63 protein-coding genes and 1 tRNA gene (1 of these 64 running past the window's edge) are annotated in these 53351 nt (G+C 62.0%); 31 read left to right on the top strand and 33 right to left on the bottom strand.

The features are described from left to right. Positions 1 to 54: 54 nt before the first annotated feature. Complete coding sequence (locus ACYG9V_RS21600) at positions 55 to 1428, top strand: class II 3-deoxy-7-phosphoheptulonate synthase (protein WP_352459085.1); 1374 nt, start codon at positions 55 to 57, stop codon at positions 1426 to 1428. A gap of 58 nt (positions 1429 to 1486) precedes the next feature. Here the strand turns inward: ACYG9V_RS21600 and ACYG9V_RS21595 are convergent, their stop codons facing one another. The 3 genes from ACYG9V_RS21595 to ACYG9V_RS21585 all read right to left on the bottom strand — a co-directional run bounded on the left by ACYG9V_RS21595 (position 1487) and on the right by ACYG9V_RS21585 (position 3788). Next, positions 1487 to 2257 carry an RES family NAD+ phosphorylase gene (locus ACYG9V_RS21595; protein ID WP_023734445.1) on the bottom strand — a complete coding sequence of 257 codons (771 nt, stop codon included), beginning with the start codon at positions 2255 to 2257 and terminating at the stop codon, positions 1487 to 1489. Continuing rightward, positions 2217 to 2612 (bottom strand): MbcA/ParS/Xre antitoxin family protein, encoded by a 396-nt coding sequence (locus ACYG9V_RS21590; RefSeq protein ID WP_023667557.1) that lies wholly within the window; start codon positions 2610 to 2612, stop codon positions 2217 to 2219. Before ACYG9V_RS21590 ends, ACYG9V_RS21595 begins: the two co-directional genes overlap by 41 nt. A gap of 105 nt (positions 2613 to 2717) precedes the next feature. Then, on the bottom strand, positions 2718 to 3788 hold the full coding sequence (locus tag ACYG9V_RS21585; RefSeq protein ID WP_352765305.1) for a GGDEF domain-containing protein: 1071 nt from the start codon (positions 3786 to 3788) through the stop codon (positions 2718 to 2720). Positions 3789 to 4126: 338 nt separating this feature from the next. Here ACYG9V_RS21585 and ACYG9V_RS21580 point away from each other — a divergent pair, with 338 nt between their 5' ends. From ACYG9V_RS21580 to ACYG9V_RS21570, 3 genes are all read left to right on the top strand, one after another. Next, positions 4127 to 4546: a GFA family protein gene (locus tag ACYG9V_RS21580; RefSeq protein ID WP_023667555.1), complete on the top strand. Its 420-nt coding sequence runs from the start codon at positions 4127 to 4129 to the stop codon at positions 4544 to 4546. A gap of 75 nt (positions 4547 to 4621) precedes the next feature. Beyond that, positions 4622 to 4981: a diacylglycerol kinase gene (locus tag ACYG9V_RS21575; protein ID WP_023667554.1), complete on the top strand. Its 360-nt coding sequence runs from the start codon at positions 4622 to 4624 to the stop codon at positions 4979 to 4981. Positions 4982 to 5024: 43 nt separating this feature from the next. Next, on the top strand, positions 5025 to 5612 hold the full coding sequence (locus tag ACYG9V_RS21570; protein WP_023667553.1) for a hemerythrin domain-containing protein: 588 nt from the start codon (positions 5025 to 5027) through the stop codon (positions 5610 to 5612). Positions 5613 to 5615: 3 nt separating this feature from the next. On the opposite strand, the gene ACYG9V_RS21565 is transcribed toward ACYG9V_RS21570, so the two are convergent. Continuing rightward, positions 5616 to 6224, bottom strand: a complete 609-nt coding sequence (locus ACYG9V_RS21565; RefSeq protein ID WP_352765306.1) for a DedA family protein — start codon at positions 6222 to 6224, stop codon at positions 5616 to 5618. Then, entirely contained in the window at positions 6221 to 6784 is a 564-nt protein-coding gene (locus tag ACYG9V_RS21560) for a DUF1003 domain-containing protein (RefSeq protein WP_023667551.1), read from the bottom strand. Before ACYG9V_RS21560 ends, ACYG9V_RS21565 begins: the two co-directional genes overlap by 4 nt. A 91-nt stretch (positions 6785 to 6875) precedes the next feature. Here ACYG9V_RS21560 and ACYG9V_RS21555 point away from each other — a divergent pair, with 91 nt between their 5' ends. From ACYG9V_RS21555 to ACYG9V_RS21530, 6 genes are all read left to right on the top strand, one after another. Further along, the gene (locus ACYG9V_RS21555) at positions 6876 to 7592 is read left to right on the top strand and encodes a DNA-3-methyladenine glycosylase I (RefSeq protein WP_352765307.1); all 717 of its coding nucleotides are present in this window, start codon (positions 6876 to 6878) and stop codon (positions 7590 to 7592) included. Between the two features lie 62 nt (positions 7593 to 7654). Then, positions 7655 to 9370: an NAD+ synthase gene (locus ACYG9V_RS21550; protein ID WP_023815368.1), complete on the top strand. Its 1716-nt coding sequence runs from the start codon at positions 7655 to 7657 to the stop codon at positions 9368 to 9370. 34 nt (positions 9371 to 9404) lie between these two features. Beyond that, positions 9405 to 10289, top strand: a complete 885-nt coding sequence (locus ACYG9V_RS21545; protein ID WP_023734441.1) for an SPFH domain-containing protein — start codon at positions 9405 to 9407, stop codon at positions 10287 to 10289. 13 nt (positions 10290 to 10302) lie between these two features. Continuing rightward, positions 10303 to 11253, top strand: a complete 951-nt coding sequence (locus ACYG9V_RS21540) for a diacylglycerol kinase catalytic domain-containing protein (RefSeq protein WP_352765309.1) — start codon at positions 10303 to 10305, stop codon at positions 11251 to 11253. A 70-nt stretch (positions 11254 to 11323) separates the two neighbouring features. Beyond that, a complete protein-coding gene (locus ACYG9V_RS21535) occupies positions 11324 to 11734 on the top strand; it encodes a GNAT family N-acetyltransferase (RefSeq protein ID WP_352765310.1) in 411 nt (136 codons plus the stop codon). 389 nt (positions 11735 to 12123) lie between these two features. After that, on the top strand, positions 12124 to 13941 hold the full coding sequence (locus ACYG9V_RS21530) for an ABC transporter ATP-binding protein (RefSeq protein ID WP_352765311.1): 1818 nt from the start codon (positions 12124 to 12126) through the stop codon (positions 13939 to 13941). A gap of 43 nt (positions 13942 to 13984) precedes the next feature. On the opposite strand, the gene ACYG9V_RS21525 is transcribed toward ACYG9V_RS21530, so the two are convergent. The 7 genes from ACYG9V_RS21525 to ACYG9V_RS21495 form a co-directional block, all read right to left on the bottom strand. After that, complete coding sequence (locus tag ACYG9V_RS21525) at positions 13985 to 14398, bottom strand: GFA family protein (RefSeq protein ID WP_023725741.1); 414 nt, start codon at positions 14396 to 14398, stop codon at positions 13985 to 13987. Positions 14399 to 14418: 20 nt separating this feature from the next. Then, a complete protein-coding gene (locus ACYG9V_RS21520; protein WP_023688339.1) occupies positions 14419 to 14883 on the bottom strand; it encodes an SRPBCC family protein in 465 nt (154 codons plus the stop codon). After that, positions 14880 to 15200: an ArsR/SmtB family transcription factor gene (locus ACYG9V_RS21515; RefSeq protein ID WP_023681541.1), complete on the bottom strand. Its 321-nt coding sequence runs from the start codon at positions 15198 to 15200 to the stop codon at positions 14880 to 14882. The genes ACYG9V_RS21520 and ACYG9V_RS21515 overlap by 4 nt, the downstream gene beginning before the upstream one ends. Positions 15201 to 15385: 185 nt before the next feature. Then, the gene (locus tag ACYG9V_RS21510; protein ID WP_023667541.1) at positions 15386 to 15883 is read right to left on the bottom strand and encodes an NUDIX hydrolase; all 498 of its coding nucleotides are present in this window, start codon (positions 15881 to 15883) and stop codon (positions 15386 to 15388) included. A gap of 206 nt (positions 15884 to 16089) precedes the next feature. After that, positions 16090 to 16590, bottom strand: coding sequence for a xanthine phosphoribosyltransferase (gpt, locus tag ACYG9V_RS21505; RefSeq protein WP_023667540.1), 501 nt, complete (start codon positions 16588 to 16590; stop codon positions 16090 to 16092). An 86-nt stretch (positions 16591 to 16676) separates the two neighbouring features. Continuing rightward, complete coding sequence (locus ACYG9V_RS21500; RefSeq protein ID WP_023681540.1) at positions 16677 to 17510, bottom strand: universal stress protein; 834 nt, start codon at positions 17508 to 17510, stop codon at positions 16677 to 16679. Positions 17511 to 17608: 98 nt separating this feature from the next. Further along, positions 17609 to 18349, bottom strand: a complete 741-nt coding sequence (locus ACYG9V_RS21495; protein ID WP_023681539.1) for a competence/damage-inducible protein A — start codon at positions 18347 to 18349, stop codon at positions 17609 to 17611. A gap of 175 nt (positions 18350 to 18524) precedes the next feature. On the opposite strand from ACYG9V_RS21495, the gene ACYG9V_RS21490 reads away from it, so the two are divergent. Continuing rightward, positions 18525 to 19538 (top strand): alpha/beta fold hydrolase, encoded by a 1014-nt coding sequence (locus ACYG9V_RS21490; protein ID WP_352765312.1) that lies wholly within the window; start codon positions 18525 to 18527, stop codon positions 19536 to 19538. A 52-nt stretch (positions 19539 to 19590) separates the two neighbouring features. Continuing rightward, positions 19591 to 19863, top strand: coding sequence for a hypothetical protein (locus ACYG9V_RS21485; RefSeq protein WP_023688343.1), 273 nt, complete (start codon positions 19591 to 19593; stop codon positions 19861 to 19863). Between the two features lie 117 nt (positions 19864 to 19980). On the opposite strand, the gene ACYG9V_RS21480 is transcribed toward ACYG9V_RS21485, so the two are convergent. The 4 genes from ACYG9V_RS21480 to ACYG9V_RS21465 all read right to left on the bottom strand — a co-directional run bounded on the left by ACYG9V_RS21480 (position 19981) and on the right by ACYG9V_RS21465 (position 22179). Beyond that, complete coding sequence (locus ACYG9V_RS21480; RefSeq protein ID WP_023667535.1) at positions 19981 to 20220, bottom strand: DUF2188 domain-containing protein; 240 nt, start codon at positions 20218 to 20220, stop codon at positions 19981 to 19983. A gap of 59 nt (positions 20221 to 20279) precedes the next feature. Then, entirely contained in the window at positions 20280 to 20558 is a 279-nt protein-coding gene (locus ACYG9V_RS21475; RefSeq protein ID WP_352765322.1) for a DUF982 domain-containing protein, read from the bottom strand. A gap of 84 nt (positions 20559 to 20642) precedes the next feature. Further along, positions 20643 to 20957 carry an SH3 domain-containing protein gene (locus ACYG9V_RS21470; protein ID WP_023691186.1) on the bottom strand — a complete coding sequence of 105 codons (315 nt, stop codon included), beginning with the start codon at positions 20955 to 20957 and terminating at the stop codon, positions 20643 to 20645. 124 nt (positions 20958 to 21081) lie between these two features. Beyond that, complete coding sequence (locus ACYG9V_RS21465) at positions 21082 to 22179, bottom strand: NADH:flavin oxidoreductase/NADH oxidase (protein WP_023748752.1); 1098 nt, start codon at positions 22177 to 22179, stop codon at positions 21082 to 21084. Positions 22180 to 22322: 143 nt separating this feature from the next. Here ACYG9V_RS21465 and ACYG9V_RS21460 point away from each other — a divergent pair, with 143 nt between their 5' ends. Both ACYG9V_RS21460 and ACYG9V_RS21455 read left to right on the top strand, forming a co-directional pair. Further along, positions 22323 to 22901 carry an NUDIX domain-containing protein gene (locus ACYG9V_RS21460; RefSeq protein WP_023688346.1) on the top strand — a complete coding sequence of 193 codons (579 nt, stop codon included), beginning with the start codon at positions 22323 to 22325 and terminating at the stop codon, positions 22899 to 22901. 88 nt (positions 22902 to 22989) lie between these two features. Next, positions 22990 to 23961, top strand: a complete 972-nt coding sequence (locus ACYG9V_RS21455) for an ATP-grasp fold amidoligase family protein (protein WP_352765313.1) — start codon at positions 22990 to 22992, stop codon at positions 23959 to 23961. A 253-nt stretch (positions 23962 to 24214) separates the two neighbouring features. On the opposite strand, the gene ACYG9V_RS21450 is transcribed toward ACYG9V_RS21455, so the two are convergent. Together ACYG9V_RS21450 and ACYG9V_RS21445 are read right to left on the bottom strand one after the other, a co-directional pair. Further along, positions 24215 to 24403 carry a hypothetical protein gene (locus tag ACYG9V_RS21450; protein ID WP_023688348.1) on the bottom strand — a complete coding sequence of 63 codons (189 nt, stop codon included), beginning with the start codon at positions 24401 to 24403 and terminating at the stop codon, positions 24215 to 24217. 724 nt (positions 24404 to 25127) lie between these two features. Then, positions 25128 to 25349 (bottom strand): hypothetical protein, encoded by a 222-nt coding sequence (locus tag ACYG9V_RS21445; RefSeq protein WP_352765314.1) that lies wholly within the window; start codon positions 25347 to 25349, stop codon positions 25128 to 25130. Positions 25350 to 25435: 86 nt separating this feature from the next. On the opposite strand from ACYG9V_RS21445, the gene ACYG9V_RS21440 reads away from it, so the two are divergent. Further along, on the top strand, positions 25436 to 26299 hold the full coding sequence (locus ACYG9V_RS21440) for an ATP-dependent DNA ligase (RefSeq protein WP_352765315.1): 864 nt from the start codon (positions 25436 to 25438) through the stop codon (positions 26297 to 26299). Here the strand turns inward: ACYG9V_RS21440 and ACYG9V_RS21435 are convergent. The 5 genes from ACYG9V_RS21435 to ACYG9V_RS21415 all read right to left on the bottom strand — a co-directional run bounded on the left by ACYG9V_RS21435 (position 26296) and on the right by ACYG9V_RS21415 (position 30845). Then, positions 26296 to 26544: a hypothetical protein gene (locus tag ACYG9V_RS21435; RefSeq protein ID WP_352765317.1), complete on the bottom strand. Its 249-nt coding sequence runs from the start codon at positions 26542 to 26544 to the stop codon at positions 26296 to 26298. The genes ACYG9V_RS21440 and ACYG9V_RS21435 overlap by 4 nt on opposite strands. A gap of 946 nt (positions 26545 to 27490) precedes the next feature. Then, the gene (locus ACYG9V_RS21430; RefSeq protein WP_023667524.1) at positions 27491 to 27682 is read right to left on the bottom strand and encodes a hypothetical protein; all 192 of its coding nucleotides are present in this window, start codon (positions 27680 to 27682) and stop codon (positions 27491 to 27493) included. A 1305-nt stretch (positions 27683 to 28987) separates the two neighbouring features. Beyond that, positions 28988 to 29073 (bottom strand) — tRNA-Leu (locus ACYG9V_RS21425). Positions 29074 to 29201: 128 nt separating this feature from the next. Then, entirely contained in the window at positions 29202 to 29864 is a 663-nt protein-coding gene (locus ACYG9V_RS21420; protein WP_352535553.1) for an outer membrane protein, read from the bottom strand. Positions 29865 to 29993: 129 nt separating this feature from the next. After that, the gene (locus tag ACYG9V_RS21415) at positions 29994 to 30845 is read right to left on the bottom strand and encodes an alpha/beta fold hydrolase (protein ID WP_352765318.1); all 852 of its coding nucleotides are present in this window, start codon (positions 30843 to 30845) and stop codon (positions 29994 to 29996) included. Positions 30846 to 31106: 261 nt separating this feature from the next. Here ACYG9V_RS21415 and ade point away from each other — a divergent pair, with 261 nt between their 5' ends. After that, on the top strand, positions 31107 to 32918 hold the full coding sequence (ade, locus tag ACYG9V_RS21410; protein WP_352765319.1) for an adenine deaminase: 1812 nt from the start codon (positions 31107 to 31109) through the stop codon (positions 32916 to 32918). Between the two features lie 22 nt (positions 32919 to 32940). Here ade and ACYG9V_RS21405 read toward each other — a convergent pair whose 3' ends face one another. The 3 genes from ACYG9V_RS21405 to ACYG9V_RS21395 form a co-directional block, all read right to left on the bottom strand. Further along, positions 32941 to 34104, bottom strand: a complete 1164-nt coding sequence (locus ACYG9V_RS21405; RefSeq protein WP_023734424.1) for an alpha/beta hydrolase — start codon at positions 34102 to 34104, stop codon at positions 32941 to 32943. 133 nt (positions 34105 to 34237) lie between these two features. Then, positions 34238 to 35311 carry an alpha/beta hydrolase gene (locus ACYG9V_RS21400; RefSeq protein ID WP_023691199.1) on the bottom strand — a complete coding sequence of 358 codons (1074 nt, stop codon included), beginning with the start codon at positions 35309 to 35311 and terminating at the stop codon, positions 34238 to 34240. Positions 35312 to 35411: 100 nt separating this feature from the next. After that, entirely contained in the window at positions 35412 to 36815 is a 1404-nt protein-coding gene (locus ACYG9V_RS21395) for an aminopeptidase P family N-terminal domain-containing protein (protein WP_352670468.1), read from the bottom strand. Positions 36816 to 36939: 124 nt separating this feature from the next. Here ACYG9V_RS21395 and ilvA point away from each other — a divergent pair, with 124 nt between their 5' ends. Both ilvA and ACYG9V_RS21385 read left to right on the top strand, forming a co-directional pair. Continuing rightward, entirely contained in the window at positions 36940 to 38196 is a 1257-nt protein-coding gene (gene ilvA, locus ACYG9V_RS21390) for a threonine ammonia-lyase IlvA (RefSeq protein ID WP_023735350.1), read from the top strand. Continuing rightward, on the top strand, positions 38193 to 38780 hold the full coding sequence (locus tag ACYG9V_RS21385) for a DUF1697 domain-containing protein (protein ID WP_050591491.1): 588 nt from the start codon (positions 38193 to 38195) through the stop codon (positions 38778 to 38780). Before ilvA ends, ACYG9V_RS21385 begins: the two co-directional genes overlap by 4 nt. A 2-nt stretch (positions 38781 to 38782) precedes the next feature. Here ACYG9V_RS21385 and ACYG9V_RS21380 read toward each other — a convergent pair whose 3' ends face one another. Together ACYG9V_RS21380 and ACYG9V_RS21375 are read right to left on the bottom strand one after the other, a co-directional pair. Next, a complete protein-coding gene (locus tag ACYG9V_RS21380) occupies positions 38783 to 39076 on the bottom strand; it encodes a DUF2218 domain-containing protein (protein WP_023735352.1) in 294 nt (97 codons plus the stop codon). Between the two features lie 132 nt (positions 39077 to 39208). Next, a complete protein-coding gene (locus tag ACYG9V_RS21375; protein ID WP_460222011.1) occupies positions 39209 to 39649 on the bottom strand; it encodes a VOC family protein in 441 nt (146 codons plus the stop codon). Positions 39650 to 40005: 356 nt separating this feature from the next. On the opposite strand from ACYG9V_RS21375, the gene ACYG9V_RS21370 reads away from it, so the two are divergent. The 6 genes from ACYG9V_RS21370 (at position 40006) to ACYG9V_RS21345 (ending at position 43419) form a co-directional block, all read left to right on the top strand. Further along, complete coding sequence (locus tag ACYG9V_RS21370) at positions 40006 to 40602, top strand: cold-shock protein (protein WP_031244492.1); 597 nt, start codon at positions 40006 to 40008, stop codon at positions 40600 to 40602. Between the two features lie 113 nt (positions 40603 to 40715). Further along, positions 40716 to 41288 carry a DUF192 domain-containing protein gene (locus tag ACYG9V_RS21365; protein WP_352765320.1) on the top strand — a complete coding sequence of 191 codons (573 nt, stop codon included), beginning with the start codon at positions 40716 to 40718 and terminating at the stop codon, positions 41286 to 41288. A 10-nt stretch (positions 41289 to 41298) separates the two neighbouring features. Continuing rightward, complete coding sequence (locus ACYG9V_RS21360) at positions 41299 to 42066, top strand: alpha/beta fold hydrolase (protein ID WP_023681517.1); 768 nt, start codon at positions 41299 to 41301, stop codon at positions 42064 to 42066. Positions 42067 to 42122: 56 nt separating this feature from the next. Continuing rightward, a complete protein-coding gene (locus tag ACYG9V_RS21355) occupies positions 42123 to 42494 on the top strand; it encodes a hypothetical protein (RefSeq protein ID WP_023741428.1) in 372 nt (123 codons plus the stop codon). Between the two features lie 70 nt (positions 42495 to 42564). Next, positions 42565 to 42879 (top strand): hypothetical protein, encoded by a 315-nt coding sequence (locus ACYG9V_RS21350; RefSeq protein ID WP_023667509.1) that lies wholly within the window; start codon positions 42565 to 42567, stop codon positions 42877 to 42879. Positions 42880 to 42918: 39 nt separating this feature from the next. Then, the gene (locus ACYG9V_RS21345; RefSeq protein WP_352765321.1) at positions 42919 to 43419 is read left to right on the top strand and encodes a GNAT family N-acetyltransferase; all 501 of its coding nucleotides are present in this window, start codon (positions 42919 to 42921) and stop codon (positions 43417 to 43419) included. Here ACYG9V_RS21345 and ACYG9V_RS21340 read toward each other — a convergent pair. Beyond that, complete coding sequence (locus ACYG9V_RS21340) at positions 43416 to 44030, bottom strand: HD domain-containing protein (protein WP_023681513.1); 615 nt, start codon at positions 44028 to 44030, stop codon at positions 43416 to 43418. The two genes, ACYG9V_RS21345 and ACYG9V_RS21340, sit on opposite strands and share 4 nt — an antisense overlap. A gap of 133 nt (positions 44031 to 44163) precedes the next feature. Here ACYG9V_RS21340 and cysE point away from each other — a divergent pair, with 133 nt between their 5' ends. Then, complete coding sequence (gene cysE, locus ACYG9V_RS21335) at positions 44164 to 45012, top strand: serine O-acetyltransferase (RefSeq protein WP_023667506.1); 849 nt, start codon at positions 44164 to 44166, stop codon at positions 45010 to 45012. 256 nt (positions 45013 to 45268) lie between these two features. Next, entirely contained in the window at positions 45269 to 45472 is a 204-nt protein-coding gene (locus ACYG9V_RS21330) for a DUF3126 family protein (protein ID WP_006200852.1), read from the top strand. Positions 45473 to 45760: 288 nt separating this feature from the next. Here ACYG9V_RS21330 and ACYG9V_RS21325 read toward each other — a convergent pair whose 3' ends face one another. Continuing rightward, positions 45761 to 46486, bottom strand: coding sequence for a hypothetical protein (locus ACYG9V_RS21325; RefSeq protein WP_023735357.1), 726 nt, complete (start codon positions 46484 to 46486; stop codon positions 45761 to 45763). A gap of 110 nt (positions 46487 to 46596) precedes the next feature. On the opposite strand from ACYG9V_RS21325, the gene ACYG9V_RS21320 reads away from it, so the two are divergent. After that, entirely contained in the window at positions 46597 to 46965 is a 369-nt protein-coding gene (locus ACYG9V_RS21320) for a DUF6949 family protein (RefSeq protein ID WP_023691210.1), read from the top strand. 83 nt (positions 46966 to 47048) lie between these two features. Then, positions 47049 to 47576 carry a gamma carbonic anhydrase family protein gene (locus tag ACYG9V_RS21315; RefSeq protein ID WP_023691211.1) on the top strand — a complete coding sequence of 176 codons (528 nt, stop codon included), beginning with the start codon at positions 47049 to 47051 and terminating at the stop codon, positions 47574 to 47576. Between the two features lie 244 nt (positions 47577 to 47820). Here ACYG9V_RS21315 and ACYG9V_RS21310 read toward each other — a convergent pair whose 3' ends face one another. The 3 genes from ACYG9V_RS21310 to ACYG9V_RS21300 form a co-directional block, all read right to left on the bottom strand. Next, entirely contained in the window at positions 47821 to 48429 is a 609-nt protein-coding gene (locus ACYG9V_RS21310; RefSeq protein WP_023695381.1) for a transglutaminase-like cysteine peptidase, read from the bottom strand. 288 nt (positions 48430 to 48717) lie between these two features. Continuing rightward, positions 48718 to 49335, bottom strand: a complete 618-nt coding sequence (locus ACYG9V_RS21305) for a PilZ domain-containing protein (protein ID WP_023667501.1) — start codon at positions 49333 to 49335, stop codon at positions 48718 to 48720. A gap of 124 nt (positions 49336 to 49459) precedes the next feature. Continuing rightward, a complete protein-coding gene (locus ACYG9V_RS21300; protein WP_023828641.1) occupies positions 49460 to 50095 on the bottom strand; it encodes a PAS domain-containing protein in 636 nt (211 codons plus the stop codon). Between the two features lie 404 nt (positions 50096 to 50499). Between ACYG9V_RS21300 and ACYG9V_RS21295 the strand changes: the two genes are divergently transcribed. From ACYG9V_RS21295 to gatB, 3 genes are all read left to right on the top strand, one after another. Beyond that, complete coding sequence (locus ACYG9V_RS21295) at positions 50500 to 51267, top strand: rhomboid family intramembrane serine protease (RefSeq protein ID WP_023695379.1); 768 nt, start codon at positions 50500 to 50502, stop codon at positions 51265 to 51267. A gap of 138 nt (positions 51268 to 51405) precedes the next feature. After that, on the top strand, positions 51406 to 51837 hold the full coding sequence (locus tag ACYG9V_RS21290; protein ID WP_023667498.1) for a CBS domain-containing protein: 432 nt from the start codon (positions 51406 to 51408) through the stop codon (positions 51835 to 51837). Positions 51838 to 52039: 202 nt separating this feature from the next. Beyond that, a protein-coding gene (gene gatB / locus ACYG9V_RS21285) for an Asp-tRNA(Asn)/Glu-tRNA(Gln) amidotransferase subunit GatB (RefSeq protein WP_352765805.1) crosses the window boundary here: on the top strand, positions 52040 to 53351 show its 5' portion. It continues 188 nt past the right edge of the window; 1312 of the gene's 1500 nt are visible here — the first part of the coding sequence; it begins with the start codon at positions 52040 to 52042; its stop codon lies off the right edge, out of view.

The raw sequence follows: 53351 nt of genomic DNA, 5'->3' as shown, positions 1-53351 counted from the left end.
ATGGGGCGGGAATGGCGGGCAAAAGCCTGCTGGAAAGAGCGTTTGGGTGCAGCGATGACGAAATGGTCGCCGAATTCTTGGAGAGCAAAGCCGATCAAGCAGGTTCCTGCCTATCCGGACCTCGCCGCGCTGAAGAACACGGAAGCCCAGCTCGCCACCTTTCCGCCGCTGGTTTTTGCCGGTGAGGCGCGCAAGCTGAAGAAGCAGCTTGCGGCTGTCGCTGCCGGCGACGCATTCCTTCTGCAGGGCGGTGATTGCGCCGAGAGTTTCGCCGAACATGGCGCCGACAACATCCGCGACTTCTTCCGCGTCTTCCTGCAGATGTCGGTGGTGCTGACCTTTGCCGGCGCGCAACCGGTGGTGAAGGTCGGCCGTGTCGCAGGCCAGTTCGCCAAGCCGCGCTCGTCTGACAATGAGACCAAGGGCGAGGTGACGCTGCCAAGCTACCGTGGCGACATCATCAACGGCATCGAGTTCGACCCGAAGTCGCGCATTCCCGACCCGGCCCGCCAGGAAATGGCCTACCGCCAGTCGGCGGCGACGCTTAACCTGCTGCGTGCCTTCGCCCAAGGCGGCTACGCCAGCCTGGAGAATGTGCATCGCTGGATGCTGGGCTTCGTCTCCGACAGCCCGCAAGGCGAGAAGTATGGCATGCTCGCCAACCGCATCACCGAGACGATGGACTTCATGAAGGCCGTCGGCATCACCTCCGAGACCAATTACGCGCTGCGCGAGACCGACTTCTACACCAGCCACGAAGCGCTGCTGCTTGGCTATGAAGAAGCACTGACCCGCGTCGATTCGACCTCGGGCGACTGGTACGCAACGTCGGGCCACATGATCTGGATCGGCGACCGTACCCGCCAGCCCGACCATGCGCATGTCGAATATTGCCGCGGCATCAAGAACCCGCTCGGCCTCAAATGCGGTCCGTCGCTGACAGCGGACGGCTTGCTGGAGCTCATCGACCTGCTCAATCCGGAGAACGAGCCGGGCCGGCTGACGCTGATCGCCCGCTTCGGCTCCGACAAGGTCGCCGACCATCTGCCGAAGCTGGTGCGCGCGGTGCAGAAGGAAGGTCGCAGCGTCGTGTGGTCGTCCGACCCGATGCACGGCAATACGATCGAGGCTGCCGGCTACAAGACGCGCCCGTTCGACCGCATCCTCAAGGAAGTGCAGACCTTCTTCGAGGTGCATCGCGCTGAGGGCACGCACCCCGGCGGCATCCATGTCGAGATGACCGGCAAGAATGTTACCGAATGCACCGGCGGCGCCCGCGCCATCACCGCAGAGGAATTGCAGGACCGCTACCACACCCATTGCGACCCACGCCTTAACGCCGACCAGGCGATCGAATTGGCTTTCCTCGTCTCCGACCTGTTGAAGAAGAGCCATCCCGTGCAGCACAAGCAGGCGGCCAACGGCTGAACCCGTTTTCAGATTGAAGTGGAAAGCGCCGGAGAGATCCGGCGCTTTTTCGTTTTGATCAACGCCCGCGTTCCCAGCGCAATCCGTTGAGCCGGGGATCGTTGGCAAAGGCGGTTCTGGAAAACTCGATGCGCCTTTCCGGAAATTCGCAGATCGCCTGGACGCCGAGGGAGCCCAGCCGGATGCGCCATGTGTGCGGCTCCAGCGGCTTGGCCTTGGTAAAGCCGCGGCATGTCAGCAGCGCCACATTGACGCCCTTCGGGTCGCGCGCCGAACGGTAACGGATCGCCTCCAGCCCAGCCTCACGCGCGACATCGGCAATCGCCTGGCTGGCGGCATAGTCGGTCGGATGCGTCCAATGGGCCCGGTCGCGGTCGAGCGGCGGCCGCGTCAGGTCGATGGCCTTGTCGGTACGGATCGCGGCGGCGAAGGCGGTGTATTCGGCGGCGTCGTGCGGCCATGGCGTGTCGGGCGAATCGGCGAAGAACAACAAGCGGTAGAAGGCCATTTCGGCGACCGCCGTCATGATCGTCTCCGCGGCATAGTAGACACCCAGGGTGCGGCCAGCGCGGCGGAAGCGCGAGCCGTAGGGATAGATCGAGCCGTAGCGGAAGGGCGTCGCCAGGAGATAGTGGAGATGCCGGCATTCCATGGGGATTTGCGGCTTGGTCTCCTCGATCAGATCCTCGAGCAGCGCCTGTTCGTCCAGCGTGTCGACGATCTTCAGCGTCGAGACGCGGTGCTGCGCCTCGACCATGCGCCAGTATTTGCCGTCGAGCCGGACGGCTTCAGACGAGAGCGCGTCGGGAGTCCAGATAGGCAATGACATCGACAAGCCCGGTAATAGTGAGGATCTTTTCAAGCGGGCTGCCATCGAAAGCCGTGTTGGCGTTCTTCAGCCATGCCCGGGCTATCGTCTCGTCACCGCCGACAATGGCATCGAGCGAACGGAACAGCCGCACGAACAGCACCGCGAGTTCGAACGGCTTGGTGCCGCGCTCCAGCAGGAATTCCTGCCTGCGCATGCGTGAAACCGTGGCTTCCGAGACGCCGATGATCGACGCAAGCACCCTGGCGGTTATATCCAAGAGTTCGGCGGCGCGCAGCGTGGCCTTGGTCAGAACCGCGTTTTCGGCCGCCGTCGCGGTGAGATCAGGGGCGGCATTGGGTTGTGTAACAGACATGGCCTCTCTCTTTCCATGGAAAATATAGTCCACTGAAATTCATATGGAAAGAGGCGGGATCCGATAAATTTGCCTGTACCCGGGAATTGGCTGCACGCCGAAGCGTCAGTCTTTCTTGTATAGCAGCCAGTTCTTGCCGGTGCGGCCGGCCATTGTCGAGTGCCGGGTGACGCGGTTGCGCCCGCCAACCTTGGAGCGGTAGAGCGCCCGGTCCGCCTTGGTGTAAAGATCCTCCGGGCTTTCCGCTTCGGAAGCCATGCAGATGCCCATGGAAACGGTCACCGTGCCGTAATTGGCGCCGGTCTGGCTGCTGGTGAACGGCGTCTGTTCGATCAGCACGCGGATGCGTTCGGCGATCTCGTAAGTGGTATCCTCGCTGGCGCCCTCGACGATCAGCGCGAATTCCTCGCCGCCGGTGCGGGCAACGAACATGTCTTCACGGATGCTGGTCTGGAAGATTTCAGCGACGATCTGGATGATCTTGTCGCCGACCGGGTGGCCGTAGCGATCGTTGACACCCTTGAAATGGTCGATGTCGGCAAGGATCAGGGCGTTGAACAGGATCCCCTTGTTGGAGGTGTAAATCGCCGTGATTTGCTTGTCGAAGGCGCGGCGGTTCCAGATATGGGTCAAGGGGTCGGTGTCGGCGAGCCGCTTGTACTCCTCAAGCTTCGACTTGACGCTCTCCAGTTCCGCCGTCTTGTCGCTCAGCGTGGTTGCAACCTGCTTGCCGTGGTCGAGGGTCGAGTTGGTGGCCGCCGCCATGGCGCTGGCGACCTTCTGCAGCAGATCCTGCGAAAGCAGGCTGCGGTTGGCGAGGCCACTCGATGTCTCATCGAGGATCTTGCCGTATTTCTCGATATGGCTACGTTCGCTGCGCAGCAGCAAGGCGATGTCCTCGAGTTCCCTGGCCAGCACGTCGCGCGCCTGCTCGACAATGCCGGGACCGTGATGCTGTGCAAAGAAAGCGCGGCCGATGCGGTCGAGATCGTCCTGCGTCGGCTGGTTGCCGAGCGCGACGACGGCCAGGCCGAGTTCGCGGTTGGTGCCTTTCAGTGCTTCGTAGAAGATTTCGTAATTGCGCGGCAGGCCAAGCACACCGAGCTGACGCATGGTCGCCACAACGGCTGTTGCAATGTCGCTGTTTCGGTCGGTCTGGCCGGCTGCCGGCTGCATGTTCTGTTCACTCTGCCTCTGGGAACCATCGCAGACCGTGCGAGATGCCGCCGACCGGAGAGTGCCAGCCGTATTTCGGATCATCCTGCGAAAGACACGTCCCCAATCGCGACATTCGCTTGGCAACGACCATAGATGCGCCGGCGCTAAAGTTTCCTTAATGTGCCGCCAGGTAACGCGTCCGTTCTACCGCAGGCTGCAGAAATGGTTTGCAAAGATCCTGAGGTCAGGTCCGAACACGCCCAGCCCATGTCGCATTTGCCGGTGCCCGGCTGCGGCAAAACTGAAATCCTCTCGGCCAGCGGCGAAGCCGTGGACGATGGCTGGTGGAGGTAGGGATGAGCAACAACCACAGCGGATCTTGCCTGTGTGGAGCCGTGCGTTTCCAGACGCGAGGGCCGTTGCGCGGCGTCATTTATTGCCACTGTTCGCAGTGCCGCAAGCAGAGCGGGCATTTTTACGCCGCGACCAACGTCGCCGACGGCGACATCACGATAACCGGCGCCGACAACATCAGCTGGTACGAATCGTCTTCCTTTGCCAAGCGCGGCTTTTGCAAGATCTGCGGCTCGGTGCTGTTCTGGAAGCCGGGTCAGGATGCCTATGTCTCAGTTCTGGCCGGATCGTTCGACAACCCGACCGGGCTCGAAGGCCAATGCCACATCTTTGTCGGCGACAAGGGCGATTACTATACGATCGACGATGGACTGCCGCAGTTCGAGAAGTCGACGCCGACGATCAAGGTTGCGGAGGAGTGATTTTGCGGCGGCTGCCTTATTCCCTTGATCCAGCCATTGCGATATCCCCTGCCGGTGATTCGAAGGGGATGCGGCATGCAGCGGCTGATCGGTGCTTACTTCAATTCTGTGCGAGCCTTTCGCAAGCTCGCCGCCAGCGAAAGGGCATTTCAGCAGGAACTGATGCTGCTGGTGCTGGCGCTGCCGCTCGGCTGGTTCGTCTCGGTCTCGTGGCGCGGCTACGCGCTGTTGATCGGCGCGGTGCTGCTGCTCATCATGGTCGAAGTGCTGAACACCGGCATCGAGGCAGCCTGCGATGCCTTCAGTCGCGAGTTCAACGTCGACATCCAGCTCGCCAAGGACTGCGGCTCGCTGGCGGTGCTGATTTCGGTTGTTATCGTCGCCGGCGTCTGGGGAATCGCCCTCATCGAGCGCATCACGGGACTACCGATCTGATCTGAACGCTCCCATATGTTAGTCACCAAAGGAGACTGACGTCGTGGAAGCCAATTTTCTGCTGCTTGAAAGAGCCGGCCTGCCGGAAGACCTGCGCTGGCTGGCGGAAAAATATCCGCGCGAGACATGGCAGGGCCACGCCAACATCCACGGCATGGCAAACATGTGGCTGCAGCGGCACGACATGTTCCGAGAGCTGGGCGGCATGCTCACCAACGGCATTGGCGACTATCGCGAAGGCAGGCTGACGGCGCCGGATTTCGCGCGCTGGTTCGCGCCGCGGCTGAACCACTTTCTCGGCAATCTCGACGGCCACCACAATGTCGAGGACTACCAATATTTCCCGGCTTTCGCCAAGGCGGAGCCGCGCCTGAAGCGCGGCTTCGAAATCCTCGATGCCGACCATCACACCATTCATGAGGGGCTGGAGCGCAACGCCGAGACGGCGAACGCCTTCATCCGCACGCTCGAGGAGAGCGAGGACAGGCAGCGCTTCGCCGCCGACGCCTATGCGGACGAGAACAGCCGGCTGATCGCCATGCTGAAGCGGCATCTGGCCGACGAGGAAGATCTCATCATCCCGCTGATCCTCGATCGCGGCGACCGGGCTCTGGTCGAGGACGACGACTGAACCTTACGATGTGGTTTCGCTGTCGCGGGCGTCCTTGGCGCGCTCCTTGCCGGCGACGGTGCGGGCGATGAGCCAGGCAATGATGGCGACACCCAGACCTATGGCAAGCGCGATCAGCAGCCGTTCGTGATGGAGCAGTGCCTTGCCTATCATCTGCTCGGCGCCGAGGCCGAAGACGTAGCCGATGCCGCAGAACAAAGCCGCCCAGACCAGCGACGACACCGCGTTGAGGATAACGAAGCGCGCTACCGAAATGCTGGCGAAACCGGCCGCGATGCCGCCGACTAGGCGCAGGCCATAGATGTAGCGGTTGGACAGGACGAATATGTTGGGATGGGACGAGACGAGACGGTAGGCGTGGTTGAAGCCGGGCCTCGCCTTCAGTTTCAGCACCCTGGGATGGTCGGCAAAGCTGCGGCCGAGAATGAAGAAAAACGTGTCGCCGACCAAGGCGCCAATGGCGGCCGTGAGGAAAGCCTTCCAGAGGATGAAGACATGCTGATGGGCGAAGAAGCCGCCGAGGATGGCCGCACTTTCGCCTTCGGCGACACAGCCCATGAAAACCGCGATCAACCCATATTGCTCGATGAGGTGATGGACGATCCCGGTCATTGAGAGGTTTGCCGGCCCGACAGTTTTTCGTCTATGCGGTTCACCTGTTCGGCCAGGCGCGCGATGTCCTCGCGCACGCCGATGATCTGGCTGTGGCGCAGTTCGTCCAGCTTTTCATGCAGAGCCATGATCTCGATCTCGGCCTTGAGGTTGACCTCATAGTCATGCGCGGCGTCGATGCGGTCGCGCGCGGCCTGGCGGTTCTGCGACATCATGATCACCGGCGCCTGCAAGGCGGCGATCATCGACAGCACCAGGTTTAGGAAGATGAAGGGGTAGGGGTCGAACGAGTCTCGCCCGAGCAGCCACCAATTGGCGCCGATCCACAGCACCAGGAAAGCAATGAAGGACAGGATGAACGTCCACGAGCCGCCGATGCGGGCAATGGCATCGGCGATCCGGTCGCCGGCGCCCTGAAGGCCGGTGAGGCTGTCGTTGATATCCTGCGAGATGGGCTTGCGGTCGACAGTGCTCTGCAACACCCGCCGCTCGAGCTCGCTGAGGGTTTCAGGCGTTCGCCTCAACCAGCGGTTGGCAAGTTCTGGCACGGTCTTGTGCATGGATGTCTCCATAGGAAAAGCGTCGGCTTGGCAGCCTTGTTTGCATATAGGAAGATGGCGTTTCGTCAAAAGCGCGGCGCGAGGATGCAGGATGCCCGATTTCGCGAAGATTCGCGCCCGTGCTGCAAAACGCAAAGGCGGCGACGCGGTGCTGACGTCGCTGCTCGGGCCGGCGTCTGACAATGCTGCTGTTGCCGACATTACGGACGATCGCATCCTGTCGACGATGGCCGAGCGGGTATTTGCCGCCGGCTTCGTCTGGCGCGTTATCGAACAGAAATGGCCCGGGTTCGAGGACGCGTTTCTCCATTTCGAGCCGAAACGGCTGTTGTTTCAACCTGATGACTTCTGGCACGACCTGACGGCTGATCAACGCATCGTGCGCAACCCGCAGAAGATCAAATCCGTCCGCGACAACGCCGCCTTCGTTGAGCGTGTGTCGAAGGAACATGGCGGTTTCGGCAAATTCCTCGCGGAGTGGCCTGACGACGACCAGGTCGGGCTGATGGCGTATCTCGGCAAGCATGGCAGCCGGCTTGGCGGCAACACCGGCCAGTATTTCCTGCGCTGGCTGGGCTGGGACGCATTTGTCATCTCAGCCGATATGGGGGCGGCACTGCGCGACGCCGGCCTCGACATCGCCGAAAGTCCGACGTCGAACAGGGATCTCGACAGGATTCAGGCGCAGATCAACGAATGGGCGAAGGAAACCGGCCTGCCGCGCCGGCACATTTCGCGCATTCTGGCGATGTCGATCGGAGAGAACCATTCGCCGCAATCGCTGCGCGAATATATGGGCGACGACTGATCACCGAATTGGTCCAAACGAACGCCATTGCCCGGGCAAATTTGCCGCGCTAAACCGCACAGATGACCCAGAAGACCGCACCCGATATTCTGCGCATCGCCGTTGCCCAGCTCAACCCGACGGTCGGCGATGTCGCCGGCAACCTTGCCAAGGCGCGCGAGGCGAGGGCGGATGCCGCCCGCCAGGGCGCCGACATCGTGCTCTACACCGAGCTTTTCCTTGCCGGTTATCCGCCGGAGGACCTGGTGCTGAAGCCGGCCTTCCTCAAGGTTTGCGAGAAGGCCGCTGAGGATTTCGCCGCGGATACCGCCGATGGCGGGCCGGGCGTCATCATCGGCACGCCGCTGAAGCGCAAGAGCGGCACCCACAATTCGATCATCGTCGCCGATGGCGGCAAGATCCTCGCCGAGCGCTACAAGCTCGATTTGCCAAACTATGGCGAGTTCGACGAGAAGCGCGTCTTTCAGGCCGGCCCCGAGGCTCAGGGACCCGTCAATTTCCGCGGTGTGCGCATCGGAATTCCGATCTGCGAGGACATCTGGGGCGACGTCGGCATCTGTGAAACCCTGGCCGAGAGCGGCGCGGAAATCCTGCTGGTGCCGAACGGCTCGCCCTACTACCGCGCCAAGATGGACGTGCGCCATCAGGTCGTTATCCGCCAGGTCATCGAGACCGGTTTGCCGATGATCTATGCCAATCAGATCGGCGGCCAGGATGAGCTGATCTTCGACGGCGCCTCTTTTGCCATCGGCGCCGACAAGACGCTCGCCTTCCAGATGAGCCAGTTCGAGGAAACTGTCGACGTCACCACCTGGAAGCGCAACCGCGTCGCCGCAGGCGCGCAAAACGCAGAAGAGTTCGACGGCTGGGTCTGCTCGGAAGGGCCGATGTCGAAAATCCCCGAGCGCGAGGAGGCGGACTACCGCGCCTGCATGCTCGGCCTGCGCGACTACGTCAACAAGAACGGCTTCAAGAACGTCGTGCTGGGTCTCTCCGGCGGCATCGATTCGGCGATCTGCGCCGCATTGGCCGTCGATGCACTCGGCGAGGAGCGGCTGCGGGCGGTGATGATGCCCTACCGCTATACCTCGGAGGATTCGCTGAAGGATGCCGAGGATTGCGCCCGTGCGCTTGGCTGCCGCTATGACATCGTGCCGATCTTCGAACCGGTCGAGGGTTTTCTGCATACGCTGACGCAGCTTTTCGAGGGCACCAAGGAAGGCATTACCGAGGAAAATTTGCAGAGCCGCGCGCGCGGCACGATCCTGATGGCGATCTCCAACAAGTTCGGCTCGATGGTCGTCACCACGGGCAACAAGAGCGAGATGTCGGTGGGCTACGCCACGCTTTATGGCGACATGAATGGCGGCTTCAACCCGATAAAAGACCTCTACAAGATGCAGGTCTATGCGCTGTCGCGCTGGCGCAACAGCCATGTGCCGCCGGGCGCGCTCGGCCCCTCAGGCGAGGTGATCCCCAGGAATATCATCGACAAGGCGCCGTCGGCGGAATTGCGCGAGAACCAGACCGACCAGGATTCGCTGCCGCCCTATCCGGTGCTGGACGACATTCTGGAATGCCTGGTCGAGAACGAAATGGGCGTCGACGACATCGTCGCGCGCGGCCACGACCGGGCGACGGTGACGCGCGTCGAACATTTGCTCTACATTGCCGAGTACAAACGCCGGCAAGCGGCGCCGGGTGTGAAGATCACCCGTAAGAATTTTGGCCGCGACCGCCGCTATCCCATCACCAACCGTTTCAGGGATCGCGGCTAAACATCTGATTAAATCAATGAACCTTGGGGGGCGCATGTTTATCAGCTATTTCAAGGGAACGCCTGAGTATCACATCCTGCGCTTCAAGAACGGCAAGGTCCGTGAGCAGGGGCGCGGCATCTCCTTCTGGTACGGGACGTTCGGCACCACCATCGCCATGGTGCCGGTGACGTCGCTCGACAACCCTTTCATCTTCACCGAGACGACGGCGAATTTCCAGGATCTGGCGATCCAGGGTTCCGTCAGCTACCGCATTGTCGATCCGCTCAAGGCGGCCGAAGGCTTCGACTTCAGCGCCAAGCTCAGCCGTGCCGACGTCGTCGGCGACGGCCGTGAGAAGATCGCCGAACGCCTGGTGCTGGCGATACAGAGCCGCGCCCGCGCGGTGGTTTCGAGCATGACGCTGGAACAGGCGCTGGCCGAGGTGACCAAGCTCGGCGGCAATCTGGCCGAACTGCTGCGCAACGATCCGATTGCCGCGACCGCCGGCCTGTCGATCGAGGAGGTTCACATCACCTCGGTCCAGCCGACGCCGGAGATCCGCAAGGCGCTCCAGACCGAATATCGCGAGGCGCTGCAGCGCCAGGCGGATGCCGCGATCTATGGGCGCCGTGCCTGGGGCGTGGAGAAGGAGCGCGAGATCAAGCAGAGCGAGCTGGCGACCGAAATCGAGCTTGCCGAACGCAACAAGCTGCTGGTCGATACCGAGGCGCGCAACAAGCTGACGCTTGCCGAGGCGCAAGCCAAGGCCCAACAGCTCGAACTCACCGTCTATTCGTCGGCGCCGGCGCACGTGCTGACGGCGATGGCTTTCAAGTCCTGGGCGGAAAAGGGCGGTTCGGTCGGCAATCTGTCGATCACGCCTGATATGCTCACCAGCGCGCTCAGCCAGCTTTCCACGCCGAAAGCCGGGTCCTGAAAGGCAAGCTCGGGTGGCAAGCGACCAGAGCGGCAGGCCGATCGACCGGGTGATCGTCGTCACCCGCAAGACCGAGCTGGAGGAGCTGACGACGCGCTTTAACACGCAGGGACAGGCGCGCTTTTATCTCCGGCAGGCCGGCATGAATTTCGACCTGGTCAAGGCGGCGCATGACGTCTATCACCAGGCGCTCGACCGGGTGATGGGTTCGCTTCCCCAAGGCCTCAAACAGTTGCGGCTCGACCGCGAACTGGTCCCGCAGTTCGAATTCGGCTCCGACGCGGTGATCGCGCTCGGTCAGGACGGGCTGGTGTCCAACACCGCGAAGTACCTCCCGTACCAGCCGCTGATCGGCATCAACCCGAACCCGGCGCTTTTCGACGGCGTGCTGCTGCCGTGGAATGCCGACGATACCGAAAAGGTCCTCGGCCTGACGATCGCCGGCAAGGCGAAGCGCCAGGCGGTGGTGATGGCCGAAGCGCGCTCCAATTACGGACGCCGGCTGATCGCCTTCAACGATCTGTTCGTTGGCGCCTCGACGCATGTCTCGGCGCGCTACGAATTGACCTATGGCGGCAGGACCGAGCGCCAGTCGTCGAGCGGCATTATCATCTCCACGGGCGCCGGCTCTACCGGCTGGCTACGCTCGGTGATGGCGGGCGCCGCGGGACTGGCTGCGGCCTATGGTGACAACTCCGTGCCGACCGTGCCGCCGCAAGGCTATGACCGCGAAGGCGAACAGCTGTTCTTTTCGGTGCGCGAACCGTTTCCGAGCAACACGACCGGCGTGTCGCTTGTGCATGGGGTCATCACCCGCGACCGGCCGCTGGTGGTTTCTTCGCGGCAGAGCAGGGGCGGCGTCATCTTCAGCGACGGCATGGAGCTCGATTTCGTCGAGTTCAATTCCGGCACCCACGTGACCATCGCGATCGCTGACCAGAAGGCCTATCTCGTGGTGCCATAAGCGCGCCACGTGGGCAGCCAAATCACCGGCCGGACTGAATTCGGCCGCCCTCCATTCTTTGCGAGGCACCATGCCCGACTGTGAAATCAGCTTCGACATGTCACGGATCGATTTCCGGGCGACCTCCGATCTGTTGATGGCGAGTTATTGGGGCGCCGGCCGCAGCGATGACTTTCATCGCCGCGCCTTTGCCAACTCGTTCTGCACCGCGGCCTATATCGATGGGAACCAAGTCGGTTTTGGCCGGGCCATCACCGACCGTACGGTGTTTGCCTATCTCGCCGACATCATCATCTGGCCGCAGCATCGCGGCCAAGGCATTAGCACGCAACTGGTGCGGGCGCTCATCGACCACCCTGAACTCAGCACGGTCTCGCACTGGAGCCTGTCGACCAGTGACGCGCATGGCCTTTATGAGAAGCTGGGCTTCAAGGCATCGACCGACGGCCGCTACATGCGCCTCGATCGCAACCCGGAATGAGGCATAGCGAGGGGGTTGACCGGCTGTTGTTGCAAAATAACCTCACTGGTTGGACCAGTTACGCTTTGCCACGTGCCCGGCCTTGGCGATCCTTCATGGCGTCTCTATAAGGACCGCTCCGCAAGTATCTTGCGGGAGGTCCGAATGGCAGTATTTTACATGGTAATGCGAGGCCGCGAAGTCTAGGTCTCACTGGCGTCCGGCGAAGGTTTGTCCTTCGCACCGATGCCGGGTCGAGTACAGGCTTCTGCCGATGCCGGTCGCCACCCGACAACCCGGGGCGCGCCGCCACCCATGCCGAACCTCCGCAGCCCCGGGCGAATTGCCCAGCGCGGTTTTCAATTTTCAGACCTTACCGGGACCGGGCAGATTTGCGCCCGGATGACATCATGGCTCGTTTTCGAATCGATCTGCGTGCAAGCGCCTTTCGCAGCGTTCTTGGCTTCACGCTCAGCCACTGGCGGCGCCAGCCGTGGCGGCTTTCGCTGATCATGGGCAGCTTCCTGCTGTCGACCATAGCGGACGTGTTGACGCCGCTCTATTCCGGCCGGCTGGTCGACGCCGTCGCCAGCAGTGCGTTGGCTGACGATGTCGCGTGGAATGCGGCAATGGCGGCGTTCTTCGCGCTCATCGCTTTGGCGATGACCGGCGTGGTGCTGCGCAACCTGGCTTTCATGGGCATTGTCGAGCTGACGCTGAAGATGATGGCCGACATCGCCGCCGACGCGTTCCATCGCGTGCAACGCTTCTCAACCGACTGGCACGCCAATAGCTTTGCCGGATCGACGGTGCGCAAGGTCACGCGCGGCATGTGGGCTCTCGACCTGCTCAATGACACCATCCTGATTGCGTTGTTGCCGTCGGTCGACATGCTGGTCGGCTCGATGTTGCTGCTCGGCTGGTTCTGGCCACTGATGGGGCTGGTCGTGGCAGTCGGCTCGCTGCTGTTCATCACGGTGACGGCGCTGCTGTCGCTCGGCTATGTCGCGCCCGCGGCACGGCTCGCCAACAGCTGGGATACGCGGCTTGGCGGCTCGCTTGCCGATGCGGTGAGCTGCAATGCCGTGGTCAAGGGTTTCGGTGCCGAGACGCGCGAGGAGACGCGTCTTGCCAAGGTCGTCGCCAAATGGCGCGCGCGGACCAGCCGCACCTGGGTGCGCGGCACCATCAACGGCACGACGCAAGGCGCCATGTTGCTGGTGCTGCGGACGGCAGTAATCGGCCTGTCGCTGATGCTGTGGGCCTGGGGCCAGGCAAGTGCGGGCGATGTCGCCTTCGTGCTGACCTCGTTCTTCGTGCTGCAGGGCTACCTCAGGGACATCGGCACGCATATCCGCAATTTGCAGCGTTCGGTCAACGACATGGAGGAACTGGTCGATTTCCAGTCGCAACCGCTCGGCATCGAGGACCGGCCCGGCGCCAAGCCGATCCGGATCACGCATGGCCACATCGCCTTCGATAACGTCACCTTCCACTATGGCTTCCACTATGGCAGCCATCGCCTCCCGCTCTACCGCGATTTTTCGGTGGAGATAGCGGCGGGCGAGCGGGTCGGACTGGTCGGCCATTCCGGCTCGGGCAAGACGACCTTCGTGAAGCTGATCCAGCGTCTCTATAATGTCAGCGGCGGCAGGATCCTGGTCGATGGCCAAGACATCTCCCAGGTTGCACAGGCGTCGCTGCGCGCGCAGATTGCCATCGTCCAGCAGGAGCCCATCCTGTTCCACCGCTCGCTGGCGGAAAACATCGCCTATGCCCGTCCGGACGCCACGCAGGCCGAGATCGAGCATGCCGCCAAGCTCGCCAGCGCGCACGACTTCATCACCAGCCTGCCGAAGGGCTACGGCACGCTGGTCGGTGAACGCGGCGTGAAGCTGTCGGGCGGCGAGCGCCAGCGCGTGGCGATCGCACGCGCCTTCCTGGCGGATGCGCGCATCTTGATCCTGGACGAGGCGACATCGAGCCTCGATTCGGAATCGGAAGTGCTGATCCAGCAGGCGATGGAGCGGCTGATGGTCGGCCGCACGACGCTGGTCATCGCACACCGTCTGTCGACGGTGCGGGCGCTGGACAGGCTGCTCGTGTTCGACCGTGGCAAGATCGTCGAGCAAGGCTCGCATGACGAGCTGATCCGGCTGAAGGGCGGCATCTACCGCCGCCTGTTCGAGCGGCAGGCGCTGGAACTGACCAAGGGCCTGGTGATCTGAGCTGAACGCAGAGCCCTATCCGAGGGATAGGGCTCTGCCTAGTTCATCCAGGCATTCGCTCGAATGGCTGAAGCGCTGGGTCGATCGTGTCCCAGGCGTGGCCGCGCACGGTGTAGGTGACCGCCTGCGGGTCGAACTGGCCGGGATCGTCGAGGCTCGTGGCCTGGATCGCCGTCACCTCCGGCATGGCGACGAACGTTACGTAGACCGGCGTGCCGCAGGTCGGGCAAAAGGCCTGGGCCTTTTCATTGCCGCTGTCGGCGATCATCCGCCATGTGCTCGGCTCGCCGGTGATCTTTACGTCAGCGCGCCGGCCGAAGGTCACATAGGAACAATGGCCAGTACCGCTGCGCTTTTGGCAATCGAGGCATTGGCAGTGGTTCTGAAAGATCGGCTCGCCGCTGGCCTCATAGCGGATCGCGCCGCAGGCGCAGCCGCCGGTAAAGTGCTTGGTCATCATCGTTCTCCGCGGTTGCTTCAGGCCGATTTCGGCTTGGCGAACAGGTCGATGCCTGTGCCGGTTTCGAGGAAGGATTTCATGCTGGACAGCACGGCCGGCCAACCCTGGCTGATGCCCTTGGCCATGCCGCTGCCGGCTTCGAGCTCGTCATGGCTGACGGTCAGCTTGACCATGGTGTCGTATTCCTCGATGGCGAACGTCACCTGGCTGTGCTTGGTCGGATCGTCGGCCTGCGAGGCGTTGGCCCAGCTCATGACCAGCCGGGTTGGCGGCGAGATTTCGACGACCTTGCCAACGAGTTCGACGGTCCGTTCGTCATTGGCGCGGATGTGTTCCCATTTCGAGCCGGGCTTCCAGTCGGAGACGTTTTCGTGGCCCCAGTAGCGCTTGGCGATATCGGGCCTGGTGATGGCTTCGAACACCTTTTGTGGCGTCGATCTGATGTAGGTCACGTAGACAAAACTGGTGGTTTCCCGGGTCATTGGTCGTCTCCTTCGAGTTCTTGTTTCAGGTCGTGCAGCAGGCTCAGCCGCTGCCGTTCGAATTTTCGCACCCACCGCTCGTAGACTTCGTGCAGCGGCACGGGGTTGATGAAATGCAGCTTCTCGCGGCCACGCTTGACCGTGCTGATCAGATTGGCCGCTTCCAGCAGATCGATGTGCTGCGTGGCGGATTGCCTCGCCATGTCGAGATTTTCGCAAAGCTCGCCGAGCGTCTGGCCGTTCTTCTCACACAGAAGATCGAGCAGCATTCTGCGGGTCGGGTCGCCCAGCGCTTTGAAAACCTTGTCGGCGTCCATCGGTCTCACTCATCTTGAAGACACAATATGCAGGTAAATGCCTGCATGTCAAGCTGTGGCTAAGCTTGGCCTGAAGGGGAGGGATTTATAGTGTCGGATTGCTGGCGCGCGGAGCGAAGCACCGAGCCCGGAATCGGGGCAAGAACCGGTGCGGGCGCGCAGGACTATGCAGCGGTGGCTGTGAGCTAGGCTCTAACGACGAACTTGTCGGGATCGGCGCAGAAATGGGCGATGATCTGGCAGAGGTCCGGCTCGTTGACCATGCGTACGGCCTCGGCCCCATTGACCCATTTGCGGGTGCGCGCGCGCTTTTCCTTCCAGCGGTCGGCAACGTGCTCGACCTGCAGCGGAAACACCAGCACTTCGCAAGGGACTTCCTCGCCGGACGCGAGGGCCTTGGCGTAGAAGTAACGACCGGCCTCGAAGAGCGAAATCTTGCCACGCAATCCGGCTTCCTCGCCCGCCTCGCGCGCCGCTGCCTCGCAGAGCGGCTCCCTGGCCTCGGGCCAGCCCTTCGGCAGCACCCAACGCCCGGTGTCTCGGCTGGTGATCAGCATGATCTCGACGCCGTCTTCGTTATTGCGCCATGGCAAAGCGGCAACCTGCAGGCGACAAGGCGAAGTGCCGAAGAGCTTGCGGACCCTTTCAGCCAGATGGTCGTGTGTCGCCGGTGTCGTCAGCATCAGTGAAAGCTACCCCAGCCCTCAGAATCGTTAGCCGCCGTATGAATCTTACCGACAAGTGTAAGTCTTAAAAGTAAAAAACATCACACCAACCGTCCAATCCGCCAACAGGCGTCGATTCGACAGAATAATGTGCCTTCCAGTGTCTGTTTTCATAGCAGACGGGGCGGGTTTGGCCGTCTGGGCAGAAATGGGGCTGGCGCGAATCAGCCGGCGTGATCGTCGGCGATCGGCTTCTGGTAGGTGAAACCCATGTCCCAGGGAAAGTAGATCCAGGTGTCCTGGCTGACTTCGGTGATGAAGGTGTCGACCAGCGGCCGGCCTTTCGGCTTGGCGTAGACGGTGGCGAAATGCGCCTTGGGCATCATGGCGCGCACGATGCCTGCCGTCTTGCCGGTGTCTGTGAGGTCGTCGATGATCAACACGCCCGCGCCATCATCGGCGAGCAGCGCCGGCGTGATCTCCTTCAGCACCTGCAATTGCCCCTGGCTGGTGTAGTCGTGATAGGAGGCGACGCAGACCGTCTCGATGACGCGTATGCCGAGTTCGCGTGAGATGATGGCAGCGGGAACCAGGCCCCCACGGGTGATGCAGACGATGGCCTTCCACTGACCCTTGTTGGCGCCGGCAAGCCGCCAGGCGAGCGCCCGGGCATCGCGGTGGAACTGGTCCCAGGAGACCGGAAAGGCTTTTTCGGGAAGGGACATTCTGCACTCCGCGCGCAACATTGTGGAATGCGCGCGGAATTAACTGGAAAGTCAGGGCATTGGCAAGGGCGGGGCCAGCTGTGGAGTTACCGCGACAAAAAGGCCGCAACCGGCACGCTGCGCAACACGGTGCGCGTGACGCCGCCGAACAAAAGCTGACGCAGCCAGGAATGGCTGTAGGCGCCGAGCACCAGAAGGTCGGCTCCGGTCTCGGCGATCCGGGTCTGGATGACGTCATCGACCGAAGCATTACCCGATTTCTGCACCGACACGCTGACCGTTGCGCCATGCCTGGAGAGTGCCGCGGCGATCTCGGCGCCGGCGGCTTCCGGGTTGTCATCCAGCGTATCCGGCGGATCGATGACCAGAATGTCGGTCTTTTCGGCCTCGATGATGAAGGGCAGCGCGTCGAAGGCGGCACGCGCCGCCTCCTTGCTGCCGTTCCAGGCCAGCAGCACATGTTTGAATGTGGTGACCAACGGCCCCTCATGCGGCACCACCAGCACTGGCCGGCCGGCATCGTAAACCAGCGTGTCGACATCGGCGCTCGTGTCGCCCCCGGTCTCGCGCTGCGCGGCAATAATCAGATCGGCGGCGCGCACGCTGGAAATACCCGTCAGCGCGCTGTCGCCGGAAAAGCTCTCGAGGCTGCGCCATTCGAAGGAAAGGCCGGAATTCTCGATCCGCCCAACGAAAAGCGCCTGCAATTTCTCGGCGCGCTCGCGGTTCATGTCGGCGGAGACCTGCAGGAACTCAGTGTCGGGGAAGCCGGTTGCCGAGGTGTAGGGAACGGGCAGCGCTTCGGCATGGATGCCGATGAGATGGCTCTCGAACCGGTCGGCAAGCGGGATGGCGCAGTCGAGCACGCGTTCGGCGTCCTGTTCGTTCTGCAATATGGCGACGATGGTCTTGAAGCGCATGCGAAATCCCTCAAATCTGCCAGCGCGTGCTGCGCCCGAGGGAAAACGTGGGAGTGCGGTGCTTGGTTCCGGCCCGGCGATGGTCCGCGAACCCAGGGTCAATTGGCGGCGGTGAAGCCGGCCACCATCGCCTCGACGTCCTTGCGTGCCGAATCCAGCGCCTCCTGGCTGCGGGCGCGGACCACCAGCTCCGTCCAGAATTTGCCGTCGCCATATTTCGGATAGGAGCCGATGATGGTGTCGGGATGCGCCTTCTGGATGTCGCCCAGGGGACCGCCGATCAGGCCTTCGCCGAATGGGCAATGGACGGTGGCCGACAGCATCTTGGTGCCGGCCTTCAGCGTCGGCACGACATTGTCGAGCATGGCCTGGAAAATCGCCGGCACGCCGGCCATGACATGGACGTTGCCGATGCGAAAGCCGGGCGCGACGGAGACCGGATTGTCGATATGGTCGGCGCCGCGCGGCATGCGCGCCATGCGCTTGCGGGCCTCGGTGTATTCGATGCCGCGCGCGGCATAGCTCTCGCCCAGCATGGCATAGGCCTTGGCGTCGTATTCGCACGGCACCCCAAAAGCCTTGGAAACGGAATCGGCGGTGATGTCGTCATGCGTCGGGCCGATGCCACCGGTGGTAAAGACATAGGTGTAGCGGGCGCGTACGGCATTCACCGCAGCGACAATCTCGTCCTCCTCGTCGGGAACGATGCGCACTTCCTTCAGGTCGATGCCGATGGCCGTCATGATGTCGGCGAGGTGGCCGATATTTTTATCCTTGGTGCGGCCGGACAGAATCTCGTCGCCGATGACAAGCATGGCGGCAGTGACGATTTCAGGCATGGAAGGCTCCGGCAAACAGGCCCGTTGGCAGACAAGGTCGCCTGAGGCAGAAAGAAGGTCGCCTGAGATAGCGCGCCATCGAACTGGCGGCAATGCCGACACAAGCCGCCATCTGCCTTGCCGAGCGTTCGTCAGTGGGTGATGGTGCGCGCCGGTCCGCTTCCCGGGTGAAAACATGCTGGTATCGATTCTGCTTTGGCTTGTCGCCGGCCTGTCCGTGCTGGCTCTCGTCATCGTGGCCTGTCTGGTGGCCGCTACGCTCTGGATTGCCGCCAAGGCCGAAAGGCTGGTGCCGGCCAGCGGAAACTTCGTCGAGATCGACGGCAGCCGCATCCATTATGTCGAAACGGGCGAGGGACGGCCGATCCTGTTCGTGCACGGACTTGGCGCGCAACTCCACCAGTTTCGCCACACGCTGTTTGAGCGCTTTGGCCCTGGCTACCGCCTCATTGCACTCGACCGGCCGGGATCGGGCTATTCTGTTCGCGCGCGAGGAGCCACCGGCCGTCTGCCTGAACAGGTCGAGATCATCAGGCGCTTCATCGAAACACTCGGGCTGGAAAGGCCGCTCGTGGTCGGGCACTCGCTGGGGGGCGCCGTCGCGCTGACCCTGGCCTTGGAGCATCCCGGCGCGATTTCCGGCATCGCTTTGCTGGCGCCGCTGACGCATCTGGAAGCCGGCGCCCGCGAGAAAGCGGGCCTGCTCTATATCCGTTCGCGGCTTTGGCGCTGGATCATGGCCTACACCGTCGCGATACCGACAAGCCTCAGATATGCGCGGCAGACACTGGAGTTCATCTTCGCGCCGCAGGCCGTTCCCGCCGACTACATGATCGATGGCGGCGGATGGCTCGGGCTGAGGCCAAGCCATTTCCATGCAACCTCCACCGATTTCGTAGCGGTCGAACAGGATCTTGGCCGCATCGAAGAGCGCTATGAAGAGATCGCCATGCCGGCCGGCATTTTCTTCGGGACAGCCGATCGCGTCATCGCCATGCGCATACATGGGGAGCCGATGAAGGACAGGATCGAAGGGCTCGATTTCGAGACGGTCGAAGGCCTCGGCCACATGCCGCAATTCGTCGAGCCGGACCGCGTCATCGCCTTCATCAAGCGCATTGCCGAGCGGACATTCGCCGCCAAGACCTCACCACAGCCTCACAACAATTTCACTGAACCATTCGGCTGATATCCGGTTTTACCCCGTGTCGCACCCAAGGCGGCGGATACGGAGTAATTCAATGTACAGGAAAGTTTTTGCAGCATCCGTGCTGACGATCGGTCTTGCCACATCGGCGATGGCGCAGTCATCGGACAGCACGTATTCCAACCATCACAGCTGGTGGCCGTTCGGGAACGAGCAGTCATCGACCGTCGACCAGAGCACCACCGGCAGCATCAATGCCGACGGCAGCCAAGGCTATGGCGGCGCTACGGGGCCGTGCGCCTCCGACCCGTCAGGACCCTATGGAAATGTGAGGCCCAACGTGAACGATCAATATTGCGGCAAGTGATCAAGCCGCGGCTTCGACTGACCGGCAGGATGTCCCGCCTGTTTGTTTTGACGCAATTCCCAAGGGAATTGCTTAGGCGAGCATCCACGGCCGGCAGCGAAAGCTGAGGGGCAAGGATCAGTCGGAAACTTCGGTCTGCGGCCGGTCGCGGCCGTCGGCCAGTTCGTCGTGCCACTTGCCTTCGGCATCCTCATACTGGATGCCGTCCGTGGCGCCGGCGATCTGCTGTTCGGCCGAGGCGATCTCGGCGGCGCGCAGCGCATCCTGGTGGGTCGGGAATGTCTCCGAGAATGTCGAACCGACCTTGTAGGCCCAGCCCCCGTCATGCTCGACGATCTTGTAAGTCAGCTTCGCCATGAAATCCTCCGGTTCGTCCGTCCGCTCAATGCGGCCCGTTTTTCATTGCAATTTGGGCTTCAATGCAACTTGGCGTCTGGCAGCCGGTCTTCGGGAACCAGCACTTCCGATTTCTTGGCCGCTTCGATCAAGGCCCTGCGTGCATCGGCCGTCGAACGATAACCTTCCAGCACTTTGAGGCAAGTGTCGAGAGCATCACGATGGCGCGGGCCGCGATTGAGCGGCCACACCGTCATCAGACACTCCGCCGCTTCCTGGGTGCTGCGGATCTGGCGATATTTGCCGACATGGCCGAGTTCGACCACGACCGGGGTTTCAAAAGGTTTGTTATCCATGATGGCCGCAACGCAAAGCAGCCAATATGGTTGCAAAAGTGGCCGTCAGCCTGCGCCCAAACGTCTCACCAACCGCAATCGTTGGTCTCAGTAACCGCAGTCGTTGCGCAGCCAGTGGGCGTTGGCCCAGCCGGTCCGTCCGCCGATTTCGACCTGGTACCAGTTGCCCCGGCGGTCGAAAATCTCCGTGTGGTCGCCGTTGAACAATTGCCCGATCATGCGCGACGACGAGTTCGGCCGTGCGCGCACGGCGAGAAACCCGCTGCCGGTATCCAGATCGTAGTGCCTGGACAGGCCGTGCACCGTGCCTTCGCAATATTGCGCGCCGACCGGAGACGACGCGGCGAACGACAGTGCGACCACCAGAGCGGCTGCCGCCGGATAGATTGCCCTTGATGCCATGGACTTTGCTCCCAACCCGGCCGCCAAGGCGGCCTGCCCCCAGGGACCATAGCGGGCGGATTAAAGCGAAGCTGCGGCAATCTGTCCAGCAGATGCGTTTGGCGCATCCGTCGGCGCTGCCTGTTCAGCCCTTCGTCCAATGCTGCATCGTCGTCACCGAGCGGGCGAGCTGTGGCGCGGGATGGATTTTCTCGCTGAAGGTGGCGGCGGCGCGCCAGCCCCAGCGCGGATCGGCGAGGAAGGCGCGGGCCAGCGCGACCATGTCGGCGCGGCCGTCGGCGACGATCGCCTCTGCCTGCGCGGGATCGTCGATCAGGCCGACAGCCCGTGTCGGGATGCCGGCGCCCTTGCGCACCGCTTCGGCCAGATGCACCTGATAGCCGGCGCCGGTCGGCAGCTTCTGCAACGGCGAATTGCCGCCGCTCGAACAGCAGATATAGGCAACATCAAGCGCCTTCAAGGCTTTGGCCACCTCGATCGCCTCTTCGACCTCGAAGCCGCCATCGACCCAGTCCTTCACCGACAGGCGGGCGCCAAGCATCAGGTTTGGAACTGCCTTCCTCACCGATTTGGCGATCTCGATGAGGAAGCGCATGCGGTTTTCCAGCGAGCCGCCCCAGCGGTCGGTGCGCTGGTTGGAAAGCGGCGACAGGAACTGGAAGATCAGATAGCCGTGCGCGGCGTGCAACTCGAGGAAGTCGAAGCCGGCGCGCTCGGCCCGCCTCGCGGCTTGAGTGAAGCGCTCGATAAGCTGCAGGATTTCATCCTCCTCCAGCGCATGCGGCACATTCCAGCCGGTGTCATAGGCGATGGCCGAGGCCGAGACGGTCTGCCATGGATCCTCGCCCGGCTGCAATGGGCCGCCGCCTTCCCAGGGCTTTCGGTTGGAGGCCTTGCGGCCGGCATGGGCAAGCTGAATGCCGAATTTCGTTTCCGGCGCGGCGACGCGCCTTGCTGCATCCAGCGTGCGCCGGGCGGCCGCCTCGTTGTCGTCGGAATAGAGGCCGAGGCAGCCATGGGTGATGCGGCCGCGCCGTTCGACGTCGGTCATCTCGACGGTGACCATGCCGGCGCCCGACATCGCCAGGTTCATCCAGTGATAGAGATGCCAGTCGCTGGCCGAGCCATCTTCGGCGGAATACTGGCACATCGGCGCCACCGCGATACGATTCGGAAAGGTCAGGCCATCGAGGGCGATCGGCTGGAAAAGCGCTGCGGTCATCAAAAAACTCCGGAGAGGGACTGCAGCTATTTAGGCGATGGCAGTTGCCGGCACCAGACATGAGGCGGTGAAAGCTTCGCCGTTTCGGTTGCGCGCAAAACCGTTCGCGGTTACGCCATGGCGCCGACAGCTTGGAGCTCATCATGGAAGATCGTATCCGCATCCGCTCGGAGGAAGTCCTGTCCGACGACTGGGCGGTCCTGAAGAAGACTGTTCTCGATTACCGTCGGCGCGACGGGCAGTGGGAGACGCAGATTCGCCAGACCTACGATCGTGGCGACGGCGCGGTGATCCTGCCTTTCGATCCCGAGCGTCAGACGGTGCTTCTGGTGCGGCAGTTCCGCTACCCCGCCTACGTCACCGGCCACCGCGAACCGCTGATCGAGGCCTGCGCCGGCCTGCTCGACAAAAACGATCCCGAAACCGCCATCCTCAAGGAGGCCGAGGAAGAGCTCGGCTATCGCCTACAGAACATCGAGCGGCTGTTTTCCCCCTATATGAGCCCGGGCAGCGTCACCGAACGGCTGTGGTTCTTCGTGGCGCGCTATTCACCCGCCGACCGCATCTCGGCCGGCGGCGGCGCGGCCGACGAGGGCGAGGACATCGAGGTTCTGGAAATGCGGCTTGATGAAGCGCTGGCCGGCATTTCAGACGGCCGCATCATCGACGCCAAGACGATCATCCTGATCCAGCATTTGAAACTGTACCCGATGAAGGGCTAGCTCGGCGAAGCTCGACGTGCCTCACTGCTGCGGGCAGGGTGGCCGTCCACTTCGCGGATGAAGTTGCGCAAGTTGCAAGGACACCGGAATGGCGCGTGGCGCAAAGGCATGGCTGAAGCGAAACAGCGCGCGGGCATCTCTCCTGTTGCTGAACGCCGCGCTGCTTGTCCGCTATCGCCGGTTGACCCAGCGTTTCCTTGAGCGGATGCGGCATCTGCCGAATTTTGCAGCCCCGGTGACGTTCACGGAAAAGATCCACTGGCGCAAGATTTTCGATGACGATCCTCGCTTTACCGGCCTTCTCGACAAGCTCAAGTCCAAGGAAATCGTCAGGGAGCGGCTTCCCGGGCTCGCCATCCCTGAGGTGCTGTGGCAGGGCGACGATCCGCGCCAGATCCCTTTCGATGACCTGAAAATCCCCTACGCCGTCAAATGCAACCACGGTTGCGCCATGAATGTCATCGTTCGTGATCCGGCCAACGCCGACCGGGAGGCGATCATTGCCGAGATGACGGAATACCTTGGCCAAACCTATGGCGCCCGCAAGCTGGAGCGCAGCTATGCGCACATAGAGCGGCGGGTTTTCGTCGAAGCCCTTGTCGGCAAGGACCAGGATTATGACCCGGTCGACTACAAATTCTGTGTGCTGGCTGGCCACGTCGCCTACATTGTCGTCGTCGCCTTCCGTTCCACGGTCAAGAATACCGCCCACCTGGATCGCGATTGGCGCCCGCTGAACATCGTCCAGGGCGCGATCGACTCGAGCCTGGAAATTCCCCCTCCCAAGAGCCTGGCGCGGATGATCGAGGCAGCCGAGGTGCTCGGCAGCGAGTTCGACATGGTGCGTGTCGATTTCTACGAGGAGGAGGGGGAGCCGATCTTCGGAGAATTCACGGTCTACCCACGCAGCGGCTTGCTGCAATTCGACCCGGCTGCCTTCGACCGCGAACTGGGCGCGCATTGGGATATTGGCGCGTCAGCTTACCTCAGCCGTTTGCCCAGCCGATTTGCCAAACGGTACAAGGCAATGCTCGTCGCCGCCGGCTATCTCGACGTTTGAGATGGCTCGAAGAGCGAAGGGTGGTGCGGAGAACCCATACCATTAGAGATCGAGGGAAACTGATAGCTCAGCAGGTCAATAGCCGTGATTTCGAAGTGCTGCCTCAACTGAGCCGTAACGTTCATAGCGACGCCGCAGTCTTCGTCGAGCAAGTTTTCGGCGCGCTTCCTGCTGCGACGCGGCCAATTGCCGCTAAGGTTACCGGCAAGCTCTCCCACGTCCCGACTGGGTCGAGATCATTTGAAGAACTCTTTCAGCTTGTTGAGTCGACTGTCGCCAGAGGCCTTCCGGCCTTCAGGACACGCCGCCTCGCCGATCGTATCCTGCTGGATAAAGCGAGGTTCTCAGCCACCATTTTCTCGCTGAGTACCAGCGCGAACTCGGTCTGTTTGATGCGTTGCTGAGCATCAGCGAGTTGCATCGTGAAAAGATCGGTTGCCATTGTTGATCCGGGATCCGCGAGATTCATGATTGCGTAACACATGGCGGGCGAAATCGTTCCTAATTGTCGGGCGAAGCCGGTGCCGCAAAGGGCGGCTGAGTTTGAACTTCCCACCCGGCCAGACGTCCGCGAGCGCCAAGGCATCGAGAGCCCAGTGATCGGAGGGCCACTACGAGCGGGCGCAACCCGACCACTTAAGTGATCAGCCTCGCTACAGCCTTGACAGGTACAGTCGCGGCCTCATCAAGGGGAGGTATCAATGGTCTCGGCGATTGGAAACCAACATCGGCAGGCAGCTGAAACTCGACCGAAACCCGCAAAGACAGAACCGGGCGAAGGATTTGCGCCAGGCAAAAGCGCAGACAGCGTAGGACATCGCGCCAAGGCAATGGCGGCAGAAAGTGGCGACACGGATTCTGGCGCCCAGGGGCACGCCGCATCGACAATCGCCAGGATGGATATCACCGTTTTGGCTCCACAGAGCGAAGAGCCGCCTTTGGAGTAGCCCGGGCGGCCGTGCCGCTGCCTCGGTCCTTGTGCAGCACAACGCGCGCTGGCTACGCTCGGTGGCCATCGTCGTCTCGAAACACTTCGGGCGTTGCACTGCCGCGAGCCGCCTTCGCTGCTGGTCGAGGGGCTGTAACCCTTGGTGAGGCCGGCATCGCCTCGCCGGTCGTTGCGAGCCCACGATCGCGCGGCCAAGCGACCTTCCCTGTGTCGGTCTCTATTCGATACTAGGGGACGGCGGTTTCATCACGGGCAATTGCAGCTGGTCAATGGTTGCGACGATGCCGGCGGCAATGGCTTCCGCCTCATGGATCAGTTCCGGACCATAGAGCCCATTGACCATCTCTTCGCTCGGCAGCACGCCAGGAGGACAGTGCTCTTCCATTGTGCGCCGGATGAGCGTCAGCGCTGCCCGGCATTGGTCGGCTTCGATCTTCATAGCCCTTCAAACATCCAATTCGTCTAAAATGTTCCGGAACTAATTTAGCGATAGCTAATTGAAGTCGTGGTTCTGCGAGTCAGTGCATGCGTCTGAAATTCATCAAGCCTATGGAACCCGAACTGGTCGACACGCCGCCGATGGGCGATGATTGGATTCATGAGATCAAATTCGGTGGCTACCGCACCCAGGTCATCAAGGATGATGACGGGATTCGGCTGATCACCAAGAACGGTTATGATTGGACGGGCCGCTACATCCAACTTGCCGGTGAGGCGGAAGCGATCGAGGCGAAAGACTTCATCATCGACGGCGAGACCATTACGATCAATGAGGCTGGCCTATCCGACTTCCATGCGCATCAATCAGCCGCGACCAGCCGCAAGCCGTCGCGCGATCTGTATCTGCTAGCATTCGACCTCTTGCATCTGAACGGGCATGACTTGCGGAACACGCCGGTGGAAGACCGTCGCGAGATCCTCCGGGCGTTGATCCCGGACGGCGGCCGAATCCAGTTCAGCGAAGCGATGCCGGGCACTGGCGACGCCGTCTTTCATCTGGTCGACCAGGCTGGGCTTGAAGGTATCGTTTCAAAGCGGAAGGGCAGCAAGTATCGGTCGGGTCCGACGACGAACTGGCGCAAGATCAAGTGCTATGCCGAAAAGGAGATGGACATCATCGGCGTGCAGCGCGAGGCCGGCAAGCCTGCCATGGTGCTGATGGCCGACAAAGGCCACTATGCCGGCGGCGCCTTCGTCACCTTCAAGGCGGACAAGCGCCAGCGCCTATGGGACCGCGTGCAAGGCAAGATTGGCGGGCCGGCGCCGAAAGGGCTCAAGAGTGACAAGGCCGAATGGCTAAAGCCGGGCCTGGTCGGCCGCGTGCGGTTCCTGAAGGGCGAGGAGAAGCTTCGCCATGCCAAGCTGCTGGATTTCCGGGAGGAGACTTAGCCCGGAGGCTTGTCCCGGGGCTGTGCCGGTCCTGTCCCGTTCCACTGGATGAACTTCGCCCTCTGGCCGGTGATGGTCTCGATCGACTTCAACAGGGGTCCATGGACCTTACGTAGAGCTTGGTAGTGCTCGCCGTGGTACGCCAGGAGCGGCCCGACGATGCTCTTGTGCAGCGCTTCGGCTGCCGCCAGGAACTGCTCGATTTCAGCCCGGGAAAGTTGTTCCGAAGGTTTGGTTCTGGCCATTGGCGCTCTCCATTGAGGGGTCGCCGCAACGAGGACTATAATCCTACATGCCGGACTGCCTGACAAGAGGGCTCGCCGGCCTTATCCCGCAGGTAGCAGTAGGGCGACGGCGCCAAGCGCAGCCATAAGGAGCAACCACCAGCAAAGATGAGCAACGGCAGGCCCGGCGACCTCCTTTGGCACACGGGACAAACAAGAAGGTCGCCGAGCCTTACCGGCGCTGCTTTGTGAGGGAGACGACGCCGGATGAGATGAGAGTATGCGATCGTGCTAATCTCTGCGAACCATGCGAACGAAGGAAAGCCTTGTGGCACCGACGTTGAGATCAAGGTCGGCGGGGCGCTGATCGCTGCGGCAGGATTCTTCCAAAGCGGTAGTGAGTCCAGAGCGGAACATTAGCGTCGGCTAACGGTTAATTCGGCAGTGTTCCGACCGTGATCGGTAGAGCGATGGTGACGTTTCATCTTGTCTATTTTTCCGGCCTCACGGCAGACCAGCTGCTAGGCAGCGCCGTTCCTATCCTGGCGTGTTTGCTGCTTTATAACGCTCTGGCTACGGACGCCTGACTGATGGGTCGGCCAGCGGCCCGGCATCCTTGGCAGCCGGCGATTGCCATCCCGATGCCAACTCCTATGACGAGGCCAAAGACAAGCTTGCCGACGAAATCAATGGCGAGGGCCGGACAGGACGCCACACGTCCAGGCAGGGCTCTCTGACGGCATTGGCGATGGCCCGTTGGCAATTCGGGGGTCCATTGTTCCCATTTCTGTTTGTCCCAAAACTGCCCGCTGCCTCACGGTGGCGAGCTTTTTCGTCATAGGGCCCTCCGCGCTGGGCAATCTGTTCCAAGAGCTTCTGTGACGCCTCTATGACGCGGCAAACCTTGGAAAAGGTTTCCGTGGCAGGACCGGGGTACGATTCTAACCAACTAGGGCTGTATAGGCCACTAGCGCCCGACGATCCGGCTAATCATGTCGTCATCAGGTGCGCTGTCGGTGAATTCCCGTAGGAGCGCCTTCGCGTGGTCTACCCAATGCTCTTCAGCCAGGTTCAGCTCCCGAACGGATCTCCTGAAGGTCTCGCACACCACATCGAAATCGAAGGCGTCAATGCTGTAGCCTTCCTCGTCATGGTCCATCGGCCGCCTCCCCCAATGGGGGAAACTGTACGGAATCGTACGAAGCAAGTGCAAGGGCATTCAAAAGCAATTGGCTGATGCCGCCCGATCGTTCCACAATGTGTTGCTAATATGCAGCACCGACTGAATCTCCGATCAGCGGCACTTGTGGTTGGTTCCAACAGCTGCACGTTGACGGCAAGATGTCAAAGCCAACGACATGCGGGCGACGAAGATGGACAAGCGACAAAACACAAGAAATGTTGAGTTGGTCGGTCTTCTGGCCGTGCCGTTGTCAGTTCTAATCACGCTGCTGATAGCTGGAATGATCCTTTGCTGAAATGTTTGAGTGGCAAAAGGCTGGGGCGGCGGGTTTTTCCCCTTTGAAAGAAGTCACGATGTCCCAATCCGTCGAACCCCCGATATTGCCAGAGGATAGCCCAGACCGTGAGGTGAACTGTGAAGTCGCATTAGAAGCCGCGTTTGCGGCCTTGGTGACTGCGTCAGAAGCGCAAGGTTGGACGCCACAGGAAACGGCTGCAACTCTTCTTAAAATCGCGACGGAGCATGCCCACCGGGTTGAGGCCGCTGCGGCCCCAGCCGGCTCCCGTTCTGCGGCCACATCCTGATCTCATAATGACCGTCAAGGCCGGACGACGCGTATTTCTCATGTCGGCCTTCATTGTAAGTTCCGGTACGGAGATCCTTCGAAAGGCACCCTCGATGTCGACATGCTCCATAGCGTATGAAGAGCTACCAGCACGCTTGTAATATAGCTTTTGAGGCTGCGGTGTGGTCGACGTTTCCGACCGTGGCACGTCGACGACCATGAACTCGGCGTTTTGGTCGGCATTCGATGCAAATCCAGCGACGCGGATACCGTCGTTTTTCGGATGCAGTAAATCCCCAACTGCCGAGCTTACGACCGAAGGGGCTACTTTCCAGTTCGGGATTGGCTCAAGCGCAGTTGCGCAGTCAGCCCGTCACTGTTCTTACGGCAGCCAATACCGAACACCAAAACACCGGCCGAATTGATGAAGGCTGACAGTGCTTTTGCCAACGCCGCCCGACCATCCTTAGTTGGTTGTTCGTGAGGTGTGAAAGCGGGCCCCTGTTTTCCAACCGCAGGTGTCTTGAAGTCTAGCTAGGCTTTCCTGCATCTCGGCCTCAACTGCTCATTTAGCAGAGCTTCCCTATGAGCGACCAAGTCTTGAAAATCCAGCATGGCAGTTCCCGGCTTTGTATCCCGGCTCTACGGCTACCCGCGTCAGCCTTTTCTATGGTAGCCAGTGAGTTCTTACAGAACGAATCCTAAGCATTTCAATTTGGTGCGGACGACGGGAATCGAACCCGTACGATCAGAGATCGAGGGATTTTAAGTCCCTTGCGTCTACCAATTCCGCCACGTCCGCAGGCCAGCCCTTTTCAGACGCCAGCGAAAACCCGTCAAGCCATCTTTTGCCGAGTGTCGAACTCATGAAAGGTGGTTCGTGATTTCAAAACAATTGGTTGTGGCGAAAATCTCAGTCGCCGAGAACGCTCAGAATTTGTAGCTGAGATTGATACCGACCGCGTTCAGCTTCACATCCTGATCGCGATCGTTGAAGGGTTCCGCCACGTCATAGTGCTCGGAGCCGAAATCGTAATAGCGATATTGCGCGCCGACGATGAATTTGTCGGTCAGCGCGTAGTCGACGCCGGCACCCAAGGTCCAGCCGACATTGGTGCGTGTGCCGGCGAACGACGCGCCCGCCACTTGCGAAGTTTCGATGCCGGCAAAGGCGACGCCGCCGACGCCGTAGACCAGCACGCGGTCCATGGCGAAGCCCGCTTTGGCGTCGACAGATCCGAACCACTTGATGTCCGTGCGGAATGTGCTTCCAAGGCCTGATACCGCCGTACCGTCGACGGCGGAATAATTGAGCTCCGCCTCGGCGCCGAGCACTGCCTGGTCGAACTGCCACAGCCCGGCGACATGGCCCCCGACGAAACCGCCGTCAATATCGGGCGAGATGGAAAACGGCGCGCCTTCCGTCACTGATATGTCGGACTGGCCCCAGCCGTAGCCGGCCTGCAGGCCGGCATAGTAGCCGGTCCAGTCGAAGCCTGGTTCGGTCATCGGCACCGCCATCGGGTCGGCGGCGAATGCCGGCCCGGCCAGAGCAATCAGAAATCCGGCACTGGCAATGGTCAGACAGCGCATCGAGTTCTCCGAAAAGGCGGTTAAGAAGGCGCCTTGCCGGAAGGTAATCCTATTCGCCGCAAAACGGAACCCATTGTTCAACAATCGGAAGCACCCGTTGCTGTGCTGGGGTGCTCTATTTTGGGGGCGCTATTTGGCGTCGATGAAGTCCAGCGCCGCCTGGCTATATTCGTCCGGCGCCTGCACCATGGCGAAATGACTGGCGTTGGGCAGGATGATGAGCTTGGCGCCCGGAATGACGGAGGCCATGTATTCGGTGTGTTCGCGCTTGATCGCCTCGTCATGGTCGCCGGCAACGATCGCGGTCGGCGTGGTTATCTTGCCGAGCTGCTCCTTGGTCCAGGCCGGCTCCGACTCCCACATGTGGCTGATCTGCGCCACGAAGGCATCGTACTGGTCGGGAGTCTTCGCCAGTTTCTTGTAGTCGCGGCCCGAGCGGTCGATGTAGGCGGCAAAGGTCTTGTTGGTCAGCACACCCGGATCGACGCCATCGGTGGTGACGTTGGCGGCCTGCGCAAAGAGCCGTGTCAGCCGCTCCGGATGATGCAGCGCGATGTCGATGCCGATAATGCCGCCGTCGCTCCAGCCGACAAGAGCGGTCTTGTCGATCTTGAGATAGTCGAGCAGCGCAAGATAGTCCGACGCCATGAGGTCATAGCCGTAAGCTTGCTCGGTGCGGGTAGAACGGCCATGGCCGCGGCTGTCGGCAATGATCACCTTGTGCGTCTTGGACATCGTCGCCACCTGGCTTGCCCAGATGTCGCCATGGCCAAGGCCGCCATGGATCAGGAGAATCGGATCACCGGCGCCGAAAACGGCATAGTACATCTGGATGCCGTTGACCGGCGCATACCCGCTCTGATCCGGTTTGGGCATCGCCGCCGGCTCCGGCAAGGTCTTCCAACGTTCCTCGGCGGATACAAAGCCGCCCGAGATCAGGAACAGGGTGACGAAGGCGAGTGCTTTCAGGAACCGGATCATGACTTCACCTCAGGAGGTTTCGGGCTCATCACAACAAAAACCCGCCTCGCGGCGGGTCGTCGGCGCAAATCAGCACCATAGCCAGAATGGTAGCATAAGTGGCGGCACAAGCCAAACTGAATGACCGCACCACTGATGCCTGCCCTCGGGGTGAGCAGGTGCGGCGCATCCGCCCGGGCGAATTCTCATCGACGGATTTCGTCCGTGATCGCTGGCCAAAACCTTGCCGGCTTGGCACAGTCGGGCAAACAGGAGTTTTTCATGGCCAAGCAGCCGTCGGCGACGAAACCCAAGCCCTGGACCGAGATGGCGACGCATCTGGTCGACGTCGCAACGGGGCGCAAGCCGGCCGACCTCGTCATCCGAAACGGCCGCTGGGTGAACGTGCATTCCGGCGAAATCATAGCCGGCACCGACATCGCAATCTCAGGCGGCCGCTTCGCCTATTGCGGGCCGAATGCCAGCCATGCCATCGGCCAGGGCACCAAGGTGGTCGATGCCGGCGGCCGCTATCTCGTGCCCGGCCTGTGCGACGCGCATATGCATGTCGAGAGCGGCATGGTGACGGTGACCGAGTTCTGCCGCGCTGTCATCCCGCACGGCACCACCTCGATGTTCATCGATCCGCACGAGATCGCCAATGTGCTGGGTCTGCCCGGCGTGCGGCTGATGCATGACGAGGCCGTCGCCATGCCGATCAACGTGCACGTCCAGATGCCATCCTGCGTGCCGTCCGCGCCGGGGCTGGAGCATGCCGGGGCCGAACTGACGGTCGCCGATGTCGCGGAAGCGATGACCTGGGAAAACATCATCGGGCTCGGCGAAGTCATGAATTTTCCCGGCGTCATCGCCAATGATCCGGTCATGTCGGGCGAGATCGCCGCAACGATCAAGGCCGGCAAGACGGTCGGCGGCCACTACGCGTCGCGCGATCTCGGCCTGCCGTTCCATGGCTATGTCGCCGGCGGGCCGGAGGACGACCATGAAGGCACGCGCGCCGAGGACGCAATCGCCCGTGTGCGCCAGGGCATGAAGGCAATGCTGCGGCTGGGCTCGGCCTGGTACGATGTTGCCTCGCAGATCAAGGCGGTGACCGAGAGCGGTCTCGACCCGCGCAACTTCATCCTGTGCACCGACGACAGCCATTCCGGCACGCTGGTGCATGAAGGCCATATGGACCGGGTGGTCCGCCACGCCATCCAACAGGGATTGAAGCCGGTGACGGCGATCCAGATGGCGACGCTGAATACCGCCCAGCATTTCAAGCTGGAGCGCGAACTGGGCTCGATCGCGCCGGGACGGCTGGCTGATCTGCTGATCGTCTCCGATCTTGCCGCCATGACCATCGACGAGGTCTATGGCCGCGGTATCAGGCTGGCCAAGGGCGGCAAGCTCGAGATCGACATTCCGGCCTATGATTACCCCAAATCGGCGAAGAACACCGTCAAGCTCGGCAAGAAGCTGAAGCCAGGCGACTTCGACATTGCGGCGCCCAAGGGCGCCAACGAGGTGCGGGTGCGGGTCATCGGCGTGATCGAAAACCAGGCGCCGACGCGGGCGCTGGAGGCCGACCTGCCGGTCGAGGACGGGCTGGTCGCCATGGACCGCCGCAACGACATCTGCCAGATCGCGCTGGTCGAGCGCCACCGCGGCACCGGCGGCGTCACCAATGCCTTCGTCTCAGGCTTCGGCTATATGGGCGACTGCGCCATGGCGTCGAGCGTCGCACATGATGCCCACCACATCATCTGCGTCGGCACCAACAAGGAAGACATGGCGCTGGCCGTCAACCGCCTGGGCGAGGTCGGTGGCGGCGTGGTGCTGTTTTCAAAGGGCAAGGAACTGGCGCTTGTCGAAATGCCGATCGCCGGGCTGATGTCGGACGAGCGCGCCGAAATCGTGGCGGCCAAGGCCGAGAAACTCACCGAAGCAATGCGCAAGATGGGCTGCTCGCTCAACAACGCCTACATGCAGCACTCGCTGCTGGCGCTGGTCGTCATTCCGGAGCTCAGGATTTCCGATGTCGGCCTGATCGACGTGACGACGTTCCAGAAGGTCGGTTTGTTTATCTGAGATCAGCCCCGGTGCTTGGCTCTCATCCGCCGGTGGCGATGGTCAGCACCTTGAATGGCGTGGTGATGATGATCTCGGCGACGGATCCGACTGCCTTGCCGAGGCCTCGGCCGAGATTGTCGATCTGGCCCTGCGTGGGTTCGTCCGATGCCAGGCCGGCTGGAGCGCGCAGACGGTCGCCGAGCAATTGCACCAGGAACGGGTTGTCGGCGAATTTGGCGTGGTTCAGGCGGTCGCCGCCCTTGATCTGGCTGAGGTCGGCCACAACGACGCCGTAACTGGCAATGTCGGCGGCGTTGCCGTAGTCGCCGACGCGCGGCTTGTCGCCGGATAGCAGGCTGGACAGTCTCAGAGCACGGTCGTCGGCGGAAAGCAGGATGACGAACGGCCTGTCGGGCTTGCCGTAGCGGATCATCTGCTTCTTGAAGACGTCGACATCGATATCGGGCGATGCCAGGACGACACGGCCGAGCTTGCCGTCGAGATCGCGGTCGCCGGTGATGGCGAGCTGGCGCAGCGCTTCCATCGTCACCCAGGTTCCCATCGAATGCGCGATGATGTCGATGCTCTTGACCTTTGTCTTGGCGAGCATCCTGAGCGTCGCCTCGAGGTCGTCGCGCGCGGCGTTGGCGCTGTCCTTGTCGTAGATATAGCCCGTGGTCTTGCCGCTCGAAGCCCACGAAAACAGGATCGGCGTGCCGGGATATTCGGTGTCGTGGGCGATCTGCGTCAGCCGGTAGACCCCGTCGTCGAAGCCGTTGTTGAAGCCGTGGACGAAGACCAGCGCGCGGTCGCCATTCATGGTGATGTTGGCACCGACGGCCTTGGCGAATTGCGAGGCGTCGCCATAGTGGACGACGTCGGTGGCGGTGAATTGCTTGGCCGGGTTCGAATTTGCCGAGCCCTTGGCGCGCTCGATGGCGCCGACCTGGTGGACCTTCGGCACGGTGACGTCGACGCGGGCGTAGCTGGTGGTCAGCGAGCGATCGCCATCGAACACCTGGCGTGGGTCCTTGGTCGCCTGCTTGCGGGTGGTGGCGACGAAGATTTCGTGGGTGGCCGCGATGTCGGAGGCAGGCACCGAAACCGTCGTCTTGTTCAACAGGTCATGGGTGTTGGGGCCGGCGCAGCCGGCGGCAGCGAGCGCGAACGCAAGGACCAGGACAGTCTTCCATCGCTCGTTCAAGCGGGCTCCCGCTGGCGCATTGGCGCCGATTTCAATGTCGTAGAGGCAGAGACCGGTCCGGTCCAGTTGAAAGTGAGCGGGCCGGTCGGCATTCGCTACCTCACGCGGCGACGGTCGCCGCAAGGCAACAGCCTTATTGTCCGAGCGCGCTGATGCGGTCGGTCACCGTCTGGTCGCTGGCAAAGCCGTCATCCTCGCGCAGCCGTTGGCCGATCATCTTCACCAGTTCGGGATTGTCGGCGAACTTGGTGTGGTTGAAGCTGTCGCCTCCCTTGACCTTGGAAAGGTCGACCACGGTGACGCCATAAGCGGCGAGGTCGGCGGCATCCTTGTAGTCGCCGACGCGTGGCCGCGAGCCGGCAATCAGGCCTGAGAGCCGCAGCGCCCGGTCGTCGTCGGAGAGCAGCAGGATGAACGGCTTGTCCGGCTTGCCGTAGCGGCGCATCTGGCTCTTGAAGACGTCGACGTCGATGTCGGGAGAGGCCAGCACGACATCGCCGAGCTTGCCGCCGAGATCGCGGTCGCCGGTGATGGCCATCTGGCGCAGCGTTTCCATGGTCACCCAGGTTCCGAGCGAGTGGGCGACGATGTCGATGCGCCGCGCGCCGGACTGCTGCAGCATGCGCAATGTCACCTCCAGCTGATCGCGGGCGGCGCTGGCGCTTTCCTTGTCATAGACATAGTCGGTGGTTCTGGCGCCGGATGCCCAGGAAAACAGCACCGGCGTGCCGGGATAGCCGGAATCGTGGACGATCTGGGTCAGGCGGTAGACCGCGTCGTCGAAGCCGGTGTTGTAGCCATGCACGAAGACCATGACGCGGCCGCCGCGCGCGGCAATGTCGGCATTGAGCGCGCTTGAGAACTGGGGCTGCGCATCGTAGCCGACGACCTCGGAAGCCATGAAGTATTTCGCCGGGTCGTTCGACTTGCCGCGCGAGCGGCGCTCGATCTGGCCGGTCTGGTGGACGCCGGGAACGGTGACGGTGACGCGGGCGTAGTTCAGCGTCGCCGAGCGTTCGCCGTCGAAAACTTTGTTGGGATCGTCGGATTTCTTGCGTGTGGTGGCAATGAAGATCGAGTGATTGCCCGAGATTTCGGTCACCGGCGTGGACATGACGGCGCTGCCGAGCAGTTCCTCGGTTTTGCGGCCGCCGCAGCCGGCGATCAACAGGGCAAGTGCAAGAATGCAAATCGTCTTCAAACGCACGTCAAAAATTCCACTCCGGCCAAAAGGCCCATATACCCCCGCGGCACCTCCCGGACAGTGAGAGTGCGGCAGAAGTAAGTCGTGTCCAGCCGAAATGTGGTCAGCGTCGAGCCACGGTCATCGCACTGTTGCGCGAAAGCCAGAATGGCGGCAGGAACGCAGGGATGTTGGAGAAGGGCAATACCTCGGGCTTGAGCCTGATGCCGAGCACATCGCCCATGAAGGCGCGGCGCGCCTCGATGCGGCGCCATGCCTCGGGATAACGGGCCGCGATCTCCTCGCGCAACGCCTCATCGGCAAGCGCGATACCGTCTTCGATGTTGGTGGTGAAATAGCTGGTTCCGGTCGCCGGAATGATGTCGACCTGCAGCGCCATGCCCGATTGCAGCTTGATGTCCGAGCCCGAAAACACCGGCGAATGCATCCATTCATCGATATGGACGAGATGGCCGGGATTGAGCGAGACGCCGAAGAACGGGTCGCCTATGCGGTCATGCACGGCTTTCCACAGCGCTCCGCCGGCAACGCCGATGCCGATGGTCTCGTACCAGTCGACGACGGCGGCGAAATAGGGCGCTACCAGCTGTTCGACATAGTCGCTTATCTCGCGCGGCAGTTCGGCCGCGCTCTCGACCAGGAAGCCGGCGCGGGCGTTGAGCGAGCCCTGGATGCCATAGGCCATGGTGACAGGATCGCCGCGCTTGATGATGTCGAGGCGCGGGCTAGGCAAGCCGTAGGGCGCACGCCTGCCGGCGGACAGCATCGGGTGGCAGCACAGGGGCAGGCCGTTGATCCCCATCAGCCGCGCGGCCCGCAATTCGCTCATGCCGGGCTCGATACCCCCAAGCACATTGCGCAGGCCCTGCGAGGAAAAAGTCGCGGCGAATTCGAAGGACGCCAATTGGTCTGCCTCGTTGATGGCGCGTAGGCCGTCGGATGGGTTCATCAACAGGTTGGCGGCGTTGACCACCGCGCCTCTGTCGCCGGCCAGTGTGCGCAGCGTATCGGCGATGAAGGAAGGCAGGTCGAGCGTCGTCTCGCCAAAGCCGCCATCGCCGGGGCCGAACGGCTTCCAGCCGATGGCGCCGATCTTCTGGCCGGCCTTCAGGCCGCAGGCGGCAAGCGTGTCGGATAGAGAGGCCGAGCGGTCGCGTGGCTGCGCCGGCAGCGAGAAGGTCTGGTAGAGGACGCGCTCGTAAGGCCCGTCGCAGATTTCGGCATAGCCCCAGCCCTCATTGCCGACGAGAAGCTTTGACTGGCTGCCGGGGACGATGACCAGCAACGTCTCCTCGAAACGCGGATCGTAACCACTGAGATAGGCGACATTGGCCGCGTGCTCGCGGTCGCCATAGACGGCAAAGGCGTCGAGCCCGGCCTTGGCGCCGCGCGCCAGCAGAGCCTCGATGCGTGCTTCGTAGGTCCGCCGCTGAACTAGCGGCATCACTGTTGGCTCGCCGAATTCAGGAAGGTCTACGGTCTTCAGGGCGACAGCCGAAACAGGCATGAAGATGGCTCCAATGGATTTCCTGCTGGCGCGTCAAAGCGGCCGCGCCGCATCGGTGGCTGCAAACGGCGAATTGTGCAATAGGCTTCGCCTTCGAACCATTCGATCCAGAGGTGACGGCGCCATGAACAGTTTCTCCTCCCGTGTCGCCACCGCCGCAGCCGCGATCCGCGAGATCTTTCCCGAAACGCCGCTGCAGGAAAACGACTATCTGTCGAAGAAGACGGGGGCTCGGGTGCTGTTGAAGCGCGAGGATCTTTCGCCGGTGCGCTCCTACAAGATCCGCGGCGCCTTCAACTTTTTCCGCAAGGCGCTTGCCGCCGGCAACGAGGCCGAGCTGTTCGTCTGCGCCTCGGCCGGCAACCATGCGCAGGGCTTTGCCTTCGTCTGCCGCCATTTCGGCAAGAAGGGCGTGGTCTTCATGCCGGTGACGACGCCGCAGCAAAAGATCGACAAGACGCGGCTGTTCGGCGGCGATTTCGTCGAGATCAGGCTGGTCGGCGACTTCTTCGACGACTGCTACCGCGCCGCCTTCGAATTCACCGAAAGTTCCGGCGCGCATATGGTGCCGCCCTTCGACCACAAGGATATTATCGAGGGGCAGGCGACGGTCGCCTATGAGATCGCCGACCAGATGCCAGGCGCGCGCATGCCCGACATCATCATGCTGCCGGTCGGCGGCGGTGGCCTGGCCGCGGGGGTGACGCACTATTTCGCCGATCAGCAACGTGACGCGCGCTACGTCTTTTGCGAACCGGCCGGTGCGCCGAGCCTGCATCAGAGCCTCGCCAGCGGCAAGCGCGTCCGGCTCGCCAATGTCGACAATTTCGTCGACGGCGCGGCGGTGGCCGAGATCGGCCGCGAGCCGTTGCGCCACCTCAAGGAGTTCGCCGCTCAGGCGGTGCGGCTGATCCCTGAGAACCGGCTCTGCGCCACCATGATCGAGATGCTCAACATCGAAGGTGTGGTGCTGGAGCCGGCCGGTGCCTTGGCGATCGACGCGTTGAAGGATTTTTCGCGCAAGGAAATCCGCGGCAAGACCATCGTCGCGGTGGTGTCGGGCGGCAATTTCGATTTCGAGCGGCTGCCCGACGTGAAGGAGCGGGCGCTGCGCTTCGAGGGGCTGAAGAAATACTTCATCATCCGCTTTCCGCAGCGGCCGGGCGCGCTGCGCGACTTCCTCGAACTGCTCGGTCCCGACGATGATATCGCCCGCTTCGAATATCTGAAGAAATCGGCACGCAATTTCGGCTCTGTGCTAATCGGCATCGAAACCAGGGACCGGCGTAACTTCGATCTGCTGAGGGCAAATTTCGAGGCCGAGGGCGTGCACTATCAGGACATCACCGACAACGAGACCCTGGCCGGGTTCATCATATGAGCGGTACAGCCTGCCACCCGAAGCTCGAAGAGCGAAGGGTGGTCTTCGTCGCGCTGTTTTCCGGCATCAACGTCGGCGGCAACCGCATCGTCAAGATGGCGGAGTTGCGAGCGTTTTTCGAAGAGTTCGGTTTCTCGGACGTCGCCAGCTATGTACAGAGCGGCAATGTCGTGTTCCGGGCCAGGAAGGGCGACGCCGCCACGCTGACGAAACAGATCGAAGCCGCTTTCGAGAAGAAATGGGGCTTTCATTCGCGCATCATGGTGCGCGATCTCTCCTGGTTCGAACGGTTGGTGAAGGAGAATCCGTATCCGGAAGTCGCCGGCGATCCGACCAAGCTGCACGCCTACACGCTGGAGCGCCAGCCGACGGCGGACGAGATCGCCAAGCTTGCCGAAAAATGCACCGGCCCGGAAAGCTTTGAGGTCAAGGGCGACGTGCTTTACCTCAAGGCGCCGGACGGGCTCGGCAAATCGGTGTTCGCCGGGCTGATCCCGCGCATGCTGAAAGTGCCGGGCACCGCGCGCAACTGGCGGTCGGTGCTGGCGCTGCTGGAGATGGCCGGCAAAGCCGGTGCAAAATAACGCTATGCCGCCGGTGCCTGCTTCCACTCGAAAGTCAGCTCCTCGCGGAAGGCAAAGCGCTTGATGTGATCGGCAACGACGCTCTCCATGCGCTCCAGCGATCCGCTTTCATCCGTCGACACCGTGATATGCAGCGCTGCCGCATCGGCATCGAGAACCGTGCGGCCGAGCGACAGATCGATGGTGCCGTGGTTCAGATCGAACTCGACGGGAAATTTGTGCGCCCAGTGCTTGCACAACTGCTGCAAATAGCGGCTGGCATACGCGGTGGAGACATCGGCACGGCTGGTCGGCATAAATGAATTCTCCTGGGTGAGGCACTGGCTTTGCTTGGCTGGCGCGACAGGCAGGTAAATAGGTGCCGTTGCTCGAAATGGCAAAGGGGCCGGCTTGTCGGCGCGGCCGCCTCGCTCAAGATGGCGTGATCGCTACCAGGTGCCGGTGTTCGGCATCGATGCCCACGGCTCAGCCTTGGGCTTGGCCGGGCCCTTCTGCAGCAGTTCGAAGGAGATGCCGTCCGGCGACTTGACGAAGGCCATGTTGCCGTCGCGCGGCGGCCGGTTGATGATGACGCCATTGTCCATCAGATGCTGACAGGTGGCGTAGATGTCGTCGACCTCATAGGCGAGGTGGCCGAAATTGCGTCCGCCCTTGTACTCCTCCGGGTCCCAATTGTAGGTCAGTTCGATCAGCGGCGCCTTCTCAGTGATGCCGCTTTCTACATCCTCGGAGGCGGCGAGGAAGATCAGCGTGAATTGGCCCTGCTCGTTTTCGTAGCGGCGCACTTCCTTAAGGCCGAGCTTGTTGCAGTAGAAATCGAGCGAGACATCGACGTCGGCGACACGGACCATTGTGTGGAGGTAGCGCATGGGATTTCCTCGGGGATGTTTGGGTTGCGAGGCAACATAAGGTCCACCCCGCCGAAGGGCAACGAGCATCGGACTGAAAGTGGTCACCGGTTTTGGAAAAATCAGATGGCTCTGACAAAAGCGCCGGACACAAGTGGTTGCCGATTTCGGCGAAATCCCTTGCAAATTGCCGACCGGTTGACCGCCTTGATGGATCGTCATTGCTGTCGGCAGCGACGCCGGCAAACAACAAGTCAGCTATTCCTGTATTCAACCGCGAAAAAAGGCACGGCAGGTCTTGCACACCCCGGAAGCGGCGGTGTTAATCTAATGTCAAGAATCACTTGCGGTTTTCTTGAAAAAAAGGGGGCGTTCTTATGGGGGATAAGGCCTCTTTCACGAGGCGGGATGAGAACCTTGACGACGCCCTGAAGAGTGACAGTGGCGGCGATAGCGCCGACCTTGTCGAAATCGCCGGCGCCATCAAATGGTTCGACGTGGCCAAGGGCTACGGTTTCATACTTCCCGATGACGGTTCTTCGGGCGACATCCTCCTCCATGTCACCTGCCTTCGAAAGGACGGTTTTCAGACTGCATTGGAGGGCGCGCGTGTCGTGTGCCTTGTCAAGCACGGCGACCGTGGTTTGCAGGCGTTCCGGGTGCTGTCCATGGACACCACTACGGCGATCCATCCGGCCGAGATGCAGGAACAGCGCACCCATGTGGCGGTGACGCCGGAAAGCGGGCTCGAGCGGGCGCTGGTCAAGTGGTTCAACCGCACCAAGGGCTTCGGCTTTCTGACGCGCGGCGAGGGCACCGAGGATATCTTCGTCCATATGGAGACGCTGCGCCGCTATGGCATCACCGAGCTCAGGCCCGGACAGGTCGTGCTGGTGCGTTTCGGACGCGGTGACAAGGGCCTCATGGCTGCCGAGATTCACCCCGATATGGGCACCTTGCCGGTCGCGCATTAGGACGCGAGCCTTCCTGAGGAAGTCAGGACGGCGTTTTTCTTGGTTTCACCACGATCTTATCCGAATACCTGAGACCACTTTTAGGGATCATGGTCTTTGGTCGAGGATTTCCAATGGCGTACAGGAACTGGCTGACAGCGGGCGCGCTCTGCGTCATCGTTGCGGTAGCCGCAGGCGCTTACTTCTATTCCGGGCAGCCGACCGCATCCCAGCAGACGATCGCCGGCGGTCAGGCGATGATCCTTCCCGTCGATCCGACACCCTTGGTCGTGGCGACGAAAGGCGGCGACAAATCCTTTTCGATCGAAGTCGCCGACACCGACTCGGAACGCGAGGCCGGCCTGATGTTTCGCCAGGATATGGCCGACAATCATGGCATGCTGTTCGTCTTCGAGATGCAGAAGCAGGTCGGCTTCTGGATGCACAACACGCCGATGCCGCTCGACCTGATCTTTGTTGGACAGGACGGCAAGGTCCGGGCCGTCAAGCACGGCACTCCATCGTCCGATGCAGTCATCTCGCCGGGTGTGCCAGTGCGCTTCGTGCTGGAGCTCAAGGCCGGCACCGCCGCCAAAAACGGCATCGACTATGGCGATCTGCTGCGCCATCCGGCCGTCGGCACGGTGTCCGGCCCCGGCATGCCGCCATCGGACAAGGGCAACGCGCCCACGCCCGGCGCCGGCTGAGCCGCTCCCGATGCAATTCTTCTCCCATGACGGGTTCGACTTCGCCTTCCTCGACCGCCAGCCGGCGTCGGGGGCGGGCGATCCGGTGCTGATGATCCACGGCTTTGCCTCCAGCCACTATGTCAACTGGGTATCGCCCGGCTGGTTCAAGACGCTGAACGATGCCGGCTATCGCGCCATCGCCTTCGACAATCGCGGCCACGGCTCGTCGTCGAAAAGCTATGACGAGGCCGACTACACCCCGGCCAAGATGGGCTCGGACGCGGCGGCCCTGCTCGACCATCTTGGCATCGGCCGCGCGCATGTCATGGGCTATTCGATGGGCGCGCGCATCGCGGCGTTCCTGGCACTGTCGGATCCCGACAAGGTGGCGACGCTTGTCTTCGGCGGGCTCGGGATCGGCATGGTCGACGGCGTCGGCGACTGGGATCCAATCGCCGAGGCGCTGCTGGCCAACGATCCGGCCGCCACCAGCCATCCGCGCGGTCGCTCGTTTCGCGCCTTTGCCGATCAGACGCGCAGCGACCGCCGCGCGCTGGCCGCCTGCATCGCCACGTCGCGCGAACTGCTCAGCGAAGACGACATGACGCGCATCGCCCAACCAACGCTGATTGCGGTCGGGACGACAGACGATATCGGCGGCTCGCCCGACGAGCTCGCCGCGCTGATGCCGAACGCCAAGGTGTTTCACATAGACGGCCGCGACCATATGCTGGCTGTGGGCGACAAGACCTTCAAGCAGCGGGTTTTGGAGTTTTATGCCGAAAATCCGCTTTAACCGGTAAGCGATTTTCGGGCGATATGGATTGGGCGGCCGGCGAGGGGTGGCAAACAATGGCACAATGGGGAAGAAGCGCCGACGCTCTGCCGGGCGCCGTCGTGACAAGCAAGTTCGGCAAGCGTTCCGTCATCCTGGCGCTGCTCGCCTTCGGTGCCGGTGTGATGGCGCTGACCACAATGGTGGCGCTTCCGACCCACGCATCCGAGCGTGCCCAGAACATCGCCACGGGTTTCTTCATGGCGGTTTTCCTGCTGGCAGGGCCGTTGGCGCATATTGCCGGATTGATTTTCGGGCTGATGGCGCTGGTGCGTTCGAACGATAGCCGCGTGCTTGGGGTCGTCGGCATCCTGCTCAACGGCGGCTCCCTGGCGGTTGGCTTCCTGCTGCTTGTGGCAATGGCATCGACGATCGGCGCTTTCACCTGATCGGGGACGAGTAATGGCCGGATGGGGAAGAAGCACGATAGCAATGCCCGGCGTGGCGGGGCGGAGCAGCTTGGGCAAACGCTCGGTGATCCTGGCCCTGCTGGCGTTCGCAATGGATTTTGCGGCGGTGGTCACGCTGGCGTTGATGCCAGGCGAGGCGTCGCTGGCCGCTCAAAACGTCCTCGGCGGGGTTTTTCTGCTGGTGTTTCTCGTTGCGGCGCCGCTGGCGCACATCACCGGCGTGGTTTTTGGCTTGATGGCACTGGGACGTTCAAACGACAATCGTGTCCTCGGCATCGTCGGTATCATCCTCAACGGGCTGTCGTTGGTGATCGGCCTGTTCTTTGTTTGGGCGGCCACCAAGTCCGTTGGCGCCTTCAGGTGATCGATCTTCGTCTGGCTTGCAGCCGGAGGCGGTGCCGCTTTGGTTGACCTTCTCGTCACCTATATGGACATGCGCGAACCGAATTCGGCGCCGGCTTTCGACTGCCCGCTATCGGGCGCCACGGTGGCGCGTGAAACACTTGATGTGGCCGCCTATCTCAGCCTCTACCGCGCTGTCGGCGAGCCGGTGCAGTGGGACCAGCGGCTGCGCATGCCGGCGGAAGAGCTCGAGCGCCTGCTGGCGCTGCCCTCGACACATATCCATGTGCTGCGCGTCGAGGGCGAAGCGGCTGGTCTGTGCGAATTCAACGGCGTCGGCCAGCCTGAGGTCGAGCTAACCCATTTCGGGCTGGTCCCCGTCTTCCAGGGTCGCAGGCTTGGGCCGTTCCTGCTCGACCAGGCGCTTCGCGCCATCTGGTCGCACGCGCCGCAAAGGGTCTGGCTTCATACCGACACATACGACCATCCGGCTGCGCAATCGGTCTACAGGCGCGCCGGGTTCAAAGCCTATGCGCAGCGCATGGAGACATTTCCGGATTAGGATTTGAGCGTTTCTAGAGACCGCGCCAGGTTTTGCCTGGCCTGGGGCTCGAACCTCTGGCGGAATTCCTGCGTGTGAAAAATATGCTGGCGCGCGAGGAAAGTCTTGAGAATCGCGCCGCGGCCGGCGCGCCACATCGGCTCCTCGACCCAGCCATATTCGCGGCGGACCGCTTGTTCATAGGCGTCGAAAGCGTCGGCTGACGCACCCAGTATCGCCAGGTCCATGTCGAGGAAAAGCGCTGCGTCGCGGAGGGCGTTCTCATCGGCAAGGCACCGTGGTTGAAGGCTGGGCAGTTCATGCGTGGCGGTGGCGACGATCATCGCCGCTATGCGGCCGAGGCGCTCCGGATCGGTGCGGGCGGCAAGTTTGTCCTGCGCAAGTGCCGCACTCCTGGCCTCGTTGTCCTTGGCGCGGCTGTCATAGATGGCGTCATGGAACCAGATTGCGGCTTCGACGGCGCCGGAATCATGCAGCGATGCTCGATATTCGTCCGCCAGCGCCAGCAACGCCTCGATATGGGCGAGGTTGTGATAGTGGCGATCCGGAGCTTGATAGAGCGCGGAGAGCGCGCGTTTCAGCGGAGCGTCGATCAAGGGTTCGTTTTCCATGGCGGCTTGAATTTCCGTGAACCAAATCCATTTCACCGAGCACTAAGGAAAATTGAGTTCAATCGTGCTATGATCTGGCTTATATGTGCCGCCGGAGAATAGGCAAGCGGCCAGGACGCAGGACAAGACGTCGATGAACAGCATCAGCATTTCCCGCCCCACAATGGTCCAGCCGGTCGATCCGATCTGGCGTTCGGTCCGCGACGAGGCGATGGAAGCGGTCAACCGCGACCCGCTTCTGGCGGCGTTCCTCTATTCGACCATCCTCAACCAGGAGAGCCTGGAGGAAGCTGTCATCCATCGGCTCGCCGAGCGGCTCGCGCATCAGGACATCGGCTCCGACCTCATCCGCCAGACGTTCAAGTCGATGCTGGCCGACGACAAGGAATGGTCGTCGATCGTGCGTGTCGACATCCAGGCCTATTACGACCGCGATCCGGCCTGCGACCGCTTCATCATGCCGGTGCTCTATTTCAAGGGTTTCCATGCGATCCAGACGCACAGGCTGGCCCATTGGCTGTGGAATCAGGGCCGCAAGGATTTCGCGCTCTATCTGCAGAGCCGCTCGTCCTCGGTGTTCCAGACCGACATCAACCCGGCCGCCCGCATCGGCAAGGGCATCTTCATCGACCACGCCACCGGCCTCGTCGTGGGCGAGACGGCGGTGATCGAGGACGATGTGTCGATCCTCCATGGCGTGACGCTGGGCGGCACCGGCAAAGCCGGCGGCGACCGTCACCCCAAGATCCGTTACGGCGTGCTGATCGGCGCCGGCGCCAAGATTCTCGGCAATATCGAGATCGGCCATTGCTCGAAGATCGCGGCAGGCTCGGTCGTGCTGTCGCCGGTGCCGCACAACAAGACGGTTGCCGGCGTACCGGCCCGCGTCGTCGGCGAGACCGGCTGCGACCAGCCTTCGCGGCAGATGGACCAGCTTTTGCCGTCGCAGTCGATGGATCAGGTCGTCAGCTTCGACATCTGATTTGCAACACCCGGCGCGCCGGACTGAAGTCCGGTTGCCGGCGCCATTGCCTCTGGAGCATGATGCCGAAAAGTGTGAGGCGGTTTTCGGACGACATCATGCTCTACCTCCTTGATTTAGAGGCGGATTTGGATTCGACCTGAAATCATCCGGCCCCAGGGTTCGCGTTCTATCCAGCCGGCTTGCCTTTACATCGCCATTGTCGACGTGCCAGAAGCGCGTTCCAACGAGCAAGCCCGACGATCGGAGAAGACTTTTGAAGCCGGACGAAATCAGAAAGCTGGACGCCTATTTCAAGCGCGTCTTCCAGAATCCCAAACTCGAGGTGAAGGCGCGGCCGCGCAAGGAAGATTCGGCCGAGGTCTATGTCGGCGACGAGTTCCTCGGCATCGTCTTCAAGGACGAGGACGACGGCGACTATAATTTCTCGATGGCGATCCTCGACATCGATCTGGCCTGATCGCGGAACTGGGGATCGGAGTTGCCTATCTCCAACGAAGTGGGGAGATGAAGAGCAAGCCTCGGCGATCCTTCCCACCCCCCTCTGTCCTGCCGGACATCTCCCCCGCAAGGGGGGAGATCGGCAGTTCCTCGGCTCTTCTTCTGCAACCTCGATAATTGGCGAAAGCAGTGATGGGGGCGTAATCTCCCCCTTGCGGGGGAGATGTCCGGCAGGACAGAGGGGGGTGCTGTCCCGCCAACGGTCGTAAACTTCTGCGCCGCTTCGCTTCGCCCGAACAGAGGCAGGCTAGCGCCCCGTCTTCAGGACGCGCGTGGCCTCGGCGACGATAGCGGCGTCAAGCGCCGGCCAGTTGCCCAGCAACTCCCGGGGAAAGCGGTAGGTCAGGCTGAGGCTGTCGCCGACCTGGATGTCCCGCTCGCAGGGCGCCAGCGATTCCTCGGCGCTCGGTCCGCTCAGGCAGCGGGCGACGAACGGGTCCTTGCCGGCCCGGCCGGCGACCGCGAGCACCTCGTTGAGATAGCCTGATTTTTCCGTAAAACCGTAAATCGTCGTGCCGCCGGGGCCGGGCGCGCCGGGCTGGCTTATGAGCGCGCTATAGATCGGCACGAAACGGCCGCTCATGTCGCGCGACATCATCTGCGGTTCGAACGACAGGAAGATGATGTTCTTGGCCGTGCCCGTGTGGTTGAAATCCTCGCGTGCGGCTTCGCTGTAGCCGTCCATCTGGGGATAGCGCAGATAAAGGTCTAGGCGCGAAGCGATGCCGTCGCGCCGCGCCTGCAGGAAGCGGATGGCGTTGGCCGGCACGGCAATGACATTGTTGCCGATCACCACCCTGTGGACCGTGGTGTCGTCGGTGTAGCCGGCCATGGCGATCGAGCGGCCGAACCATTTTCCGCCAAGGCTGATCGCCAGCGACAGCAGCGCCAGTGCGGCAAAGGCATAGAACACCCGCTTCATCAGCACGGAATCGACGACGTTGAATTCTTCGGCGGTCGCTGCCTGCTTCATCGCAATCCCCATAGTCGCCGCCGTCTGTCCTTGGGCGGCACACATGCCGTGGCACGGCTCTTGCTGCGCTGGACGCGACTGTGCGATCTCATGGTAAACGGAAGGTTAAGATGAGCCTGCTGCTGCCCGTTCTCTTCGCTTTCGCCGTCGGCCTCACCGCCTGCGGGCTTACCGGGTCTGTGATGGAACTGGCGGCGGGCCGCCGGCTTGCCTTTGCCGAGCCTTATGTGTCGCCGGCGTACATCCTGCGCTCGCTGGCCGCGACCGCTTGCGCCGGTCCGTTCATGCTCGCCAACGATGCGCTCGATGCGCGGCGCGAAGGCCGTATTTCCACGCTGATGCTGGTGTCCTGCGGCTGCACGGTGATCGCCTGGGCGCTGGCGCTGGGCATCGTGCTGATCGCCATTGTCTCCTGGGGCATTGGCTCTCCTGGTGCGCTTCAGCTTTTGGTGGAATCGCTGGCGCGGTATTTGCCTTGAGGCAATTGCTGGGGAAACCGCTACGCGGTTTTCCCAGGATTGTTCTAGGGTTTGTCCGGCCTGCGACGAATCGGAGACTGGAAATGCCGACCTATGCAATCGACGGAAAATCGCCCCGTTTCGAGGATGCCGACAGCAACTGGATCGCGCCCGATGCGACCTTGATCGGCGACATCAGCGTCGGTCGCAATGCCGGCTTCTGGTTTGGCGCAGTCATCCGCGGTGACAATGAGCCGATCGTCATCGGCGCCGACAGCAATGTCCAGGAACACACGGTGATGCACACCGATCCCGGTTTTTCCCTGACGATCGGGCAGGGTTGCACGATCGGCCACCGCGCCTTGCTGCATGGCTGCACGATCAGCGACAACAGCCTGATCGGCATGGGCGCCATCGTGCTCAACGGCGCCAGGATCGGCAGGAATTGCCTGGTCGGCGCCGGCGCACTGGTCACCGAAGGCAAGGAGTTCCCCGACAATTGCCTGATCGTCGGCTCGCCCGGGCGGGTGATCAGGACGCTGGACGATGCCGCTGTCGCCAGGCTGCGCGCCTCGGCCGCGCACTATGTCGCAAACGGCAAGCGCTTCAAGGCGGGGCTGAAGAAGGCCTGAACTCTATTCCTGTTTGACGATGATCTTTTCCGAACGGCAGGTCAGCGCAGCAAAAACCGGTTCTCACTTTTCGCTGCCGCGGTCCTTCGGCTCGGGATCATGGTCTGAAATGGTGGAGCCGGCCCGGGGACGGGGCCGGCTCCTTAAAACCCGGTCGTTGGGGACGGGGAGGGTGGGGACTCGACCGGGCTTTCTCGTTAGGCACGTCGCATTATTCGATGTGCTTGACCTCTGTGATGGCGTCCTAGCGGACGCTGGCAACCGCGTCGGCGCGACCGTCATTGATCGTCACCCACACGCCGGAATTCTGGTCGGACTGGCGCTTCAGGTAGGTGTAGTCGGTGTCGGTCCAGGACAGCACCTTGGACTCCAGATTGTCGAGGATGAACTCGCCGAGGCTGGTGCGCACGGTCAGCACCGCGTGGCCGTCGCCATTTTGTTGGCGCGCCACGGTCATCAAGAGATTGCCGGCGGGAACGCCGAGCGCCATCAATTCGCGGCGCTTCTCCAGCGCATAGTCCTCGCAGTCGCCGAAGCCGCTGTCGGGATAGGACCAGACCTCTTCCTTACCCCACATTTCCATATCGGTGCGCGGCACGATCCGGGTGTTGACCGAATTGTTGACGTCGACGATCGCCGCCCACAGCTTGCGGGTCAGTTCGACCGGTGCCTGCTTCGGCGTGCGCTGAGCGCACTCCTGCGGCAGCTTCTGGCAGAATTCGTAGTGACCGACCGGCTGTGTCGTGCGGCCGCCAGTGTGCATGTAGGCCGGTCCTGCTGCTTGCGCCGTTCCCCAAGCGGAAAGCTGCATCGCCATTGCCAAGAGCAACAGCTTGCCCCACGTCTTTGCCATTCGTCAGTCTCCCCGTTTGAGGAGACAATGACAGCGTTGGATTTATTTGACGCAAAAACCCGAAGTAGACATTGATTAAAAGCTCAATAGAATACGCGTAAAATTTGACCTGTTTTAATATAAAATCGTTCAGGTCTCGGCGTAAACCCGCGGTGTCGGGGCGCGGATTTCCGGGTGGAGCCGTGGATTTGCTGCGTGCCGCTACAAGCTGGAGAGGCAGGCGGAACGCCGGCAACAAAAAACCGGCCGCGCAGGGCCGGTTCGTTTTTGCTGCCTGTTGCCGATCGTTCAGGCGCGCGGGGCGTTGAACTCGGAATCGAGCGTTTCCGGGCGTTGGATGACGGCGAATTCGATGGCAACGCCATCCTCGAAATGACGCACCACCTGGCCACGCATGGTGCCCAGCATGACCTGGATGCCGAGCGCCGGCTTGACGTCGATCTCGACCGCCGCGCCCGACAGCGACAGGTCGATGATGCGGCACTGATACTGGCGCCCATCGGTGAGCTGCAGCACGCTTGTCGGGTTGCGCGGCGCCACGCGTTCGTGGCGGCGGTCTTCCGGCAGGTCGAGTTCATGCTTGTTGGCGAGCCAGGTCAACTGCGCGGCCAGTTTGTCCTTCTTGCGATCCGAGGCAATGACGGTCATGGCAAAGCCGTCCTGCGAAGTGCGCGTCACCACGCCCTCGATGCGGCCGATATGATCGATATAGGCAATGATTTTTTCGCCCGGCATGCCGACGCGCTCGGTGCGCAACGCGACATTGCCCGGTGACATATCGACGACCTGGCAAGGGTGTTCGGTGCGGTCCTCCAGCATGAAGCGCCCGTAGATCTTGACCCGGACGCGCTGAAAGTTACGCCTTTCGGCGCGGGACGGTGCGTATTCGACCGCCGCTGACCTCATGACTGCCTACACCCCGTTGGCATTCCCGCGTCGTGCGTGGAATCTCGGCCAAAACTACAGCCAAGCAGGTTAACAAAGGAGAAAAGTGGGTCGCCGATAGTTAAGATTAGCGCCGGCTTGGAGACTATTGCTCGCGCCCGCCGTCGAACACGACGAGGTGGCGGATACGGCGCGACCGACCGAGCGCCGAGATGGTCTCCGGCGCTTCGAGTTCGGGAGCCAACGACGGAACGGATATTTCCGGCCGGTTTTTCAGGAACATCGGTTCCTTGTCGGGATCGATGACCCGGATGGCGTCGATCAGCGCGTCGGTGATCGGGTCGGCGCCCAGCCAGAACGGCTTTTCCACGGCGCTGATGACGCCGAGGCAGCGCGGGTTCTCGACGCCGCCATCGAGCGGCAGCGCAAGCAGTTCGAAGTGGTTGGAACGGCCGTTGCGGCTGAATCCCTCATAAGTGATCGACACCACGGATTTCTGCTCGAAAACGCCGTGAATGAGGCGCGACACCAGCCGCTGGTCCTTCTCACGCCATAGCGAGGGGAACGAAAACCCCTTGAGCTCGCGGCCGTAGCCGGCGCAAAGCCTGGTGCCGGCAAGCCGGAACACCGCTTCGCCGCGCGTATCCCTTTCCAGGATGAAGGTGTCGGCCAAAAGCGCCTTGATGTCGGCCGGTTCGACCTCCGAACGCTTTGGGGCAGGACGTCCACCACGCAGGCGATTCCAATAATGGAACAGCGCGATTGATCCGTTCTGGTTCATGCTATGAAACTCCGCGCATTCTGCCGTCTGATGGTCCCATCGGTGAACAGAAAGGGCGCCCTCCGATGACCTACATGCGTTCCGGAGCAGGATGCGTGCCAGCGTCGTTAAGACTTGTTCACGGGTCGGGGACGTTAAGGTTAACAAGTGGTTTACGTTGCGCGCACAGGCTCGCCATGGCACACCAAAACCACTCCAGAAGCGGTCGTTTCGCGACGACCAACAGCACTTCGGTCAATAGTTTTAGGGGAGCAGGGGGCTCGACCAGCCGTTCAAGGGAAACCTTGGACGGCTTCTTTTTGATTCGCGCCCCTGGTGATTCGCGGTTGTGATTCGTAGTTTGTGATTTGTCCGGGCATGGCCTAGATGCTCGCGACGACACGCAAATCCCTGGATCAGAGCATATGAGCGAACCGGCCGGCCCCTTGGAGACCGAACAGACCGCGGAGGCGCCGCCGCCGCGCCGCGAGCCGGTGTTCAACCTGCCACCGGTGGTGCTGGCGGTGATCGGCATCTGCGTTGCCATCTTCCTGCTGCAGCAATATGTGCTGACCGAAGAGCAGCAGATAACATTGCTCACCGACGGCGCCTTCATTCCGGTCCTCTATACCGGCCAATACGGTTTCGACTGGTTCCTCTTCACCCGTCCTTTCACCTATGCCTTCATGCATGGCGGCGTTGCCCACATTGCCATCAACATGGTTGCGCTGGCCGCCTTCGGGTCGCCGCTGGCCAACCGTCTCGGCTGGTTCTGGTTCGCCTTGTTTTTCGCCGCCACCGGGCTGGCCGCGGTGGTGCTGTTCTGGGCGGTCCATCCATACGGCGAAGCACCGCTGGTCGGCGCTTCCGGGGCGATATCGGGCATGATGGGTGCGGCGGCTCGCTTCGGGTTCCGTACCGACCGCTCCTCCGGCAGGGCGGCCTTTGCCGGTCCCGTGCTGCCGATCGCAATCGTTTTGCGCATGCGCGGCGTCGTCAATTTTCTCGGCGCCTGGATGGTCATCAATCTCGCCACCGGCCTTTACGGTCTCGGGCTCGGAGAGCCCGGCCAGATCGCCTGGGAAGCGCACATTGGCGGCCTCGTCGCAGGCTTCTTCGGGTTGCGCTGGTTCGACCGGCGCTGGCGGGCGCCTGAATGGGAGATCCCCGACGACCAGCGCACCCCCGACTAGCGCACTCTATTGGCGCAGCCCACTGGCACACCCCACTGGCACACTTGAAAAGCAACCGATCACGGCGCACGATGTTCACTCTTATGTGAAGCCGGTCAGGGCGGGAGCTGGCTAGCCAAGCAGGAGGAGGAGGACGCCATGACGGTTAAGGCAATTCTCGAGAGAAAAGGCCATGACGTGTTCACGCTCGGGCCGAATGTAAAGCTCAGCGAAGCCATTCGAATCCTGGCCGACCACAAGATCGGTGCACTGGTCATCACCAATGGCGATCGCAAGATCGTCGGCATCCTTTCCGAGCGTGACATCGTGCGGGTCGTCGCCAGGGAAGGCGCTGCCGCACTTGATATAACGGTACGCTCGGCGATGACGCCGAAAGTGAAGATCTGCAACGAGAACCACACGGTCAACGAGGTGATGGAGATCATGACCAAAGGCCGTTTCCGCCATCTGCCGGTGGAAAAGGATGGGCTGCTCGACGGCATCGTGTCGATCGGCGACGTGGTCAAGCGCCGCATCGAGGATGTCGAGCGCGAGGCCGACGAAATCAGGGCCTATATCGCAACGGCCTGACCTGACGAAGAAACCGCCGACCGAATACCGGCCGGCGGCGTTCATTCTATCGGTTGCCGAGCGGCCGAAAGGGGCTGAAAAGACCAGCCCGCTGCTCTGCGCTGCTTTGGGCGCTTGTCTCGCGAAGCGGTTTGCACTAGCGAAGACCGATACCCAAATTCGCGAAAATCGCAGTTTTCGCGAGCCAAAAGCGCAGGCCACCATGACCCTTATCGATACCCGCACGCCCGATGCCAAACGTTTTATTCCCGGCGCTACCGGCGATTGGGAGATCATCATCGGCCTCGAGGTTCACGCGCAGGTGACCTCGGAAGCAAAGCTGTTTTCCGGGGCGTCGACGACTTTCGGCGCGGCGCCCAACGCCAATGTCAGTCTGGTCGACGCGGCCATGCCCGGCATGCTGCCGGTCATCAATGAGGAATGCGTCAAGCAGGCGATCCGCACCGGCCTCGGATTGAAGGCGCAGATCAACCACAAGTCGGTTTTCGACCGGAAAAACTATTTCTATCCCGACCTGCCGCAGGGCTACCAGATATCCCAGTTCAAGCAGCCGATCGTTGGCGAAGGCACGATCGTCATTTCGGTCGGTCCCGACCGGCAGGGCGAGTTCGAGGACATCGAGATCGGCATCGAGCGCCTGCACCTGGAGCAGGACGCCGGCAAGTCGATGCACGACCAGCATCCGACCATGTCCTATGTCGATCTCAACCGCTCCGGCGTGGCGCTGATGGAGATTGTCTCCAAGCCCGACATGCGCTCCGCCGACGAGGCCAAGGCGTATGTCACCAAGCTGCGCACCATCGTGCGCTATCTGGGCACTTGCGACGGCAACATGGACGAAGGTTCGATGCGCGCCGACGTCAACGTCTCCGTTCGCAGGCCCGGCGGCGAATTCGGTACGCGCTGTGAGATCAAGAACGTCAACTCGATCCGCTTCATCGGCCAGGCCATCGAGTTCGAGGCGCGCCGCCAGATCGCCATCCTCGAGGATGGCGGCAAGATCGATCAGGAAACCAGGCTGTTCGACGCCGTCAAAGGCGAGACGCGCTCGATGCGCAGCAAGGAAGAGGCGCATGACTACCGCTACTTCCCCGATCCCGACCTTTTGCCGCTGGAATTCGATCAGGCCTATGTCGACGCGCTGGCCAAGGAGTTGCCGGAACTGCCCGACGACAAGAAGGCGCGCCTGATCTCTTCACTTGGCCTGTCGACCTACGACGCCTCGATCCTGGTGTCGGAAAAGCCGATCGCCGACTATTTCGAGCAGGTGGCCTCGGGCCGCGACGGCAAGCTTGCCGCCAACTGGGTCATCAATGACCTGCTCGGCCAGCTTAACAAGGCCGGCAAGGACATTGAAAATGCTCCTGTAACACCGGAGCAGCTCGGTGCCGTGATCGACCTGATCAAGGAAGGCACCATCTCCGGCAAGATCGCCAAGGATCTGTTCGAGATCGTCTGGAACGAGGGCGGCGATCCGCGCCAGCTGGTCGAAAGCCGCGGCATGAAGCAGGTCA

It is taken from the genome of Mesorhizobium sp. W016, assembly GCF_054719485.1.
This window is presented reverse-complemented; position numbering and strand designations above follow the sequence as displayed.

What these genes read in the sequence shown, in the direction of transcription:
- ACYG9V_RS21600 (WP_352459085.1), top strand. Translation starts at nt 55, where the DNA reads ATGACGAAATGGTCGCCGAATTCTTGGAGAGCAAAGCCGATCAAGCAG.
- ACYG9V_RS21595 (WP_023734445.1), bottom strand. Translation starts at nt 2,257, where the DNA reads ATGTCATTGCCTATCTGGACTCCCGACGCGCTCTCGTCTGAAGCCGTC.
- ACYG9V_RS21590 (WP_023667557.1), bottom strand. Translation starts at nt 2,612, where the DNA reads ATGTCTGTTACACAACCCAATGCCGCCCCTGATCTCACCGCGACGGCG.
- ACYG9V_RS21585 (WP_352765305.1), bottom strand. Translation starts at nt 3,788, where the DNA reads ATGCAGCCGGCAGCCGGCCAGACCGACCGAAACAGCGACATTGCAACA.
- ACYG9V_RS21580 (WP_023667555.1), top strand. Translation starts at nt 4,127, where the DNA reads ATGAGCAACAACCACAGCGGATCTTGCCTGTGTGGAGCCGTGCGTTTC.
- ACYG9V_RS21575 (WP_023667554.1), top strand. Translation starts at nt 4,622, where the DNA reads ATGCAGCGGCTGATCGGTGCTTACTTCAATTCTGTGCGAGCCTTTCGC.
- ACYG9V_RS21565 (WP_352765306.1), bottom strand. Translation starts at nt 6,224, where the DNA reads ATGACCGGGATCGTCCATCACCTCATCGAGCAATATGGGTTGATCGCG.
- ACYG9V_RS21560 (WP_023667551.1), bottom strand. Translation starts at nt 6,784, where the DNA reads ATGCACAAGACCGTGCCAGAACTTGCCAACCGCTGGTTGAGGCGAACG.
- ACYG9V_RS21555 (WP_352765307.1), top strand. Translation starts at nt 6,876, where the DNA reads ATGCCCGATTTCGCGAAGATTCGCGCCCGTGCTGCAAAACGCAAAGGC.
- ACYG9V_RS21550 (WP_023815368.1), top strand. Translation starts at nt 7,655, where the DNA reads ATGACCCAGAAGACCGCACCCGATATTCTGCGCATCGCCGTTGCCCAG.
- ACYG9V_RS21545 (WP_023734441.1), top strand. Translation starts at nt 9,405, where the DNA reads ATGTTTATCAGCTATTTCAAGGGAACGCCTGAGTATCACATCCTGCGC.
- ACYG9V_RS21535 (WP_352765310.1), top strand. Translation starts at nt 11,324, where the DNA reads ATGCCCGACTGTGAAATCAGCTTCGACATGTCACGGATCGATTTCCGG.
- ACYG9V_RS21530 (WP_352765311.1), top strand. Translation starts at nt 12,124, where the DNA reads ATGGCTCGTTTTCGAATCGATCTGCGTGCAAGCGCCTTTCGCAGCGTT.
- ACYG9V_RS21525 (WP_023725741.1), bottom strand. Translation starts at nt 14,398, where the DNA reads ATGACCAAGCACTTTACCGGCGGCTGCGCCTGCGGCGCGATCCGCTAT.
- ACYG9V_RS21520 (WP_023688339.1), bottom strand. Translation starts at nt 14,883, where the DNA reads ATGACCCGGGAAACCACCAGTTTTGTCTACGTGACCTACATCAGATCG.
- ACYG9V_RS21515 (WP_023681541.1), bottom strand. Translation starts at nt 15,200, where the DNA reads ATGGACGCCGACAAGGTTTTCAAAGCGCTGGGCGACCCGACCCGCAGA.
- ACYG9V_RS21510 (WP_023667541.1), bottom strand. Translation starts at nt 15,883, where the DNA reads ATGCTGACGACACCGGCGACACACGACCATCTGGCTGAAAGGGTCCGC.
- gpt (WP_023667540.1), bottom strand. Translation starts at nt 16,590, where the DNA reads ATGTCCCTTCCCGAAAAAGCCTTTCCGGTCTCCTGGGACCAGTTCCAC.
- ACYG9V_RS21500 (WP_023681540.1), bottom strand. Translation starts at nt 17,510, where the DNA reads ATGCGCTTCAAGACCATCGTCGCCATATTGCAGAACGAACAGGACGCC.
- ACYG9V_RS21495 (WP_023681539.1), bottom strand. Translation starts at nt 18,349, where the DNA reads ATGCCTGAAATCGTCACTGCCGCCATGCTTGTCATCGGCGACGAGATT.
- ACYG9V_RS21490 (WP_352765312.1), top strand. Translation starts at nt 18,525, where the DNA reads ATGCTGGTATCGATTCTGCTTTGGCTTGTCGCCGGCCTGTCCGTGCTG.
- ACYG9V_RS21485 (WP_023688343.1), top strand. Translation starts at nt 19,591, where the DNA reads ATGTACAGGAAAGTTTTTGCAGCATCCGTGCTGACGATCGGTCTTGCC.
- ACYG9V_RS21480 (WP_023667535.1), bottom strand. Translation starts at nt 20,220, where the DNA reads ATGGCGAAGCTGACTTACAAGATCGTCGAGCATGACGGGGGCTGGGCC.
- ACYG9V_RS21470 (WP_023691186.1), bottom strand. Translation starts at nt 20,957, where the DNA reads ATGGCATCAAGGGCAATCTATCCGGCGGCAGCCGCTCTGGTGGTCGCA.
- ACYG9V_RS21465 (WP_023748752.1), bottom strand. Translation starts at nt 22,179, where the DNA reads ATGACCGCAGCGCTTTTCCAGCCGATCGCCCTCGATGGCCTGACCTTT.
- ACYG9V_RS21460 (WP_023688346.1), top strand. Translation starts at nt 22,323, where the DNA reads ATGGAAGATCGTATCCGCATCCGCTCGGAGGAAGTCCTGTCCGACGAC.
- ACYG9V_RS21455 (WP_352765313.1), top strand. Translation starts at nt 22,990, where the DNA reads ATGGCGCGTGGCGCAAAGGCATGGCTGAAGCGAAACAGCGCGCGGGCA.
- ACYG9V_RS21450 (WP_023688348.1), bottom strand. Translation starts at nt 24,403, where the DNA reads ATGGCAACCGATCTTTTCACGATGCAACTCGCTGATGCTCAGCAACGC.
- ACYG9V_RS21445 (WP_352765314.1), bottom strand. Translation starts at nt 25,349, where the DNA reads ATGAAGATCGAAGCCGACCAATGCCGGGCAGCGCTGACGCTCATCCGG.
- ACYG9V_RS21440 (WP_352765315.1), top strand. Translation starts at nt 25,436, where the DNA reads ATGCGTCTGAAATTCATCAAGCCTATGGAACCCGAACTGGTCGACACG.
- ACYG9V_RS21435 (WP_352765317.1), bottom strand. Translation starts at nt 26,544, where the DNA reads ATGGCCAGAACCAAACCTTCGGAACAACTTTCCCGGGCTGAAATCGAG.
- ACYG9V_RS21430 (WP_023667524.1), bottom strand. Translation starts at nt 27,682, where the DNA reads ATGGACCATGACGAGGAAGGCTACAGCATTGACGCCTTCGATTTCGAT.
- ACYG9V_RS21420 (WP_352535553.1), bottom strand. Translation starts at nt 29,864, where the DNA reads ATGCGCTGTCTGACCATTGCCAGTGCCGGATTTCTGATTGCTCTGGCC.
- ACYG9V_RS21415 (WP_352765318.1), bottom strand. Translation starts at nt 30,845, where the DNA reads ATGATCCGGTTCCTGAAAGCACTCGCCTTCGTCACCCTGTTCCTGATC.
- ade (WP_352765319.1), top strand. Translation starts at nt 31,107, where the DNA reads ATGGCCAAGCAGCCGTCGGCGACGAAACCCAAGCCCTGGACCGAGATG.
- ACYG9V_RS21395 (WP_352670468.1), bottom strand. Translation starts at nt 36,815, where the DNA reads ATGCCTGTTTCGGCTGTCGCCCTGAAGACCGTAGACCTTCCTGAATTC.
- ilvA (WP_023735350.1), top strand. Translation starts at nt 36,940, where the DNA reads ATGAACAGTTTCTCCTCCCGTGTCGCCACCGCCGCAGCCGCGATCCGC.
- ACYG9V_RS21385 (WP_050591491.1), top strand. Translation starts at nt 38,193, where the DNA reads ATGAGCGGTACAGCCTGCCACCCGAAGCTCGAAGAGCGAAGGGTGGTC.
- ACYG9V_RS21380 (WP_023735352.1), bottom strand. Translation starts at nt 39,076, where the DNA reads ATGCCGACCAGCCGTGCCGATGTCTCCACCGCGTATGCCAGCCGCTAT.
- ACYG9V_RS21375 (WP_460222011.1), bottom strand. Translation starts at nt 39,649, where the DNA reads ATGCGCTACCTCCACACAATGGTCCGTGTCGCCGACGTCGATGTCTCG.
- ACYG9V_RS21370 (WP_031244492.1), top strand. Translation starts at nt 40,006, where the DNA reads ATGGGGGATAAGGCCTCTTTCACGAGGCGGGATGAGAACCTTGACGAC.
- ACYG9V_RS21365 (WP_352765320.1), top strand. Translation starts at nt 40,716, where the DNA reads ATGGCGTACAGGAACTGGCTGACAGCGGGCGCGCTCTGCGTCATCGTT.
- ACYG9V_RS21360 (WP_023681517.1), top strand. Translation starts at nt 41,299, where the DNA reads ATGCAATTCTTCTCCCATGACGGGTTCGACTTCGCCTTCCTCGACCGC.
- ACYG9V_RS21355 (WP_023741428.1), top strand. Translation starts at nt 42,123, where the DNA reads ATGGCACAATGGGGAAGAAGCGCCGACGCTCTGCCGGGCGCCGTCGTG.
- ACYG9V_RS21340 (WP_023681513.1), bottom strand. Translation starts at nt 44,030, where the DNA reads ATGGAAAACGAACCCTTGATCGACGCTCCGCTGAAACGCGCGCTCTCC.
- cysE (WP_023667506.1), top strand. Translation starts at nt 44,164, where the DNA reads ATGAACAGCATCAGCATTTCCCGCCCCACAATGGTCCAGCCGGTCGAT.
- ACYG9V_RS21325 (WP_023735357.1), bottom strand. Translation starts at nt 46,486, where the DNA reads ATGAAGCAGGCAGCGACCGCCGAAGAATTCAACGTCGTCGATTCCGTG.
- ACYG9V_RS21320 (WP_023691210.1), top strand. Translation starts at nt 46,597, where the DNA reads ATGAGCCTGCTGCTGCCCGTTCTCTTCGCTTTCGCCGTCGGCCTCACC.
- ACYG9V_RS21315 (WP_023691211.1), top strand. Translation starts at nt 47,049, where the DNA reads ATGCCGACCTATGCAATCGACGGAAAATCGCCCCGTTTCGAGGATGCC.
- ACYG9V_RS21310 (WP_023695381.1), bottom strand. Translation starts at nt 48,429, where the DNA reads ATGGCAAAGACGTGGGGCAAGCTGTTGCTCTTGGCAATGGCGATGCAG.
- ACYG9V_RS21305 (WP_023667501.1), bottom strand. Translation starts at nt 49,335, where the DNA reads ATGAGGTCAGCGGCGGTCGAATACGCACCGTCCCGCGCCGAAAGGCGT.
- ACYG9V_RS21300 (WP_023828641.1), bottom strand. Translation starts at nt 50,095, where the DNA reads ATGAACCAGAACGGATCAATCGCGCTGTTCCATTATTGGAATCGCCTG.
- ACYG9V_RS21295 (WP_023695379.1), top strand. Translation starts at nt 50,500, where the DNA reads ATGAGCGAACCGGCCGGCCCCTTGGAGACCGAACAGACCGCGGAGGCG.
- ACYG9V_RS21290 (WP_023667498.1), top strand. Translation starts at nt 51,406, where the DNA reads ATGACGGTTAAGGCAATTCTCGAGAGAAAAGGCCATGACGTGTTCACG.